Consider the following 57,671-nt stretch of genomic DNA (forward strand, 5'->3'; position numbering starts at 1 on the left):
AACCTTATTTATTGATCCCCATAGCATTTGGAATGTTAATGGTTAACTTACCCGGTTCTGCCTTAATGGATGAAGGAGGATTATTTTATTATCTATACAAGGGTACAAAATTAGGTATCTACCCCCCATTAATCTTTTTATGTGTCGGAGCAGGAACAGATTTTGGTCCACTCATAGCTAATCCTAAAAGTTTATTATTAGGAGCAGCAGCACAATTTGGTATATTCTTTGCCTTTTTAGGAGCAATTTACCTTGGGTTTTTAGGACCAGAAGCAGCATCTATAGGAATTATAGGTGGAGCAGATGGGCCAACAGCAATATATTTAACTTCAAAATTAGCACCTAAATTATTAGGGCCAATTGCCTTAGCAGCATATTCATATATGGCATTGGTTCCTATTATTCAACCACCAATCATTAGAGCTCTTACCACAAAGGAAGAAAGAGAAGTAAAGATGGAACAGGCAAGACACGTAAGTAAAAATGAAAAAATAATATTTCCTATAGTTGTAACTATTTTAGTTGTATTATTACTTCCGAGTTCTGCTCCATTAGTAGGAATGTTAATGTTTGGAAATTTAATTAAAGAATCAGGAGTAGTTCCTAAATTAACAGATGTTGCTTCTAATACTCTAATGTATCTTATTACAATTGTATTAGGTTTAACTGTTGGAGCTACAGCTAATGCTGAGAATTTTTTAAATCCTCAGACATTAAAAATAATAGCTTTAGGACTTATTGCTTTTGCAATAGGAACAGCAAGTGGAGTAATCTTTGGAAAAATCATGTATAAATTATCAGGAGGAAAAATAAATCCTATGATAGGTGCAGCAGGAGTATCAGCAGTACCTATGGCTGCAAGGGTAGTTCAAAAAGTAGGCCAAGAAGAAAACCCTCAAAATTTCTTGTTGATGCATGCAATGGGTCCAAATGTAGCAGGAGTAATCGGTTCAGCAGTAGCAGCTGGAATATTGCTCAATGTATTTAATTAATATTAATAAAGGAGATATAAAATGATAGGAATTTGTGGAAATGAAAAGGCATCTGATGCAGTTGTTACTGTTAATTTAGATTCTAAAGGAAGAAAAATTGAAATAAAATCTAAACTTAAAAAAATGTTTGGTTCTCTTATGGAAAAAGCTGTTATAGAAATTTTGGATGAATTAAAAATCGAAAATATTGATGTTAAAGTCGAAGATTTTGGAGCTTTAGATTTCATAATAAAAGCCAGAACAAAAACTGCAATTAGAAGAACTAAAAATGCTGGAGGTATAAATTAATGAAAAAATTAAGAAGAACTATGTTATTTGCACCAGCAAGTAATCCAAAATTGCTTTTCAATACATCCATTTATAAACCAGATTGTATTCTATTTGATTTAGAGGATGCTGTGAAGTATGATGAAAAAGATGCTGCTAGAGATCTATTAGTAGAAGCTTTAAAAGCAGTTGATTTTGGAAAATGTGAAATATTTGTAAGGATAAACCCACTTAGAACTCCCTTTGGAAGCAAAGCTCCCTTTGGAGAATTAGATGTAAGAGCATTAGTCCCAGCAGGTCTTACGAGAATGAGACTTCCTATGTGTGAAAAGCCAGAACATATAGAGGAATTAGATCAATTATTAAATGAATTAGAAAAGGAAAATGATATCGAAGCAGGAACGATAAAAATTCAAGCGTCTTTAGAAACTCCTTTAGGTGTTATGAATGCTTTAGCTATCGCACAATCTTCTGATAGAGTTGTATCTATTTCATTTGGTGCAGAAGATTTTACAAGAACTCTTGGAACAGATAGAACTAAATCAGCGACAGAATTATTCTATGCAAGATCACAAGTATCTATGGCTGCATCAATAGCTAAAGTTGATGCAATTGACACTGTTTGGTCAGATGTAGCTGATATAGAAGGGTTTAAAAATGAAGTTGAATCCGCTAAAAATTTAGGATTTGCAGGAAAATCTTGTATTCACCCATCTCAACTAAAAATCGTTCATAATATATTTACGCCATCTATGGAAGAGGTTAATAAATCCCTTGAAATAGTTGCAGCAGCTAAATCAGCTAATATCGAATCAGGAGGAGTTATAACTGTAAATGGTAAAATGGTAGATATTCCTGTAATTGCTAAGGCAGAAAGAATTGTAAACCTTGCTAAAGGTGCAGGATTGATTAAATAATTTGGAGGGTAAAATGAAAAAAGAAAATTTTATTAATAAAGCTGGAAGAGAACTTCCTAATTATATAGAAGGTTATGGAGATGTTAAAGGATATGAGGGCCCTTTTGCAATTAGTCCAACAGGAAAAAAATATGCTCCTCAAAAATCTGGATCTAAGCCAGGATCAAAAAAAGTTCTTTCTGACTTAAAAGAAGCTATTCAAAATTCAGATCTTAAAGATGGGATGACAATATCTTTTCACCATCATCTAAGGAATGGAGATTATGTCTTAAATATGGTTATGAATGAAATTGCAGATATGGGAATTAAAGATATAACTATCTGTGCTTCATCTCTTACAAAAGCACACGAACCATTGATAGAGCATATTAAAAATAAAGTAGTAACAGGTCTTGAAACTTCAGGCTTAAGAGGAGATATAGCAAAAGAAATAGCTAAAAATAATATCTTAGGAAAACCGGTTATTTTTAGAACTCACGGAGGAAGAGCAAGAGCAATTGAAGCTGGAGATGTTAAGATCGATATAGCTTTTGTAGCAGCTCCAACATGTGATACTATGGGAAATATGAATGGTAAAGATGGAAAATCTGCTTTTGGTGTAATGGGATACCCTATGGTAGACGTTCAATACGCTGAAAAAGTAGTTGCAATAACCGATAATTTAGTTCCATTTCCTTTAGTAGATATTTCAATTTCTATGTCAAATGTAGACTATGTAGTAGTAGTAGATTCTATTGGAGATCCAGAGAAGATAGCAACAGGAGCAACAAGAGTTACTAAAAATCCAACTGATCTTTTAATCGCTGAAGAAGCTGCAAAAGTTTTAGTTGCTTCAGGTTTAGTTAAAGATGGATTTGCATTCCAAGCCGGATCTGGAGGAGCTTCATTAGCTGTTTGTAAATTTTTAAGAGAATATATGGAGAACAACAAAATAAAAGGATCATTTGCAGCTGGAGGAATCACAGCTTATTTAGTTGAGTTATTAGAAGCAGGATTATTCAACGCTTTATTAGATGTTCAAACTTTTGATGGAGCAGCAGCTTCATCTGTAGATAGAAATAAAAATCATATAGAGATGTCTGCATCAACTTATGCTAATCCTCATAACAAAGGATGTTCAGCCCACCAATTAGATATGATGATTTTATCAGCAACTGAGATTGATACAAACTTTAACATTAATTCAATTACTGGTTCAACAGGAATGATTATGGGAGCTCTTGGTGGAGCACCAGATACAGCAGCAGGTGCTGACTTAACATTAGTTGTAGCTCCTACAATGAGAAAAAGAATTCCTATTATTTTGGATAAAGTAACTAATGTTGCTACTCCAGGCGAGACAATAGACGTTTTAGTAACTGAAAGAGGGATCTGTGTAAATCCTAGAAGAACTGATTTAATAGAAAAAATGAATCTTGCAGGAATAGAACTTAAAACAATTGAAGATCTAAAAAATGAAGTAGAAAAACTTACAGGAAAACCAGAAAGAGCATCTTATGAAGATACAATAGTAGGTATTGTAGAATATAGAGATGGAACTGTATTAGATGTAATAAGACAAGTAAAAATGTAAGTAAAAGGAGGCGTCTTGCCTCCTTTTGTCTAATATACATTTATTAAAAAAATCAATGTTATAATATTATTATTTTTTACTTAGGAGTGATCAAGTGAATCAGTTAATTTTAAGTCTATATTTTTTTATAGTTATTTTTATAGGATATAGTTCTTATAAAAAGATAAGAGGATCCAGAGACTATTTTGTAGCTGGAAAAGAAGCTGGCGTTAGAGAAATAGCCGGAAGCCTTTTAGCTACAGTCCTTGGAAGTTCAGCAATTATTGGAAGTATTAATTTTTCCTATATCAATGGATGGGCTGGATCTTGGTTTATGCTCTGTGCTGCTCTAGGTCTTTTAGGTCTCTTACCTTTGATAGATAAATTAAATAAATACAAAAGCTATAACCTTCCAGAACTAATGGGAGAATTTTATGGAAATGAAGTAAAAACTCTTTCTTCTACTATTATTCCCATTGCATGGATAGGTATAGTTGCAGCCCAGATAATGGGATCAGCTAAGATAGTCTCTATTTTCGTGGATATGAATTATTCTACTGCTGTAATTATAAGTGGATTAGTATTTATTGCCTATACATTTTTGGGGGGACAGTTATCCATTATAAAAACAGATTTTATTCAATTTCTTTTTATAATTGCTGGAGTTATTCTTTGTTTTGCCTATACCTTAAAAGGTGGAGGAAATATGAAGGGAATAGGAATGATCAATGAAAATTTTAATTCTTTAGACCTTTTTATCATGATCCTTACTTATTCATCCACTTTTTTAGTGGGACCGGATATATATTCTAGAATATTTTGTGCCAAAGACGAGAAGACAGCTAAACAAGCTATCAAATTATCCATTATAATCTTAATTCCATTGGGGTTTATCTTAGCAGGGATAGGAGTTTATGTAAGTTCAAATTACGGTGTTGATGTAGTCAAGGGATCGGTGTTGATGTTTTTAGCAGACAAAGTATTGCCCCAGCCAATAGTAATTTTACTTTATTTTGGGCTATTATCGGCAGTTATCTCTTCCGCTGACACAACCTTACTAACTGCCTCTTCTACCTTTGCCCAGATCTTTATAAAAGATCTGAGAGATGAGAATGCTATTAGATTAACCCGGGTATTTATTCTTATTTTCGGTTTATTTTCTATATTGGTGGCACTACAGTTTACCTTTATATTGCCTACACTATTACTTGCTTTAGCGGTCTATTCAGGGGCTTTTATAGTTCCGTGTTTGTCAGGAATTTTAGGATATAGATGTGAAAAAAAATATGCTCTATCAGGTATTTTAGTTGGGGGAGGTCTGGCTCTCTATGGTAAATTAATGGGAGGGAGTACAGGAAATATAATTATCATCTCTTCTTTTCTTATTAATTTGATTATATTAATAATCCCAAAATTAAAAAAAAGCATAGATGCAAATAGTTAATAAGGAAAAAAATCATTTAAATTAACTATAAAATAAAAATAAAGGAGAAACATATGAATAAAATTAATATTAGAAGTTTTATCGATAGAGAAATAACTTTCGAAGAAGCCTTAGCTCTTACTGAAGTCAAAGGTTTTCAGCTTATAGAATTATTTGCAGTTGCTAACGAAATAAGAGAAAAATATTGTGGAAATAAAGTTCATACTTGCACTATTTCAAATGCAAAATCTGGTAAATGTGAAGAAAATTGTAAATTCTGTGCTCAATCAGCTCATTACAATACCAACGTAACTACTTATGATCTAAAAACCAAAGAAAATCTTTTAGAAGAATATATAAAAGCTGAAAAATTAGGCAGTTCAAAATTTGGACTTGTAACTTCTGGCAGGAGCATAAAAAAAGGCACTAAAGATTATTCTGATATTAAGAAATTTTTAGTAGATGCAAAATCTAAGAAAAAAAATGTAGATTTATGTTGTTCTATCGGTCTTCTTAGTAAAGATGAACTTTTAGAACTTAAAGAATCAGGAGTGACGAGATTTCATAGCAACCTTCAAACTTCTATAGAGGGATATGAGAGTATTGTGGCTACAACTCATAAAATAGATGATCGAATTGAGACTATAAAAGCTGCCAAAGGAATTGGTCTAGAGGTTTGTAGTGGAGGGATAATCGGTATGGGTGAATCTTGGAAAGATAGAATTGATATGGCCTATACTCTAAAAAAATTAGGAGTTGATGGTATCCCTATAAATATTCTTAATCCAATCTCTGGAACCCCTCATGGGGAAAGAGAACATCTTTCTATGGATGAAATTTTAAAAACTATTGCTATCTACAGGGTTATATTCAGAGATAAAGTAATAAAAATAGGAGCTGGAAGAGAGAGCATATTAAAAGATTTTACAGGAATGGCTTTTTTAAGTGGCGCTAACGGAATGCTTGTTGGGGGTTACCTGACGACAAAAGGAAGAAACTTCGAAGAAGATTTTAAACTTATAAACAGTATTCAGAAATTATGGGAGTAAAAATGAATAATTTTTTCCCTATTAGAAAACAAATTGAAACGACGAAAATTTTGAAACAATTAAATAAATCAAGCAGGGCTTTAGCAGAATTAAAAGTTTATTTTGAATTGATTCCTAACAAAGATATCTTAATAAACTCTTTAGTTCTCCAAGAAGCAAAAATTAGCTTAGAAATAGAAAATGTAGTAACCACTTATGATAATCTTTATAAATCTATTGTTATTCCTAAAAATATAGGTGGAGATATCAAACAAATTATTAATTATAGAAAAACTCTTTTGAAAGGAGTTAGTTTGATTCAATCAAGTAGCTGCATAGAAGCTAAGACTATATTGCAAATACAGGAGATGCTGGAAGATGGTAAGAGCGGAATTAGAAAGATAAAAGGAAAAATTTTGAGAAGTAAAAGCAATGGAGATATAGTATATGTTCCTTCTAAAGAAATTTTTTTTATCCAAGATCTATTGAAAAATATAGAAAATTACTATAATAAACAAACAGAAATAGACTCGTTAATCAAATTAGCTGTTTCTTATGCCCAATTTGAAGGATTTTGCATATTTCATAAAGGGAATGGAACTAGTGGTCGTATTTTAAATGTATTGTATCTTCTGAAAGAAAATCTTCTAAGTTCTCCTATACTTTGCTTGAGCTCATATATTATTAAAAATAAAGAAAATTATTATGATTTCTTAAATAAAATAACTAAAGAAAATAAGTGGGAAGAATGGATTATCTATATATTAAAAGGTATAGAATTTTCCTCTAAAAAAACTTTAGAAGTTGCTAAAAAAATAAAAAATTTGATGGATAAAACAACAATTGAAGTTAAAAAAAAATTACCAAAAATTTATAGTGAAGAACTTATAGAATTTATATTTGCTGAAGTCTATACAAAGGGATCTAACTTGGTAAAAAAAGGATTTGCAAACAGAAAAACTGTTTCAAAATATTTAAAATCTATGGAAGAAATAAATATTTTAAAAAGGGAAAAAATAGGAAGAGAAATAGTTTATATAAATATAAATCTTTTTAACTTATTAAAAAGTACATAAAAAAGATAGATTTTTCCCTTCCAAGAGTTTGAAAATTTATTATAAGAAAACAGAATATAAACTTATAGAGGAGGAGTATTCCCTCTTTGATAAGTAGAGTAGCTAGGGAGAGGTATTGAATGAATTTTGATAAGAAGTTTGACAGGTATGAAGAGAATGCTCATATTCAAAAAGTAGTAGCAAGGGAATTAATAAATTTAGTCCCTGAAAAAAAATATAATACTATTTTTGAAATCGGTGCGGGAACAGGCATCTTGACCAGAAATATAATAAAAAAAATAGAATGCAAGGGTCTAACAGTAAATGATAAATATTTTGAAAGTGAGAAATATATAAAAGATCTCCCTTCTGTAGAATTTATAGGAGGGGATATTGAAAAATTAAATATTAAAAAAAGTGATTTAATTATCTCCAGTTCGGTATTTCAATGGATAGAGGATAAAGATAAATTATTTGAAAAAATATCTACTACTTCAGATACTCTGGTATTTTCCATCTATATAAAGGAAAATTTAATGGAAATTTCAGATCATTTTGGGATCTCATTGAAATATTTGGATATGAAAGAATTAAAAACACTTCTAACTCTGTATTTTAAAAATGTTGTGGGATATAATAAGGAATTTAAGTTAGCTTTTGATACTCCTATGGAGGGATTGAAACATCTTAAAAATACAGGGGTAACAGGTATAGGACAAACCAATAGCCAAAAGATAAAAAGTTACTTATCAAAAGAATTAACCTATAAGGTTGGATATTTTATCTGTGAAAAATAATATGAGGGACTGTTATAAATTTTGTGTAAATTTTAAAAATCAATGTAAAATTTCTATAAAATGGTGAGATGTAATTTCTTTAATTACCACTTCTCTTTTTTTTTAGTTTTTAAGTTTTAATAGCGCATTTAATTAATTCTTTGAGAACTTTAGAACTTTTAATTTGATCTAAATTTTCATAAATAAATTATGTAAAATAGATTAATTTAATAGGTTATTTAAAAATATAATCTATAAATTTAACATAATAATGATTATAAAGATTTAACTTTTCAACTCATAGGGTATAATAAAGAAAACCTCTATAAGCCTTATTTTAAAAGGTTTATAAAGGTTTTCTTTTATATACTATACTAAAAACGTACTATTTTTATTTTTATGATCTATTGCAAGTTTTGTGTAAATTCTAAAAATCAATGTAAAACAAATCAAAGCAATGCCCTCTAGACCAATAAAATCAATGTATCTAGGATAATTGCTTACCATAGATTATTGAAAAATCTACTCCCACTCAATAGTTGCAGGTGGTTTAGAAGATATATCGTAAGTTAATCTGTTGATTCCCTTAACTTCATTTATGATTCTATTAGATACTCTTCCTAAGAATTCGTATGGAAGGTGTGACCATGTAGCAGTCATAAAGTCTATTGTATCAGCAGATCTTAATACCGCTGTATATTCATAGGTTCTTTCGTCTCCCATTACTCCTACAGATTTTACAGGTAATAATACTACGAAAGCCTGACTTACTTCTTGATATAAGTTAGCTGCTCTTAATTCTGAGATAAAGATATCGTCTGCTTCTCTTAATATATCAGCTTTTTCTTTATCTACAGCTCCTATGATTCTGATTCCTAATCCAGGTCCTGGGAATGGATGTCTGTCGATCATATGATCTGGGATACCTAATTCTCTTCCAACCTTTCTTACTTCATCTTTGAATAATTCTCTAAGTGGCTCTAATAATTTAAAATCCATCTCTTCTGGTAATCCACCTACGTTATGGTGAGATTTGATTGTAGCAGATGGTCCCTTTACAGATTGAGATTCAATAACGTCTGGGTAGATAGTACCTTGAGCTAAGAATTCTGCATCCTTCATCTTTTGTTTTTGCTCATCGAAGATTTCGATAAATTCATGTCCAATTATCTTTCTTTTAGTTTCAGGGTCTGAAACATCCTTTAATTTATTTAAGAATCTGTCCTCTGCTTCTACACACTCTATATTCATATGGTAGTGTTCCCCATAAGTTTTCATTACTTTCTCAGCCTCATTTTTTCTCATAAGACCTGTATCTACGAAGAAGCAACTAAGTTGATCTCCAATAGCTTTATGAATAAGTACTGCAGCTACCGATGAATCTACCCCACCAGATAGAGCTAAGATTACTTTCTTATCTCCTACAGTTTCCTTTATGTTTTTTACTGTTTCTTCAATGTAGTTCCCCATTGACCAGTTTTTTTCACACTTACATACTTCTAATACGAAGTTTCCTAACATCTTAGTTCCTTCAGCTGAATGAGTTACTTCAGGATGAAATTGAACATTATAGATATTTTTTTCTGCATTATATAGTGTAGCTGTAGAAGAATCTGTATGAGCTAATTTTTCAAATCCTGGAGCTATTTTTGTAACATGATCTCCATGTGACATCCATACTTCAGTCTCTTTTGATACCCCTTTAAAGAAAGGATTTTCTGTTCCATCAATCATTACTTTTGCTTTTCCAAACTCTTGCTTATCTGCTCTAGCTACTTCTCCACCTAATAAGTGTTGAGTAAGCTGCATCCCGTAACAGATTCCAAGGATAGGTATATCTAAATCAAACATTGCTTTATCTATTGTAGGAGCTCCCTCTAAATAAACAGATGCAGGTCCTCCAGATAGGATAATTCCCTTTGGGTTTCTAGCTTTTATTTTCTCTAAATCTTCGAAATAAGGAACGACCTCGGCATAAACACCCATTTCCCTTACTCTTCTTGCAATCAATTGGTTATATTGAGAACCAAAATCTAAAATAACTATACTATTCTGTTTCATTTTCATCCTCCTATAATAAAAAAAACTCCATATAAATAAGCTCTCTGTACCTACAGTGAACCTATCCAAATGGAGTCTATACTTTTAGAGCTTAGACTTTGGGTTAGAATTCACTCATAGATACTAATTTAAGGTTAGTCGTAGATACATCGGACCGTATTTCCGATTTATATGAGTTATATTAATAATAAATTTTAAAGAATATTACCACGTATTTTCACAGTTGTCAACATATTAGAATAATTTAATTTTTCTATTATTTAAAGGTGAAACTATCTTTCTATCCCGTCCCTTGCCATAACTCCGCAGTTATAATAATGTTTGATCTCTTTCATCTCTGTAACCAGATCTGCCGCTTCTATAACTTCCTTAGGAGCATACCTCCCGGTTAATACCAATTCAGTCTCCTTTGGCTTGATCTTCATCAGATATAAGACCTCATCTTTGGTTATCAGATTAAAATATGTAGATACACAGATCTCATCTAATACAACCAAATCATATTTTTTACTCAGTAAGATTTCTTCTACTTTTTTATACCCTGCCTTTGCTTTAGCTAGATCCAAATCTGTCACATGTTCAGGTGATATGACACAGTTTTCCGTCCCAAACCTTTCTATTGTTACCCCTAATTTTTCCAGAGTATTCAGTTCACCGTATCTCTGTCCCTTCATAAACTGCCCCATGTAAACTCTTAGATCATTTCCCAAGGCTCTTATCATGAGTCCTATACTTGCGGTTGTTTTTCCCTTTCCGTTACCAGTGTATACCTGTATATACCCCTTCATCTTTACCTTCTCCCTCTAAAGATTCTATTATCTCCTCAACAATTTCATTTGAAGGCAGCCCTGAACTCTGAAGAGCATCCTCTAAACTTACATTTTTAGAAAATGTACAGGAACTGCACTTTAATCCGAATTTTTCAAATATTTTAGTAACAAAGGGGTACTTTGTAAAAAGGTCTTGAATATTCATCTTTAAAAATAAATCTTTTTCCATCATAACTATATCCCTCCAAAACATTTTGAATTTCTAAGTATTTATCTTAAAGAAAAACTGACCTTTAGATCAGCTTTTCTTTAGTACTATTATATTTATTAACCTTCTACTTTTTTTACAATCTCAGATATCACAGTGTTTAATGATTCGTATGCAGCTCCTGCTTTTTTAGAAAAGATATACGGTTTCCCCTGATCTCCTGTTTCCACCATCTCCGGAGTTAATGGTATCTTCCCTAAGAAGTCTATATTCATATCTTTGGATACCTTTTCCCCTCCTCCACTTTTAAAAATATCTATCCTTTCATCGCAATGGGGACATACAAATCCACTCATATTTTCTACTATCCCCAAAACCGGCATATTTACCAGTTTAGAAAATTTTATAGACTTTCTGGAGTCCAAAATAGCAACATCCTGAGGAGTTGTAACTATAACACTTCCATCTACCGTTCCCAAAGTCTGAGCAACAGTGAGAGATTCATCCCCTGTCCCGGGAGGCAGATCCACTACAAGATAATCTATATTTCCCCAATTTACATCTCCTAAAAGTTGTTTTATCGCTCCTGTTTTTGCAGGTCCTCGCCAGATAATCGGATCATTGGAGTTCCCCAAATAAAAACTTAATGATACTACCTTTAAGTTTTCATTGATTTTTAACGGTTCCCTCAATGAAGGTAACCTCTTTCCCTCTACTCCTAACATAATTGGAATATTGGGCCCGTGCAGATCTGCATCCAAAAGACCAACCTTTTTCCCGGACATTGCGAGACCATAGGCTATATTTGTAGAAAGAGTTGATTTTCCTACTCCCCCCTTCCCGCTCATTACAACTATTTTATGCTTTATTCCTTTGATATTTTCTTGTATCCTAGCATCTTCCTCTTTGATTTTTTTCATTGTTTGTGGATCCATTCTTAAAACATCTCCTTTTTTATTCTTAATTCTATCTTTTAAATACCTTTATAGTTTTGTGCATATGCACAATTTGAATATACTCCTATTTAAAAAATTTGTCAATAGATAACGAATAGAAATGAGGGATTGGTTTGTAAAATGATTAATTATATGCTAATATTAATGGTAGTTTAAAGTGGAAAAGTCTGTTATTTTAAAGGCGTCCGCTGCGATAAACGATTTAATTAATAATTTAAATAAATAAACAAATAAAATATATGGAAGGTGGGTAAATGAAGATAATTTCAATTTTAAATCAAAAAGGTGGAGTAGCTAAGACTACATCAACACAAAATATAGCCGCAGGCTTACACGCTCTAGGAAAAAAAGTTTTAGCTATCGACTTTGATCCCCAAGGAAATCTGACCTCTGGTTTTGGTCTAGACAAAAGAAATTTAGATTATACAGTATATGATCTTCTAAAGGCTAAATCCTTTGGAGCAAGTAAATTAAATTTTGATAACATAGTTATAGAAACTTCATTTGCCGATATTCTTCCAACTAATATAAAGATGTCAAAGGTTAATTTAGAATTAGGAGGAGTTCCTGGAAAGGAAAGTTTACTCAAAGAAATTTTAAAAGATGTATACGGATATGACTATGTTCTTATTGACTGTCCCCCTAGTTTAGATACCCTTACATTTAATGCTCTTATGGCATCCCACGAAGTATATATTCCTGTTCAGACAGAATTCTATGCTCTGGAAGGAATTGTAGAACTTATGGACACTATAGATATTGTTACCCAAAGAATGAACGATGACCTTAGAATTGGCGGGATCTTTGCTACTATGGTAGATTCTAGATCAAAACTTCATATAGAAGTTGTTGGACAGCTAAAAGAATTCTTCGGAGATAACATGTTTAAAACTTTAATCAGAAGAAATGTAAAGGTTGCTGAAGCATCTTCCCATGGGCTGAGTATCTTTGATTATGCTCCTAGAAGTAATGGAGCCAAAGATTATAAAGGTCTTTGTGTTGAAATAATTGAAAGGGAGGAGAGCTAATGAGTAGATTAGGAAATAACCCTTTACTTAATAGGGGGCCAAAAAAAGAAACTATCGATCTCCCAAAGGAAAAAATAGTAAAACAATATGGAAGAATGGTTCATATGCGTCACGAACTCTTGGACCAGATTGATTTTGAGGATGTTACTTTTATAAACAGACTTTCTATGGATGATTCTGAATTAAATGAACTTAAGGAAAGTATCAGTGCTATAGGACTCTTAAATATAATATATCTTCAGGAAAAGGAAGAGGGAAAATTTAGAATTATCAGTGGGCTTCGAAGATCCAGTGCTATAAAGGAACTCTATAGAGAAGAAAAAGAAGTTAAAGCAAAGGACAGAGTAGTTATATTTGATAAAAATACTCCATACAGCCTTTTAGACAGTATCTCTATCGATGAAAATTTAAAGAGAAAAAACTTAACTCTATTGGAGCAATCCTATAAATTTAATAAGGAAGCTGCCAGAAAAGATAAATCTATTGAAGATATAATAACTGGCTATAATATCAGTAAAAAAACCTATTATAGGATAAAAAATGCTATTAACTACCCTATGGAGATTAGGGAAATTATAGAGGTCTTAGGAGCAGACAAGGCTGAACTATTAAATAAGGTTGTCACTAAACTAAAAACTGAAAAGGCTACAGCTGATATTGTAAAAGAATATAAGGATTTTAACAGAGATGAATTGAGAGATCTATTAAAAAACTTAAATATCTCGGAAAAGCCAAAAAAGATATCTATAAAATATACTGCCAAGGGATTTAATTTTTCTGTAAAGAAAAAAGTCCCTCAAGAGGTTAAAGATTATTTTGAAAAAATTAAAGAGATGATGGAAAAAGAAGACTATACCTTTATAAAATAAGCAACGTGACGTTGTATCTAATTAAACGTAAAATAATTTTATAAAAGATTAAATAAAAGTAGGTGGTTCGATGAGCAGAATAAAATTTATACCTAGAGATCCTATTAAACCTCTCTTTGCAATAAAAATCTCTCCTACGCTGCACAAGGTTTTAAATACCTTTTTGGATGAAAAAGAAAAGCTGGATCTTTTAAAAAATGTCTTGGGAATAAATCCTAAAAGGGTAGTTGGATTAAAAAATGTATTAGATGAAGATAAAAATAATGGAACTATCATTATCATATATGATTACATCTATGAAAGGATAATGCCTAAATATGATATTCCCTGTGATGAAAATGGATTTTTTAAATTTAAGATCTACGATATGGATTTTAATACAGATATCAATATTGAAAATCTACTAAAAAAAGAGTATTCCTAAAGTGGATACTCTTTTTTTAGTTTATTTTGTTAATTCATTTTTTCACTTTATTTATTTTGTTAATCTTTTTGTTTTATTACTACTATAGTATTATTTATATATAATAAAATTACGGAGGTAAAAAAATAATGAAAAAAATAATATTAGGTTTAGTTGCTTTATCGGCAATTTCTATGGCAGCTCAAAATGATTCTGAATTGAACTCCCAATCTTCTAGAACTATGAAGGGAACTTTTACTAACAGAATTGGTGTTAATTATGCTACAAAAGGTAATGAAAATTGGGATGATTCCAAATCAAATTCTGATCATAAAGTTTTTGATGATAGTTTTGGTCTTAACTATAAACTTCTCTACAATGTTACGAATAGATTTAGATTAGGGGGAGAATTAGCATACGATAATTCTGATTTTTCTGACTATGTCTCTGAAAATACTATTGGTGATGATAACATCGGTGCTCTTATGCTTGGCGTTACTACTGAGTATGATTTTTATCAAACAAATAATTTAGCGCTATATATATCTGGTTCATTAGGAGCCGCTGCTAGTGAAACAGAAGCGAAAGACCTTTTTTCTAATCAAAAAGAAACCCTTAAATCAAATTTATATGCTAAATTAGGTTTAGGAGCTAGATTTAATAATGGAATAGGTTTAGAAGCTGGCTCAAGAGCTATTTCATATAAGTATGACCTAAGTGGTACTACTAATGATTACAGTGATAAAATGTATAGACAACAATTTTATTTGGAAGCAAACTATACATTCTAAAAAATAAAAACATTTAAAAGAGTATCCCTAGACGAATACTCTTTTTTTAGTTCAAAAATACCATCTTTCTATGATTTCACATATAAATATTAAAATAAAGTTTGAAAATAGTGCTTTTTGTTGCATATAACTTAAAAATGTACTAGAATTATATTATAATTACATTTAAAAAGGAGAACATTATGACAACAAAGAAAAAACTTCAATTTCCAACAGCTTATACCATACTTTTCATTGTGGCTGCCTTAGTAGCTATTTTAACTTGGATCATGCCGGCAGGTAAATATGATTCATTAGCTTATGACACCCATGAAAATGTATTTGTCGTTACTACTGCCACCGGTGAAACAACTAATTATCCACCAACTCAAGAAACTCTGGATAATTTTGATATTAAAGCAAAACTTGATAAATTTGTAGGAGGAGATATCTGGAAACCTATAGGAATTCCAGGAACTTACACTAAATTAGAGTCTAATCCACAGGGAATAAAACAATTATTCCAATCTCCTATAAATGGAATGTATGGAGGAGTAGATATCATCTTCTTTATCTTAATAATTGGTGGATTTATAGGTGTAGTTAATCATACGGGAGCATTTGATTCGGGGATTTCCCATCTTGCCAAGACGTTAAACGGGAAGGAAAAATGGCTTATCATAATCATTACTTCACTGATTGCACTAGGCGGGACATCTTTTGGATTAGCAGAAGAAACTATTGCATTTTATCCCATCCTGGTACCTGTATTTTTAGCAGTAGGTTATGACGCTATGGTAGCAGTAGCTGCAATCTATGTAGGATCATCTATTGGTACTATGGCTTCTACTGTAAACCCATTTGCTACTATTATGGCTTCTAATGCTGCCGGTATTAACTGGACATCTGGAATAATAGGAAGAGGAGTTATGCTGGTAGTCGGAACAGCTATCTGTATAGTATATATCATCAAATATGCTGAAAAAGTAAAAAAAGATCCCAGTAAATCTCTTATTTTTTCACAAAAAGCTGAGATCGAAGAGAGATTTTTACACTCAAATACAGACAAAGAAGCTAAAGCTTTTGATGTCAGAACTAAATTAATCTTATCTATATTTGCACTCTCATTTATAGTTATGATCTACGGTGTTTCAAAACTTGACTGGTGGTTCTTAGAGATGACTACATTATTCTTTGTAGCTTCTATAGTTGTAGCTATTATAGAAAAAATAGATGAAAAAATTTATGTGGCTGAATTTTTAAACGGTGCTAGAGATCTTTTAGGAGTTGCTCTAATCGTTGGTATTGCTAGAGGTGTTACAATGATCATGGATAACGGATTGATCAGTGACACTATGCTATATTACACTTCTAATATAGTTGATGGTATGGGTAAGGGTTTATTTATCAATGTTATGATGATCTTATTTGCGGGACTTTCATTCTTTGTTCCATCATCTTCTGGATTGGCTGTTTTATCTATGCCTATCATGGCTCCCCTTGCAGATGTTGTTGGTATCCCTCGTGAATCAATTGTCAGTGCTTACCAATACGGAATGGGAATGATGGCATTTATCACTCCTACAGGTTTGGTTTTAGCCTCTCTAATGATGGTTAATGTTACTTTAGATAAGTGGTTCAAATTTATTATGCCTCTATTAGGAATTTTATTGGCGTTTACTTCAGGATTACTTCTTGTAGGAGTTTATTTCTAAATTCTAAAAAATAAATTGTAGTTCTAAAATAAAAATCTCCTGTATTTTAACAGGGGATTTTTTTAATTCAACTATGAAAACTACCTTTTAAATAGCACTAAAGTATTAAAAAACAACAACAAAACTTGACTTTTTTTAACATATATATTATAATTCAAAAGGTTTTTGGTTAAATTAAAATCGCGATTACCAGTACTAGGGAGGAAAAAATATGAAAAAAATATTATTAGGGTTAGCAGCACTATCGGCAATATCATTTGGTGCTCAAGGAGATACATATTTAAATGCAAGATTCGGGGGAGATTTAGGAGCTGAATATACTAAAATTTCCGTTAAAGATGATACAAGTGATGTTCCTGTCTTAAGTAATGAGACAAAGGGATTTGGTGGAGAGATAGCCATCGAGGGATATAGAGGTTTAACAGATAATTTTGACCTGGGTTTAGGTTTAGCCTACCAATTCCATGCAGATAGAGAAGAAAAATCTAACGGAGTTATAATTGACGGTAACTATGGACAGCTAGATTCTAAAGGTGGAGAGTATAATTCGGTACCTGTATATTTAATTGCTAAATATAATTTTAACTTAAATTCAGAAGTTAAACCATATTTAAAGGCTAACTTAGGTTATTCATTTAACTTTGGATCTGAAGATCTAGAATTATCGTCTACAGATATAAATGAAAGTGGAAAAGCAGAGACAGAAGTTGAAAATGGTCTTTACTGGGCTGTTGGTGGAGGAATGGAATACCATAATTTCACAGTAGAACTAATGTATGCACTTAATAAGGCTGAATCAAAACTTAAAGATTTTGACGAGGAAAAAACAGACAATGACTATGGAAGAGTTGTTCTTTCTGCCGGTTATAGATTCAATTTATAAGTTAAGACTAAAAGATCGAAAATTTTCGGTCTTTTTTTTTATGTTTTCTTCCAAAATTATAAAAGAAATCTCTACTTTTTTATTTTTTCCTCATATTTTTGTTATTGACAACAATATTATATTTATGTTATGATTATTGAAATTTATAACAATAATCAATAACTCATATAAGCTAGAAATATGGTCTAGTGTCTCTACGGTTAACCTTTAATTAACCTCTATGGGTGAAAAGTAAAGGCATAAGTCTATACTCTTCACACATAGTTTTTGTAGAGGGTGGACTACGGTCTTTTTTTTATACCTTTTTTTAGATGTAATTAAAAACACAGTATGATCATAATAATTTAGTTTTTTATCATTTTAATTTCAATATAATTAGGAGGTTTATTTATGTTAAACGGAAAAATAATCAAAGAGGCTATCACCTTTGACGATGTATTATTAGTACCACAAAAATCAGAGGTCTTACCTCACGAGGTATCATTACAGACAAAATTAACTAAAAAAATCACCCTAAATATCCCATTTTTGAGTGCTGCTATGGATACTGTTACAGAATCTAAGATGGCAATCTCCATGGCACGTCAAGGGGGATTAGGGTTTATCCATAAAAATATGTCTATCAAAGACCAGGCTGCTGAAATAGATAAGGTTAAAAGAAATGAATCAGGGATGATTACAAATCCTATCATCTTACACAGAAATTCTATCTTAGCTGATGCAGATAAGATCATGGCAACATACAGAGTTTCCGGGTTACCTATTGTAGAAGACGACGGGACATTGGTAGGAATTATCACAAATAGAGATTTAAAATACAGAAAAGATCTGAGTCAAAAAGTAGAGGAGATCATGACCTCTGAAAATCTTATTACAGCCTCTATTGGAACTACTTTAGATGACGCAAAGGAAATTTTATTAGAAAACAGGATCGAAAAGCTACCAATCGTAGATAAAGATAATAAATTAAAGGGACTTATAACTATAAAAGATATCGATAATTTAGAGGAATATCCAAATGCCTGTAAAGATATTAAAGGAAGACTAAGAGTCGGAGGAGCCGTTGGAATCGGAGCCGACACAATGGAGAGAGTAAGTGCATTGGTAGAAGCCGGAGTTGATATCATCACTGTAGACTCAGCCCATGGTCACTCGCAAGGTGTACTTAACATGATAAAAACTATCAGAACTGAATTTCCTGAATTAGATATCATCGGAGGAAATATTGTAACAGCCCAGGCTGCCATTGACTTGGTTGAAGCTGGAGCTACAGCTGTAAAAGTAGGAGTAGGACCTGGTTCTATCTGTACCACTCGTGTTGTAGCAGGAGTAGGAGTTCCTCAGCTAACTGCTGTTAATGACGTATATGAAGTTTGTAAAAACTTAGAAGTAGGAGTTATTGCCGATGGTGGAATAAAGCTATCTGGAGATATTGTTAAAGCTCTAGCTGCTGGTGCAGACTGTGTAATGGTAGGAGGACTTCTTGCTGGTACTGAGGAAGCTCCAGGAGAAGAAGTTATCTTTAACGGTAGAAAGTTTAAAGTATATGTAGGTATGGGATCTATGGCTGCTATGAAAAGAGGTTCTGGAGACAGATATTTCCAAGGAAAGGCTAAAAAATTAGTTCCTGAAGGAATCGAAGGAAGGGTTGCTTTTAAAGGTGCATTATCTGATGTTATCTTCCAACTTTGTGGTGGAATCAGAGCTGGTATGGGATATTGTGGTACTCCTACAATAGAAGTTTTAAAAAGAGACGGGAAATTTGTAAAAATCACAGGATCGGGATTAAAAGAATCTCATCCCCACGATATAAACATTACAAAGGAAGCTCCTAACTACACAACATAGGATGAAAATATAAGATAAAAGCCAAGCTTAAAGCTTGGCTTTTTTTTACAGTAAACAGTAATTACTTTCTTATGTTAAAATTATATTTTTTCGTAATCACTAACTTTCTATCCCTTATACCATACATAAAATGATCCAAATTCTACAAGATATTCAATAATTCCCTGGTCTTCGATAGATTCCAGCATATCTATCACCTCTTCGGGGTCCGTTTTTAAATTTTCCATGATATTATCCACTAGATCCGGCTGGGTCATATTAAAGAAATACTCTAAAAATTCCAAGGGACCGTCAAAGGTATCCAGGTTATTCGCTATTTCTTTTAATTTAATTTCATCTAGATCAGGTGTCTTCTCAACTATATAGATAATCATTTTTGAAAGACACTCCATTTGATCCTCGTCTATCTTATCTGATATTTCCTCTAAAAAATTAGCAGCTCTTTCCTCATTCCAAAGTTTTTTTAATTCAACCTTTAAGTTTTCGTAATTATTTTTTTCCATCTTTTCCTCCATAATTTATTCTTTTTCTTATTTTATCATAAATTTTTCTAAAAATTATATATATTTAATAAAACTCATCTCCCTTATTAAAATCAAGACTTTTGTAACAAAAAATTAAAAAACAGAAATTAAATTTAATTATTTTTTGACATACCTTTATAAAAATGTTATTGTTGTATCAATAAAAAAAACAAATAAAAAACGGAGGTCAAAATATGAGATCAATAATTAATATTTCTATTGTCATTATAATACTTATAATTATAAACATAGTCAATAATATTAGTTGCGATCTTTATAGTACGAATTCCGCCTAGTTTTTTTAAAATGATAGTTTTTTAATAAGATTAATTACTTAGGGAAGAGTGGTATAGAAGCAACTAATAATATTATTAGTTGCTTCTTTTTTTATAAAAAAATAATCAATTCAGGAGGTTATAGAGATGATAAATACTAAAAAAATATGGATGAATGGTGAGATGATCGATCATGACAATGCTAAGGTTCACGTTTTATCCCATGTAATGCACTATGGAACCAGCTTTTTTGAAGGAATAAGAGCTTATAAAACAGAGGAAGGAACAGCCATCTTCAGACTAGATGAACATATCGATAGATTATATAACTCTTGTAAAATATATAGAACTGAGATCCCATATTCTAAAGAGGAGATAAAAAAAGCTATATTTGATACTATCAAAATCAACGGTATTAAAACTGCCTATATCAGACCCTTAGTATACAGAGGATATGAATCTTTAGGAGTAAATCCATCTAATTGTCCCATTGAAACCATGATAGCTGCCTGGGAATGGGGAGCGTACCTAGGAGAAGAAGCCTTGACTAAGGGAGTAGATGTTTGTGTATCTTCTTGGAGACGGTTAGCACCAAATACAATGCCTACAGCTGCCAAGGCCGGCGGAAACTATCTGAGTTCCCAGCTTATAAAGATGGAAGCATTAGAAAATGGTTACGATGAGGGAATTGCCTTAGATTACTCAGGAAATGTCAGTGAAGGAAGTGGGGAAAATTTATTTGTAGTTTCGGGTGGAAAGATCTTTTCTCCTCAATCAGGATCTTCTGCACTTATTGGTATCACCCGGGATTCTGTAATAACAATAGCCCGTGACCTAGGTTATGAAGTTGTAGAAGAAACGATTTCTAGGGAATCTCTTTATACAGCTGACGAGATGTTTTTTAGCGGAACTGCTGCTGAGATAACACCAATAGCCAGTGTTGACAAGATTAAAGTTGGAATTGGTAAAAGAGGTCCTGTCACAAATGCAATACAAAAAGCCTTCTTTGAGATGACAGAAGGGAAAAAACCTGAGTATAATTCTTGGTTAACTTATGTAAAATAAGCAACGTGACGTTGAGATAAGTATGGTTGAAATAATAAAAAATTGAAATTAGGAGACTAACTATGAGAAGTGATGAATTAAAAAAAGGGAGCCAGAGAGCTCCCCATAGATCTCTACTAAAAGCTCTAGGGCTAGTAGATGAGGAAATTAAAAGACCAATTATAGGAATAGCCGGGTCTTATAATGAAATAGTTCCAGGACACACACATTTAAACCAAATAATTGATGCAGTTAAAACCGGAGTCAGGTTAGCTGGAGGAGTTCCGCTGGAATTTAGTACAATAGCTGTTTGTGATGGCTTGGCTATGAATCATAATGGGATGAGCTTTTCCCTTCCAAGCAGGGAGATTATAGCTGATTCTGCAGAGATTAGTGCTACAGCAATGCCATTTGATGCAATGGTATTTATTCCAAACTGTGATAAAGTAGTTCCCGGAATGCTCATGGCAGCAGCCAGATTAAATATCCCATCTATTTTTATCAGCGGAGGACCTATGTTGGCCGGTGTATTTAAAGGCAAAAAAATTGGCTTAAGCAATGTTTTTGAATATGTCGGTGAATATGAAAATGGAACTATGAGCTGTGAGGACTTAACAGAGGCTGAAAATTCTGCCTGTCCAACATGTGGATCTTGTTCTGGTATGTATACTGCTAACACCATGAATTGCCTTACAGAAGCTCTTGGAATGTCACTATCTGGTAACGGAACTATTCCAGCTGTATTTTCAGAAAGGATCAGACTGGCTAAAACAGCTGGAATGCAGGTTTTAAAATTATTGGAAGCAGATTTAAAACCTAAAGATATCATGACAAAAGATGCTTTTTATAATGCTATAGCTCTTGATATGGCTCTGGGAGGATCTACAAATTCAAGCTTACACCTTCCTGCTATTGCCAACGAATGTGGAATAGAACTAACTTTAAAGGAGTTTGACAATGTTTCCAAGGAAGTTCTACAGATATGTAAATTATCTCCTTCAGGGAAATATTTTATAGAGGATCTTCATATGGCAGGAGGAATTTCTGCTGTTATGAATGTTTTACATCAAAATGATTGTTTGAAAGAAACTCCTACTGTGATGCTAAAATCCCAGCTGGAAATAGCGGTAGGAAGTAAGGTATTAGATAAAGATATTATTAGAAATTTTGAAAATGCCTATTATAAAAGTGGTGGATTAGCCACTCTCTACGGCAATTTAGCAGCTGATGGAGCCATTGTAAAAGCTGGAGCAGTAGATAAAACAATGATTAAACATTGTGGCCCTGCCAGAGTTTTTGAAAATGAAGAAGATTCAGTAAAAGCTATCTTAGGAGGACTGATAAAAAAAGGCGATGTAGTTGTCATCCGATATGAAGGACCAAAGGGTGGACCTGGAATGAGGGAGATGTTAGCTCCTACTGCCACTCTCGCTGGAATGGGACTGGATAAATATTGTGCTCTTATCACAGACGGTAGATTTTCTGGAGCCAGTCGTGGAGCAGCAATTGGCCATGTATCTCCAGAAGCAGCCGATGGAGGAATTATTGGTCTTGTAAAAGAAGGAGATCTTATAGAGATCGACATCACTAATAGATCTATCTCTTTAAAAGTAGATGATAGCGAACTAGAAAATAGAAAAACTAACTTTAAACCTCTAATAAAGCAGGTAGAAAGTAGTTACCTCAGAAGGTATCAACAAATTGTTAGTTCAGCCAGCAAGGGTGCTATCGTTTTAAAAAATTATTAATTTAAAAAACAAATATTGTTTAAGAAGGGAGTATTCTAATGAAAAATATCAATGGAGCTAGAATAATTTTAGAAATTTTATATAGACATGATTTAAATACAGTCTTTGGTTATCCTGGTGGAGCAGTAATTCCTCTCTATGATGCTCTCTATGACTATAAAGAAAAGATCAAACATATTTTTACAAGGCATGAACAGGGGGCTACCCACGCAGCAGACGGATATGCCAGAATCAGTAAAAAAACAGGAGTTTCAATAGCAACTTCGGGACCTGGAGCTACCAATACAGTTACCGGAATAATGACTGCTTATATGGACTCGACTCCCCTGCTGGTTATTACAGGACAGGTTCCCAGTACAAATCTAGGCAGCGACGCTTTTCAGGAATCTGATATTACAGGAATTTCCCTACCAATAACTAAGCATACATATCTTGTGAGAACCATTGAGGATCTTCCCAGAATCTTAAAGGAAGCTATCTACCTCACGAATATAGGAAGACCTGGACCTGTACTGGTGGATATCCCTAAAAATATCCAGCTGGAAGAGATCTCCTATGAAAAGTTTGAACAACTTTATAGAGATGAAAATAACCCGACTTCTACATACCATCACCTATACGATGATTTAAAGAATAAATCTATAGATCTCATGATAGATATGATTAAGGAGAGCAAAAGACCTATTATCCTTTCAGGAAATGGAATTGTTAAATCACAAGCCCAGGAAACCTTAAAAAAAGTTATTAAAAAATTTGATATTCCAATGACATCTACCCTCTTGGGATTAGGAACCCTGCCACACCATGATGTCCATAACCTTCATATGCTGGGAATGCATGGGACACCCTATGCTAACTATGCTGTAGATGAAGCTGATCTTGTGATAGCTTTGGGGATGAGGTTTGACGACAGAGTTACTGGGGATGTTCAAAGGTTTTGTAAAAATGCAAAAATCATACATGTAGATATTGATGAAGCTGAAATAAACAAGATAAAGGAAGTCGATCTGCATATTGTTGGGGATTTAAACTGTGTACTAAAAAAACTTTTAGAATCAGATTATGAAAAACAGAATCATCAGTGGATAGACAGGATATCAAAGTTAAAAAATAAATTTCCCCTCTCAAAAGACTTTCCTGTAGATGAGATCAGCCCTCAACACCTAATCTCTAAAATAAGTGAAGTAACTAAGGGAGAAGCTATTGTCTGTACAGATGTTGGGCAGCACCAGATGTGGACAGCTCAGTATTATGAATTTAATAAAATCAATAGTATTGTGACTTCTGGAGGGGCAGGAACCATGGGATTCGGATTACCTGCTGCCATAGGAGCCAAACTTGCTAATCCAGATAGAGAAGTTGTTGCCATTGTAGGGGACGGCGGATTCCAGATGAACTCCCAGGAGCTTATGACCATTTCACAATACAATTTAGATATCAAGATCATCATCGTAAATAATTCATTCCTTGGGATGGTCAGACAATGGCAGGAAATGTTTCACGATAAAAGATATTCATTTGTTGATCTAGAAGTGAATCCTGATTTTGTAACTTTAGGAAAAGCTTATAGAATTGATTCATATAGGGTAGAAAATATAACCCTTCTCGATGATATTCTAAAAAAAGCTTTTGAAGTAAATAAACCAGTATTGATAGATGCCGTTGTTACAAGGGAAGAAAATATATTTCCTATGATTCCACCTGGGAAATCTGTACATGAGATGATTTTATCAAAGGAGGATAGATGAGAGAATACCAAGTTTTAGTGATTATGAAAGATATTCCGGGGGTATTGTCTAAAATTTCTGGATTGTTTTCTAAAAGAGGTTTTAATATCAATGGAATTACTTCTGGTGTCAGTGAAAGAGATGGTTTTTTCAGGATGACCATCTCTGTTATAGGAAATAAAAAGATTATAGAACAGATAAAAAAACAGGTTGGAAAACTTGTGGATGTAGTAGAAGTACAGATTTTTGACAAAACAAGAACTATCAAAAGGGAATTAATTTTAGTCAAAATAAAAACTGACTTTAAAACCCGCAGTGAACTTATTGAAGTTGCTGATATATTTAAAGGAAAAATTATTGATATTGCCCACGAATCATTGATTATAGAGTTAATTGGAGATCTGGATAAGATCGATGGATTTTTAAAATTAGTCCAAAAATTTGAGGTTTTAGAGATCTCAAGAACTGGAATAACAGCTATGCATAGAGGAGAAAAACAATAAATAAAAATTACATTCGAAGGAGTTTATATATATGAAGGAATTAAAAGTTTTAGAAGGGAAAAAATTAACTGTAATAGGATATGGAAGTCAGGGTCATGCCCATGCACTTAACTTAAAAGATCTAGGAATGGATATGACAGTAGGATTAAGGGAAGGATCTAAATCTTGGGAACAGGCAGAAAAAACAGGAGTCAAAGTAAAAAAAATATCAGAAGCTGTAAAAGATGCCGATGTAGTTATGTTTTTAACTCCAGATGAAGCCCAGCCTGAAGTATATGAAAAGGATATAAAGGATAATATAAAGGAGGGAGCATATCTAGGTTTTGCCCATGGATTTAATATCCATTATAAAAAAATCATTCCTACTGAAAAAGTTAATGTATTTATGGTAGCTCCTAAAGGACCCGGGCATATGGTCAGAGAGATATTTGAAAAAGGACATGGAGTTCCTTGTTTAACAGCGGTATATCAAGATCTAAGCGGCGATACTAAAGAAGTCGCTGATGCATGGGGAAATGGTGTAGGAAGAAAGGTTGGTATAATTGAAACTACCTTTAAAGAGGAAACTGAAACAGATCTATTTGGAGAACAGGCTGTACTATGCGGGGGAGTTACAGAGCTTATGCAGGCTGGGTTTGATACCCTGGTAGAAGCCGGGTACAATCCTGAAGTGGCATATTTTGAATGTGTTCATGAGATGAAATTAATAATCGATATGGTATATGAAAAAGGATTTGCTAAGATGAGAGATTCTATATCAAATACTGCTGAATATGGTGATTATGTTACTGGTAAAAAAATTATCACAGATAAAACTCGTGAAACTATGAAAGAAGTTTTAGGAGATATTCAAAATGGTAAATTTGCAAAGGAGTTTATAGATGAAACAGAAACTGGATATAAATTTATGAACGGGGAAAGATCTAAATATTCTGATTCTAAAATTGAAGAAGTTGGATCAAAGATGAGAAAGATGGTTTTTAAAAAATAAATATATAAAATAAAATACAAACCTTAAACTAATTATTAAGACTTCATAAAACTTCCATATTTAATGGGAGTTTTATTTTTTTATTGAGATTCTAGAAAAATTTAAAATTATGACTTATAGGTGATTATAAAAAAAGTTATCATCACTTATAAAATATAAATTTTAATATCTATTCATTTATCTGTCTCTCAATGTAAATCTAATGTAAACAAATAAGAAAAAGTTTGAAATAGAGTAAAAAAAATTGTATTCTAAGTATAGAATATAATTTTATAAATAATAAGGGATGAGGTGATTATTAATTGAAAGTATTAATTGTAGAAGATGACATAGATATCAGAGAATTAATTAGTTTTTTTATGGAGAAAGAGGGATATGAAGTCCTTGAGGCTGGTGATGGGATGGCAGGATTAAAATTAGCCAAAACTTATCATCCTCATATTATTATACTTGATCTCATGCTTCCTCATTTGGATGGAAAGAGTCTGGCACAAATGATTAAAAAGTCAGAAGAAAAATACGGTAACCCTAAGATAATCATGCTTACAGCCAAAACTGATATAGAGGATGTATTGTCAGGTCTCGAGGTAGGAGCAGATGATTATATGAAAAAACCATTTGATCCCAGAGAGCTTGTTTTACGAGTAAAGAAGCTTTTAAGTCGTGAAACAAAAGTAAATACCAAGAAATATACGTTTAAAAATATAACTATCGATACCGATAAACACTTAATTTTAGAGGACAAAAATGAGATTCCCATGTCTAAAAAAGAATATGACCTTTTACTCCTTCTTATAAAAAATAAAGGATTAGTATTAACTAGAGATAAAATACTAGATAAGGTATGGCAGAGTAACTATTATACAGGTGATCGTACTGTAGATATGTATATCTCAAAAATTAGGGATAAGGTAAAAAGTATCTCAAAAGACATTAAGACGATCAAGGGGGTTGGATACAAATTAGAAGAAAAGATTTTATAATAATAATTTTTATCCTCCTAATAGAGGTCCTCTATGTAAGATGGAATACCGATAAATTATCGGAGATCAGCATAATTAATGTAGAAAACTCCCTTAGAAATGATGCTTATTTAATCAAAAATATTATCCTTCAAAATCCATCTGAAAATTATGGGGATCTCTTTAAAAAAACACAAAAAAGATTTACAATTATAGATTTAGATGGAAAAGTTTTATTTGATAGTATGGAAGATAAATCTATTGACTCCATAGAAAATCACCATAATCGACCTGAAATTTTAAGTGCACTAAAAGATGATGAAGGTCTTTCTACACGGAAAAGTGAAACTACTAAAAAAGAGATGATATATTTTGCTCTGAAATTAAATTCATCTCAAATTATTCGTGTTTCTGTAGTATCTAACAATGCTCTTAAACATATAAAACTAAGTACTTATGTACATATTATCTTATTCTCACTGTTAAACCTCTTCGCACTTATAAGTTATCGGTTTTATTTAAAACGCTACCTTTTTGACAGAATCGACCAAATAAAAAAGATGTTAGAAGACGGTAATGAGATAAAAGAAGTTGTTTCAAAAGATGATAGATGGCTGTTTAAATTTTGGGAAGTTATTAAGGAATGGCAGGACAACAACCTAAAAAATATAGAAAAATTAAAATTAGAAAAAATTAAATTAAATAACATCATCTCATCTGTAGATATGGGAATTATATTAGTGGATACTGAAAAAAAAATCAAATTAAAAAATGATGCCATTAATTTTATTTACGTAAAGGAAAATATTAATAATTATAAAAAAGATATCAAATATCCAGAAGTTATTAAATTTATAGATCGATTAATCTCAAAAAAAGAAAACAATATCTCTGAAATCTATTTAGATGATATTCAAAAATATATCTTACTCAGAGGAAAATATATGAAATCCCGGGAAGAATACCTTTTTACCATAAAGGATATCACCAGAAACAGGGAAACCTTAGAGGTACAAAAGAATTTTATTACCAATGTAGGACATGAATTAAAAACTCCTCTCACCAATATTATGGGATATTTGATTGCCTTGAGGGGGGAGGAAGATTCCAATAAAAGAGATAAATTTATTAGTACCATAGAGAGAAATGCAGGCAAATTAGATAATATTTTGATGGATTTTTTAAACCTTTCCAAGATAGAAAGCAGTAAGGTCGTAAATTTAGCTCCTATTCATGTTAATCTTTTAAAGGATGAGATCAACAGATCTCTTGAAAATCAAATTGAATCAAAAAAAGTTGATCTATCCTATAAATTAGATCTGCAAACTGACTATATCAGGATAGATTTTGAAAAAACTACCATGATTTTAAAAAATCTCATAGAGAATGCCATTATTTATAATATTAATACTCCTAAAATAAAAGTTACTATGGAGGAAAAATTCGATAAATATAAAATTTCTGTCAGGGATAACGGTATTGGGATGAATAAATCCGATACATATAAGATATTCGACAGATTTTACAGGGTCGATAAAGCAAGAACCAGTAATGTAGCCGGTACAGGGTTGGGACTGTCTATAGTTTATGAGTTAGTCCACCTGTGCGGCGGAGATATAGATGTCAAATCAAATAAAAATGGAACTTCGTTTACTTTTACCATGATAAAATAAGTGACTCTGTTAATAAAAAAAATGGAAAGTGTACCCATACACTTTCCATTTTTTAAATTGAACTAATTCTATGATACAAGTATCATATTATCAGAGTTATAAAAAATTAGAAAATAAAAAATGGGGGAAAAAATGAAAAAATTATTTATGTTAATTTTCTTATTATTGAGTTTAGCAGCTTATAGTAAGGATAAAATCAATGTAGGAGTAGTCCTCTCAAGTGGTGGATTAGGTACAGGATTTAATCAAATGGCTTATGACGGTTTAAAGAAAGCGGAAGATGAAGGTCTTATTACTTTTAAATATGTAGAACCTTCTAATATAACAGAAGATTTAGTATTTTTAAGAGATTTTTCAAGGGAAGGCGACTATGATCTTGTAATCGGAATGGGTAGTGTTGTAGCGGAATCTATAAAAAAAGTAGCCACTGAATTTCCAGATCAAAAATATGCCATTGTAGGAGGTACAATTAGCGTACCTAATACCGTTACTATCGATTTTGCTGAACAAGAGATGAGTTTTTTAGCAGGTGCATTAGCTACTATGATGAGTGACAGCAATAAAATCGGTGTTCTATTGGGAATGGATAATAAATCTTTCAATAGATTTAAACATGGATTTACCCAGGGTGCAAAATATGTAGATTCAGATGTGATGGTTATCACATCTTATATGCCTACAACTAGCAGCAACCCTTTTAATGATCCTGTTACAGGAAAAAATATCTCTAATCTTATGATATCCAGGGGAACTGATGTTATTTTACAAGTTGCTGAAGGTACTGGACAAGGAGTTTTTGAAGCAGCAAAAGAAAAGAAGATTTATGCTATCGGGTCTGATATAGATCAAGATGGAGAAGTTCCAGGTACTATTTTAACTTCTGTTAGAGTTAGAATTGACAATGCAGTTTATAATCTAACTAAGGAAGTAAGAGAAGACAGATTTAAAGCTGGTTATAGACAAGCTGGATTAGCTGATAATGGTGTTTCTTTAACTGACTTTAACCATACTAAAAAACTTATTGGTTCTAATAAATTAGCTAAATTAGATCAGATGAAACAAGATATTATCTCTGGAAAGATTATAGTTTCAGAATAAATTTTTTTAAATAATAATTAAAATTTTATCTAAGGGAGGCAACTTAATTATATATTGAGTTGTCTTTTTATTTTTAAAAATTATATTTATTAAGGGATGATAAAAAGCAACGTGACGTTGCATCCGAATAAAACAATTCAAATTTTTATAATTTATTAGATCTTTTAAAAAGATATCATCACTTATAAAATATAAGTTTTATTTTGAGAGTTAGTCACAAACTTATAATCCCTTATTAATTATATTTTAAATAAAAAAGTTCTTTTCCCCCTCTTTACTAAGCAAACTCTTTAAATTTTTTTGAAAATATTTTTTACACAAGTCTAGTTATAAATAAATTTTCTAAATTCTTAGATAATAAAAAATATATTTTTGCATGAACCTTATTATAATGTTAAAATGTAAAGTATTATAATTTATAAGTGATGAATTAGGAGGAATATATTATGACGTATACATTGATAGCTACGGCCACTATGGGAGTAGAAAGTATATTAGCACAAGAAATAAAAGATTTAGGGTTTAAAAATGTTGTTACTCACAACGGAAGAGTTGAATTTGATGGTGGCATAGAAGATATAATCAAAGCTAACATTTGGCTTAGAACGGCTGATAGAGTTTACTTAAAGATGGGAGAATTTAAAGCTTTCACTTGGGATGAATATTTTGAAAAAGTTAAAAAATTGGACTGGATTAGTGTCTTACCAATCAATGCAGAATTTCCAATTTCATGGGTTAGTTCTGTAAAATGTAAACTTTTTTCAAAATCTGATATGCAGAGGATGGCTAAAAAAGCTATTGTTGAAAAATTAAAACTTCAGTATAAACATGATTATTTTAGTGAAGATGGAGCTCTTTATAGAGTAAAAATTATTGGAAATAAAGATAATTTTGTAGTAATGATTGATACTTCTGGTACTCCTTTGCATAAAAGAGGATATAGAGCTCATTTAAACGAAGCTCCCATGAAGGAAACTTTAGCAGCAGCACTTGTTAAATTATCTAAATGGAATGGCGGAGAACGTCCTCTTGTTGATCCTATGTGTGGTACAGGAACTATCTTGATAGAAGCTGCTATGATAGCTAGAAATATCGCTCCTGGGGTAAATAGAAGGTTTGCTTCTGAAGATTGGCATATTATCGATGAACAACTTTGGTTAGATGCTAGAGATGAAGCTTTTACCCATGAAGATTATGAAAAAGAAGTTAGAATATATGGATCGGACTTAAATGGTGAAACTATTGAGACTGCTATAGAAAATGCTAAATTAGCTGGTGTAGAAAATGACATATTATTCGAACAAAAACATCTATTAGAATTTGAATCTATGGCTGAGTATGGATCACTTATTACTAATCCACCTTATGGAGAACGTTTATCTGATTTAGATCAAGTTGAAAAGTTATATAGAACATTAGGAGATATTTGTAGAATGAGATGTAAAAAATGGTCTTATTATGTAATTACTTCTCATGATGGGTTTGAAAAATTATTTGATAAAAGAGCAGATAAAAATAGAAAATTATATAATGGTAATTTAAAATGTAGATATTATCAATATTATGGTCAAAGACCACCAAGATTAAAAAAAGATTAATTATTTTAAAGGATAAGATGTATGCTATCTTATCCTTTTTTATTCCCTAAGTAATTCTAATAGAGGTTTATATTAAAATAATATTGAGTTTAAAAGATCTATTTTTAATTTTAAGAGATCAATATAAATTGTATTTCTTTAGATTTGTGAAACTTATAAAAGTTTATACTATATTTATTTTAATGATTATATTAAGTATAGATTTGTTTTATAAGATTTTGATTTTTTAGAAAAAAATAAGTTTAAACAGACAAAACGATCTTTAATTATTTATAGTTGTTTTATGTATTATTGTTTTATGTATTATGTAGAGCTTTTTATAACAAGGATTAGATTCTCTAGAGATCAATAAATATAGGTTATTAAATAGAAATGAATTTATTTACTTATAATAAATAAAGGATTGTATAATTAAACGTATAAATAAAGGAACTTTTTATTATGTGTAATAAAGGATTATAAAAAAGCCTTGATTTTATTGATTTAAAAGAAAGCGATAAAAAAAATAGATTATAATAAATGAAGGATTATAATTCTAGACTATATTTTACTAACTTCAAATATTTTAGATTGATTAGAACCCTTTAAAAATAATGTGTGGATAAAAATTATAATTATAATAAATAGATGATTATAATTGTTTTATGGTTATATTTTATCAGTGATTATAAAATAGAGTAGTAAAATTAAGATAGAAAGAAAAGAGTTGAGGATTTTAAGAGAAAGAAAAAAAATATAATAAATAGATGATTATAAAAATACTCCTAATTTTACTAAAGATAATCAATAAAAAAAATATAATAAATAAAGGATTATATTATTAACCCCATATTTATTGTATTTTAATGAAGTTAATAATATAGTGATGATAAAGAAACCTTGAATTATCAAGGTAAGTGAGGAGTAGAAAGATAGAAACTAATTATAAATAATAAGGGATGAATAAAAAAATCCCAAAATTATTGAGGTTAATAACTTATACTAAATAAAGGATTATAATAGGAGCTAATAAAACAAAAGTTGGATGGTTTTATTAGAAAAAGTTCAATTATAAATAATGAGTGATGATAAAATAAAACTTGAAAAAACCTTGAAAAAATGTTATAACCTGTAAAGGATGATAAAATTATAAATTGAAAATGATGATAAGGTGGGATAGAAATGTCTGAAAAAAAACAAGGATCTTTATTAGAAATATTAGAGATAGGGAACAAAAATGACCTTAGTGTGAACATTAAAAGTTATAAACCTAAAACAATCCCAACTAAAACTGTGTCTTTATATTTAGAGGATATGGATATAAGAGATACGATTAATCAACCTTTTTTATTCATAATTTTACCATTTTTTACATCTAAAAGGCAGAGAAATGTAAATTTGGTATACGAAATAGCTAATGCAGGAATTAAATTTGGTTCCTCTCTAAGTACAGATAATTTTGAAGGGATAAGAAATCAACAACCTTCAGATTTTGAAAAAAATGTATTTTATTTTATTTTGTATAAATTTCAAGAAATTTTGGTTGATGATCCTACAAAGGAATATATAACTTTTAATATTGAGGAAGTTATAGATTATTTAGGTTTAAAATTTTCTATGAAATATTATAGAAAGATGGAAGAAACACTATATAACCTACAGGCAACGACATATAAAATAATGATTAGAAATAAAAAAGCGGCAGGGAATATAATCAGAGAGGTCTATAAAGAACCCCTTAATTTAGTCAAATATGAAAAATTTAAGGAAAAAAATATAAAAACAAATAAGATGAAAGTTTATTATAAGGTGAGGTTAGATCATAGAATTATAGAGGAATTAAGGATAAAGCATTACTCTATTTTTGATAGACATCAGCTAAATATTTTAAGAAAATCTGATAGAGCAGCAGAAAAAATCTATCAATTTTTAAGTATGAAAAGATTTGCAACTACTGAAGGTGAATTTAAAATAGAAACTCTGGCAACTATAATTCCACTAACTCTAAAAAGTAGGATAAGAAAGGTCCTAAAGACTGGAGAAACTAAGGAATATGAGGTTAGTAAGATGAAGCAGGTAATGAAAAGGATAAACAAATCTTTTGATACTTTAGTGGAAAAAGGTTATCTTTTGAGTTATGAAGTTCATCCTTTGAAGGCAGAGAAAAGTTATGTTTACAAGTTTAAGTACAATGTAGACAAAGATGGAGAATGTCATATTTCAGATTATATTTTGAAGGGTAAAAAGAAAAAAGCCCTTAAAAATGGAACACAGCAACAAATTAAACTAGAGATGCCTAATGAAATAGAACAGGTAGTAGTTAAAGATATTAATCAGATATCAGAAGCTACTACAAAAGCTGTATCTAAGGCAAAAAGGAATATATTTGTTTCTAAAAATTGGAATAAAAGAGCAGAAAATAAGATTATAAAGCTATATAATGAAGAGGGTGAAAATGTCACTACACATATTTTAGATATCTTATATTCAAACTTAAAAACTGATATCTCTAAAACTTTGGTGGCTTATATCAATGGGATATTGAAAAATGTAAAAGGTGATAAAGATCTATTAGAAGAGATAAAAATGACGAAAAAGAAAGAAAAAATTAAAGTACCTAAGGTGACAAAGGAAAAACGATCTAATCTAGAAATAATAGATGCTGAGATAGTTGAACCAAAGAAATCAAAGGTAGATGAAGAGGTTGATTTAAATAATCCAATCTATAAAGTTTTATTAGAACTATATGAAAAGATGGAAAAAAAGGAGAAGGAAGAATTATTGGTAAAAGCCAAAAAAATGTTTGAGATAGATTCAAATATAGAAAAATTCATGCCAATTCACCAACAAATATTTAAATCCATAGAAAAAATTTATATATTGAAGATACTAAAGAAAGAAAAAGGATTATAATTTATAAGTGATTAAAAATAACCATCATTGATATTTTATAAGAGATAGGGTATAATAATCAAAGCTATATTTAAAGGAGGGTACCATGAATAACTGTATATTTGTAGGAGTAGCAGGGGGAAGTGGATCTGGAAAAACAACAGTTGCTCATAACCTGATAAAAGCATTTAAGTCAGAAGACGCAGTACTAGTTGAACAAGATGCATATTATAAAGAATTAAAGGACTTATCTATAGAGGAAAGAGCAAAAGTCAATTTTGATCATCCTAAGTCTATAGAATTTGAACTTATAAAGAAACATTTGATGGATTTAAAAAATGGAAAGTCTATAGACAGACCTATATATGATTTTAAAACTCATTCAAGAAAAGAAAAGATGGTAAGGATAAATCCATCTAAAATAATTGTTATAGAAGGGATTTTAATCCTATCTATTCCAGAGATAAGGGATATGTTAGATGTGAAGATCTTTGTCGATACTGACGCAGATGAGATGCTTTTAAGAAGGATCGAAAGAGACATCAATGAAAGAGGAAGAACTTTTGATTCAGTAAAAAAACAATATTTACAAACTGTAAAGCCAATGTATTTAGAGTTTTGTGAACCATCTAAAAGGTATGCTGATGTTATAATACCTAGGGGTGGAGAGAATAAAATAGCTATAAACATGATTATAGCTAAATTAAAGAGATATCTTGACAAAGGGAGTTTAAGTTAATGAATATCTATTCTTGGAATGTCAATGGGATAAGAGCAATTCAAAAAAAAGGTTTTGTGGAATGGATTTCAAAAGAAAGTCCGGATATTCTATGTATTCAAGAAACAAAGGCACAAATAGAACAATTAGAGGAAAAATTAACTCAGATAGATGGATATAAATCTTATTTTTTTTCAGCTGAAAAAAAAGGATATTCAGGAGTTGCGGTATATACAAAAGTAGAGCCTTTGAATGTCAGAAATATGGATATTGAAGAATTTGATTTTGAAGGTAGATACATAGAATTAGAATATAAAAATTTTAATTTAATTAACTGTTATTTTCCTAACAGTCAGAGTGAGGGGAAACGATTAGATTATAAATTAAGGTTTAACAAAGCCATAATGAAAAGGTGTAATGAACTAGTTGATCTAGGGAAAAATATAATTTTATGTGGTGATTTAAATGTAGCACATAGGGAAATTGACTTAACTAACCCTAAAAGAAATGAAAAAAATCCAGGATACCTGCCTGAAGAAAGAGATTGGATGACTGAGTTTTTAGAATCTGGTTATATAGATACTTTTAGATATATTCAACCTGAAGAAACTAAATATTCGTGGTGGTCTTATAGGTTTAAAAGTAGGGAAAAAAACACTGGCTGGAGAATAGATTATCATATTGTTAATGAATCATTTGTAAATAATATAGAGGATGCCATTATATTAAATGATGTAATGGGATCTGATCATTGCCCTGTTGTATTAAGGGTATCAGTAAAATAGGAGTGATGTGAGATGGTAATAGTCGTTAAAAATTTTATGGACCAAGATGCAGAAGTACTTTACTTAAATATTATGAACAACTTAAAAAGAGATGTAAAAATAACATTAGATTTTAAAGGAATTGAAAAAACTACTTATGATTTTTTAGAAAAAACGGTAGGAAGAGTAGTTGAACAAAAAGGATTTGAATCAATTCAAAATAACATTAGATTTAGAAATGTAGATACAGGTATAAAAGAGATGTTATCAAAATTAATTAAAGATATGAATAAAAAATAAAGTCTAGGATCTCCTAGACTTGTTTTTTTGGAAAATAAATTATAATAAACAGGTGATGATAAAGTATGACAGCAAAAGATGGGGAAAAAAATAAAGAAATAAGTAAAAGCCATGAAAATGAAGTTATTATAGATTTTTTAAATTATAGTGATATGAAAATAATTCAAAGAAATGACTACCTTAACTTCTCTATAGATTCAGTATTAATATCTAATTTTTTGACTATAAATAAAGGAAGAAAGAATATAATGGATTTAGGGACAGGAAATGGTGTAATTCCAATGCTTCTGTCAAAGAGAACTAATGCTAAGGTTGTAGGGATAGAAATCCAGGATACCTCAGTAGATCTGGCCTGTAGGAATATCATCCTTAATAAATTAGAATCACAGGTAAAGATCGTAAAAGGTGATATAAAAAATATACAATCACAATTTATAGATCAGAGTTTTGATGCAGTGATAACTAATCCACCTTTTTTTAAATTTACTGGAGATAAAAATCAATTGAATGATTTAGATCAATTGACTTATGCAAGGCATGAAATTTTAATTAATTTAGAAGATATAATAAAAGCTGGGAGTTATCTATTAAAATTCAGGGGAAACTTTACGATGGTCCATAGAGCAGACAGATTGATAGATATCTTAGAACTTATGAAGAAATATAAGATAGAGCCTAAGAGAATAAGATTTTGTCATACAACAAGAAATAAGGCTGCCAAAATAATATTAATTGAAGGAATGAAAGGTGCTGAAGCAGGTTTAGTAATCCAGCCACCTCTTTATATTAATAATGATGACGGTTCTTACACAGAAGAGATTTTGAAGATGTTTGGAAAAATATAACAAATAAGGGATGATAAGTTTTAACTTATCATCCCTTATTTGTTATATTTTTATTTTTAAAAAAATTAAATGATTTTGAGTTTTATATTTTTACAGAGTATACTATAAAAAAGGAGGGAGATACTAATGATTGAATTTGATAAATTAGATGAGTTTTTTAAAAGTAAAATTATATTAGATGGACAGTATGATGGCGTTTACTATGACCTGCACTTACATACGAAAGCTTCAGATGGGTTTTTAGATATAAAATTTTTAAAAAGTTTTTTAAAAGAAAAAAATCATTTGATATCTATAACAGACCACAATGAGATTAGAAAAAGTATTAAATCTTTTGAAGTGGAAAATATAAATTCAATTCCTGGAATAGAGATAGGCTGTGAAGATGGTATGGAAATATTAGCTTATTTTGAAAACCCTAAGGAATTGGAGGAATTTTATAAAGTTTATTTAGAACCTTATAAAAATAGGTATAGGATGGCCAAATCCTATAAATCTTGGGAATACTATATAGAAGTTTTAAAAAAATATAAAACGCATACTTCCCTTCCTCATTTAAATGGATATGCACAGAAAAACTATATAAGAAATAAAAAATATCTAGAAGAAATAATAAAAAGTGTGGATTCTATAGAAACATACAATCATACTTTAGATAAGGTTAGAAACTTAAGAGCCAGAGATCTAAGGGAAAAATATGATTTAAAAGCTACCTTTGGAAGTGATGCACACACTAGGTTTGATATGAAATCCTATGCAAAACTTGAAAAAAATGAAATGTATGAAGAATTAAAAATTATAGAGGGGGCAAAAAAACTTTATTCAATTATTGGATTAGGAGGAAAGCATCTTAAATATATATTTAAAAAATAAGCATAGCGATAAAAAACACTAATAATGGATCAATGAAATGTTTAAATTAGAAAAAGCTCCCTAGAAGAATTCTAAGGAGCTTTTTTATAATTGTATTTTGTTTGATAGTTTAGGAAATAAAAAATAAATAAAGTATTGTAGATCTATTTAAAAAAATAAAGAAGGGACACTACAACACTGTAAAGCAAGATAAGTATCTTTAATATTGTTGATTTACTTCTTTTTAATTTATTTATGTGTTTAGCCAAAAAAAGGATAAATTTGATTTTTTTCATCTCAAAGGGAACCTTATTTAGGGATTTAATAATTTGTTTTTCATATTGTTCTTGAGTTTTCATATATAACACCTACTTTTATTTTTAAATTTTTAGAATACAAAAAGAAGAAAATTCCTTGAAAGTATTGGTAATATAGTAACATAATTAATGATTGTTGGAAAGAAAATTTCTGACGTGAAATAAATTGCTTTGAGATTAAGAAACTTTATGAGTATAATGTTAGGAAGATAAAAAATATGGCAATTTTTTTTAATAAATAAGGATTAATATAGGTGTTTTTTATAAAAAACGAACTGATTTTATAAAAAACGTTTGGAATTCAATGCGAAATGTGCTATTATCAAAATGTGAAATATTTTTTAATAATCGCGATTAGAATTTAAGGAATTGTGAAAATATTAGAGAGCCCAGCAAAACAAGCTTAAAAACGACTTAGAATCAAATTAAATTAGATGAAAAAATTAAATAAAGGTATTTTTTAATAATAAATTTGGAGGTAAATCATGTTTGAAATAATGAAAAAAGAGTATTTGTCAGAAAATATTGTACTTATGGATATTAAAGCTCCTAAGTTAGCTAAAAAAGCTATGCCAGGAGAATTTTTAATAGTAAAGGTAGATGAATTCGGTGAAAGAATTCCTTTAACTGTATGTGATTATGATAGAAAATATGAAACTATAACTATAATCTATCAAATAGTTGGAAAGAGTACTGAAGATATGGCAGCTCTTGAAGTGGGAGATCATTTTCAAGATGTAGTTGGACCTTTGGGACAAATGAGTGAATTTGTTCATGAAGATATAGAAGAATTAAAAAAACAAAAGATCGTTTTTATAGCTGGAGGAGTTGGAACAGCACCAGTATACCCACAGGTTAAATGGTTTGCAGAACAAGGAATAGAAGTAGATGTTATAATTGGAGCTAGAAACAAAGATTATGTTATCTTAGAAAATGAATTTAGAGCTTTAACACCAAATGTATATGTTTGTACAGATGATGGTTCTCAAGGACTTCATGGTAGAGTAACAGATATGCTTTCTAAATTAGTAGCTGAAGATAAAAAATATGATCATGTAGTAGCTATCGGACCTATGATCATGATGAAATTTGTAGCACTATTAACTAAAGAATTAAATATACCAACTACAGTAAGTTTAAACCCATTAATGGTAGATGGAACAGGAATGTGTGGAGCTTGTAGAGTTGTTATCGATGGTGAAGTAAAGTTCGCCTGTGTAGACGGTCCTGAATTTGACGGTCATAAAGTAGACTACGATGAAGCACAAAATAGACTTAGAATGAAAAAAGAAAATAAATTAGAGCATGGTGAAAATAAAAATTGTCCTATTGACCATGAAGAAGTAATTGATCCAAAGAAAAGAGCTAATCCAAGAATGTTAGAGGCAGCAGCTAGAAGTAAGTGTTTTGAGGAAGTTAATTTAGGTCTTACTTTAGATGAAGCAGTAAGAGAATCTAAAAGATGTTTAGAGTGTAAAAACCCTAGATGTGTATCTGCATGTCCTGTAGGAATTGATATTCCAGGATTTATTGGAGAATTAAAGAATGTAGAAGTTGGAAAATCAGCTGAAGTTTTAGCTAAATATACAAAATTAGCATCTGTATGTGGAAGAGTATGTCCTCAAGAGAAGCAATGTGAAGGATCTTGTATAGTTGGTATAAAGAGTGAACCAGTAGCAATCGGACTTTTAGAAAGATTTGTTGGAGACTGGAGCTTAAAGCATCTTGAAGTAACTTCTACACCTAAAAATGGTAAAAAAGTAGGAGTAATCGGAAGTGGACCTGCAGGATTAGCAGCAGCAGCAGAATTAGCTACTTTAGGATATGACATAGATGTATTTGAATCATTACATAAATTAGGTGGAGTATTAACATATGGTATTCCAGGATTTAGATTACCAAAAGACATCGTAAATGGTGAAATTGGAAGAATCGAAAAATTAGGAGTAGATTTCCATACAAATGTAGTAGTAGGAAAGACAACTACTGTAGATGAATTATTAGATGAAGGATACGATGCAGTATTTATCGGAAGTGGAGCAGGATTACCTAGATTCATGGGAATTCCAGGAGAAAACTCAGTAGGAGTTTTATCAGCTAACGAATTTTTAACTAGAGTAAACTTAATGGGTGGAAATAAAGAAGGTTACCATACTCCAACAACTATCGGTAAAAAAGTAGCTGTAGTAGGAGCAGGAAACGTATCTATGGACGCGGCTAGAGTTGCTAAGAGATTAGGAGCAGATTCTCGTATCGTTTATAGAAGAAGTGAGGAAGAAATTCCTGCTAGACATGAAGAAGTAGAACATGCAATGGAAGAGGGAATTGAATTCAACTTATTAACTAACCCTATTGCAGTAATCGCAGATGAAACTGGACAAGTAACTGGATTAAAATGTGTTAAGATGGAATTAGGAGAAGCTGATGAAAGTGGAAGAAGAAGACCACAAACAATAGAGGGATCTGAATTCGTTATCGAAGCTGACACAGTTATCATGTCAATTGGAACTATGCCAAACGACCTAGTAACAGGAACAACTAAGGATCTTGAGTTAACTAGATGGAACACAATCCAAACTATGGAAAATAAGGAAACAGCAACTTCTAGAGAAGGAGTTTTCGCTGGAGGAGACATCGTAACAGGTGCTGCTACAGTAATCTTGGCTATGGGAGCAGGAAAAGATGCTGCCCATGAAATACATGAATATATTAAAGGAAAAAATTAATTCTTTAGAATAAATTATAGTACAAAAAAGAAGTCAGTTTCTATAAACTGGCTTCTTTTGTATAAACTGTTAAAAAATTGGGAGGCAGAATATGGACCTAAGAAAATTTTTATATAAAGGTGATGATTTAGGAGTTACTTTTAAAGAAGATGGAACCACAAAAATAAAGGTTTGGGCTCCTAATGTAAAAAACATTATTTTAAATTTATACTCTAAATATGATTCACAGAGACTTATTTTTTCTAAAAATATGACTAAACTAGAGGAAGATGTCTGGAGTATTATTTTAAAGGAGAGGGAAACAGGTTATTTAAATCTGGATAAATTTTTTTATGATTTTAAAGTGAAACATTTTGACGGCACTGAAAAATATGCTTTGGACCCCTATGCTAAGTCCATGGCAAGTTTTTCACCAGACGAAGACATAGATAATATAGGGAGAGGGGCCATAATATCTATGGACTCAGAAGAAGCAGGAAAGAAGCCAACTAGTATTGGAATATCTAACCTGGGGTCCCCTACAGATATGGTAGCCTATGAGATCCATATAAGAGATTTTACCATAGGTATAAACATGAAAGATGCAGGTACCTTTAAGGCTTTTTATGAATATGACAAAGGGATAGAACACTTAAAGGAGTTAGGAGTTACCCATGTTCAGTTTTTACCTATACAAAATTATTTTACCGTAGATGAAGGAAATAAAAAATATAATGAGTTGGGATCATCATATAATTGGGGATATGATCCCCATAATTACTTTACACCTGAAGGCTGGTTAGCTGCAGATGCTGAAAATCCATATGGCCGAATCAAAGAGCTGCGAAATTTAGTGAATAAACTCCATGAAAATGGAATTGGAGTTATCATGGATGTAGTTTATAATCATACCTATAATTGGGATATATTTGAAAACTTAACACCGGGATCTTATTATCGTATGTTTGGTGAAAGTATCTCTGGAGGAACAGGAGCAGGACCTACTTTAGAAAGTCGAAACCCCATGGTAAGAAAATTAATTATTGATTCAATAAGATTTTTTATAGATGAATATGGGATAGACGGATTTAGATTTGACCTTATGGGATTTATAGATATAGAGACTATGATAGAGATAAGGAAAGCTGTAGGAGATAATATAATATTACAAGGAGAAGCTTGGAATTTCACCGATCTTCCTATCAATGAAGCTCCTGTAAAGGGGCATATAGCCAATTACCCCCACAGGATAAATTTAGCTGTCTTCAATGATAGTACCAGAGATTCCTACTTAGGGAAAATTCATGAAAAAGGGTTTGTTCAGGGTAATTATGATTTTCCAATTACAGATATATGCAGAGCTGGAATTATAGGAAATATAATAGATTATTACAATAAATCAGTAAGTATAGATCTTTACCATAGATTTGCCTATTCTCCCAATGAAACTTTGCAGTATCTTTCAATTCACGATGGTTTCACCCTTTGGGATAAGATTAATCTATCCTATGATGGAACTATGATAGAAAGAGCTCGTCTTGTAAAATTTAGTTTAGGTATGCTCTTTACCTCTCAAGGAAAGGTAATCATCCAGGGTGGAACAGAGATCGGTCTTACAAAGCCCCTAGGAGACAGACAGCAGCCAAAAGATCCAGAATCAGATAGAGCTCATACATCGGAATTTATCAATTTTGATGATGATATTGGAAATATAACCCACTACCATGAAAATAGTTACTCCTCCTCTGATTTTGTCAATAAAATAAGGTGGAGAAGGAAGGAAAATGCTTTATTTAAAGGAATAAATGATTATTGCAGTGGTTTAATAAAATTAAGAAGGTGTGCTAATGCCTTTAGGTATTCAACTTCAGAAAATATTAAAAAAGGATTGAAATTTATATTGGTTGATGATTTTAATGCTTACAGGGTAATAGCTTATACTTTGGATAATACTATAGAATATAATTATGGAGCTGGGATAGAGAGAATTCCATACAGTAAATTTTTGGTTGTACACAACGCTTCCTTTGAAACTTTAAATTTAAAAGATGAAGAGTTTTTGGAAGGTATGGATATTTTAGTAGACTCAGGAAATGCAGGTATAACTCCAATAAAAGATACAGAGATAGTGGTAAAGGATGGCTCGTTAGCAATTACAGGAAATACAACGGTAGTTTTAGGAGTTAGGGAATAGAAATCAAAAAGGAGCTGTAATTACAGCTCCTTTTTGATTTAATATGTAATTTTGTATAAATTTAGAAGTTCATATAGAACTTTGTTTTTTTCTGATAATTGTTTAAATCCCCATTGATATAAACAATGCTTCCACCTTTAATACTATTGATCAAATCTTTACTGAGATCTAGAGGAACAGCTGGACATCCCCAGCTTCTACCCAATCTTCCATTTTTATTTATAAATGATTCTGTAGCATATTTTGCCCCATGAATAACTATATTTCTTTCCCTGGCCTTGTCATTGATGCCTTTTTCTAACCCATCTAATCTCATAGAATATCCATTAGACCCCATATAGGTATTAGAAGTTTTAAAAAATCCAACTGAACTTTGAAGAGAATCTATATTGTTTGAAAAATTTTTAGCAAATTCCCCTCCAGTATTTTTACCGTGGGAAACATAGGTATCAAAAATAATTTTTTCTTTTTTTAGGTCGATAACAAACAACCTTTTTTCATTGGCTGATTTTGTATAGTCAATGATGGTTAGAACTTCTTTATTTTTTGTATCAATCTCAGATAGCCCTTCAAGAGCCCTGTTTAAAACTTTTTTATCCAACCTTGGTGTATCTAATTTTTTATATAGGTTCTTATCGATAAGAGTACTGAAACTCAGACTATAAACGAGAAAAATAGATATAAATAATATTAATTTTTTCATCTTGCCTCCCAGTGTTAAATTAAATTATATGGTTATTAATTATACCACAAAAATAACATAAATGATAGAAATCGATTTTTGTTAAACTTACATTTTCATGTTATACTGAAAAAAATAGATTTAATAGGAGGAAAATATGACATTTAAAGAACTTTTTGAGGTAGGACAAACATTTGAAAACTATATAGAAATGGCTACTCAGAGTGAAAGGAATAGAATTCCTAAAAATTATTCCAGAATAGAACTGCCGGTAGATCTAATTGATGAAATCAACGAGATTCAAGAAGAGGTCTATATCTTGGCTAGTGGTGAGATGTGGTGCCCGGATTGCCAATTAAATATAACTGTGGCTAAAAAATTAACTGAAATCAATGACAATATCAAACTTTCTATAATATCTATGGGAAGAGGTAGAAAATATTTAATGCCTCTGCTTAATTTAGAGGAATTTAAAATACCTACAATGGTTATTTTAGATAAAAATTTTAATCAGTTAGGATTATTTTTAGAACAGCCTAAAAATGCAAAAAAATTAGAAGAAAATGCCGAAAATAAATTATTTTATCTTAAGGGAAACTTCCTAACTGACACTGCTAGAGAATTGATCTTATCGATGAAGGGATAAACTATGAAAAATTTAATATTTATGGTTTTAATAAGTTTATCTATTCTCTCCTGTAACCTTATAGAAAACAAGAAAGAAACAACCTATCAAGAAAAAAGCAATATCTATGAGATTAATTGGGTAGTTCCGAAAACATCATACCCAGAAATAAATAAAGAGATAAGAAGATCACTGAAAGAATCCCAGGCAGACATCATAAAAACCGCTAAAGAGTTTCATGAAGAATTACTAAAAAATAACGAGACTTCATCCCTTCTTCCCTATGAATTGAAAGGGAGTTATGAAGTTATAGAAAATGATTTGGATATCTACTCACTTATCTATAAAACCTATTTTTATACAGGGGGAGCCCATGGAATAGAAGGATACACTGTATATAATATATCTAAAGATACCAATAAACCTGTTAAATTAGAGGAGCTGATAGGTAAAGATTATAAGAAAAAGATAATAGGAAAAATAAATAAAGTAATAGATGAAAATAATCTTTTAAAAGATGAAAATCCAAAAAAAATTAGTTATTTTGTAGATAAAATAACTAATTTAGAGGGAACAAGCTTTTATTTCCAAGGGAAAAATCTGGTTATTTTATTTCCAGAATATGTAATCACTCCATATTCAAGTGGAAAAATCACCTTTAAATTTCCCTTATATAAAATTTTAGATTAAAACATTAATTTTTTCTTAGATATATGGTAAAATAGAACCTCATAATTTAATTATTTCTTGAAAACCTTAGTATAATATGTTATATTTAATTGTAGATAACATCTAACTTTTTTGAAAGATAGTTATGGAGGGGTACACATGATCTCATGGATTAAAAGAATTTTAAAAATAAAAATAAAAATAAAAAAAATATAAATAGCTTGTAAAAAAAATTAAGAGAGAGGGTTTTCCCCTCTCATTTTTTAGTTAAATTAATATATTTTTGGCTTTTTAGAGTTCCCTCTGATATCTACCTCTATTAAACGTTCTATCTTTTTGTCTCGATAACCAATCATATAGCTGGTCATATTTGCAGCAGAACAGCTATGATTAGGGATTATCTCTATTTTTGAGCCTATCTTTAGATTTGTTTGCCCGTTAATTTTAACTTTAGCAACTTCCTCTGAAAGACCGGTAATTAGAAGCTCTGGATGACCCTTTACAGTCCCAAATCCCTCGATAAGTGAACTACCGTGTGCTCCTTTATCTAAACCTAAACATTTACTTCCACAATCTAAAATAAACAAATTTTCAGTTGGATGGGAAACAATAGTAGCCATAACCGTAAGGGAGCACTCCTCCACTGTAGCTGCTCCTAATGCTACTTGTATAGCATCACAGAATACATAATTTCCAGGTCTAGAGGCTGTTATATATGGTGACTTTATAGCTTCAGAGAATGTAGGTGTGGTTCCTGTGGCTACAATATCACATTGGTAGTTTGATTTTTTTAGATTTTCAACTGCCATCTCAGTGGAACTAACCTCCATCTCGATTATAGAACCTACTTCTTCCTTTCCTAAAACTCCATAAACCTGGCCTGTATGTGTACAAATACCTGAAAATTTTAAATTTTTATAACTATCTATTATTTTTACTGCTGAAACTACGTTATCAGCTTCTACTCCAAACCTTCCTAACCCTGAATCTAAGATGAGAAGGTACTTTATTTCATCACTACCTAAAGCTTGTGAGATCTCTCTAGCTCCCTCTTTTCCATCAAGGGCAATGTAGACCTCAGCTTTCTTTTTTAATTGAATTATCCTCTCTATATTGGCCTTCCCTAAAACCGGATAAGCTAACATTACTTTTTTTACACCGGATTTTTCAACTACAGCTTCTGCTTCATCGATGGTTCCTGTGAGTACACCGGTAGCTCCTGCTTCTACCTGCATTCTGGTTATCTCTGTACTTTTATGAGTTTTGAGCATAGGCCATAACTGTGTTTCAGCTTCATCGGCTAATCTTTGAAAATTTTTAATATTTCCTTCTAAAATATCTAAATTCAGTAAAAAACAAGGTGTCGTTAAACTGTTTATGTTCATAATTTTCATCTCCCAAATTAAATGTGATTAAATATAATGTAATTAGTTTAATTATATTTAATGAATTATAGTCTAAAAGATGTTTTTTTACAACTATCTTTTAAATTTAATTTTCATTGTTGAGTATATTTTTATGATATAATATTTTATAGATGGTTATATTTGGAGGGGAAAGTGAGCGGTATAAATATTGGGAATAAGATAAAAGAATTTAGAAATTTAAGGGGAATGAGCTTAAAATCACTGGCAGAGGTAACGGAAGTTTCGTCATCTCTTCTGAGTCAGATAGAAAAAGGGAGTGCTAATCCATCGATCAATACAATAAAAAATATATCGGAAAAATTAGATATTCCTCTATTTTTATTTTTTAAGGAGGATGCTCCGAAAGATGATTTTATAGTAAGAAAGGATAGCAGAAAAAGGATGACATTTTCAAAAGAAGAGGGAATATCCTATGAACTTCTCACTTCTGACCTTTCAGGAAGTATTGAGTTTATGATCCTTACCCTGACTTCGGGGATGGAGTCCTCTGAAAAAAGAAGGGAACACAAGGGGGAAGAGGTAGCGTATATATTGGAAGGAGAAGTCTCCTTAGATTTAGAAGGGGATAATTTTACACTGTTCCAAGGAGATAGCGCCAAGATAAATTCATATATGAAACATAGATGGAAAAATAACGGGGAAAAAACCGTTAAGATAATTTTTGCTATCAACCCTCCGTGTTTTTAAAGTTAGATAAAAAAGCAATGTGATGTTGCATCTATGAACACAATTCAAATTTTATAATTTTTTAGATTATAAGAATAAAAGCCCCCTATAACTTAATTAAGTTATAGGAGGCTTTTGTTTTATTCACAAACTAAGATATATCTTTTGAAGCTTCCCTTGGTAACAGCACATCTGTCAACTATCTTAAAACCTGATTTTTCGACCATATAATCTAGGTCTTCAAAGGTGATAAGGATCATTTTTTTAGAGATTCGTCTAGCAGTATCTATTATATCCTGCTGTTGGTCTTTTGTAATATGACTGAATAATCCATAGGGGATGTCTACTATAGAACTATCATAATTTTCTTTTATTGTATGCATATCCTGGTGGGTAACTCTGGGATCGAGATTAAAAAATCCTAAGTTTCTTTTGGCATTATTGGTATTTTTTTCACTGATTTCAGTACCCCAAATTTCATAGCCCATAGATAATCCCTCTACAATTGTAGTTCCCACACCACAGCAAGGATCAATAATCTTTGTATTTTTATTCCCATTAGCTGCTATATTTACGACACTCTTGGCAACTCTTACACTGAGAGAATTAGAGTAACTGCAAGGTTTTTTTTCATGGGTAATCCATACGTTATCATTTTTTTCATGGATACCAAAGAACCACTTTTCATTATATTTACCTAAGGCTAAAACTAGTTTAGGAGATTTAATATCTGGGATTCCCATAATCCTGTCTCCAATTTCACTTAGATATCGAAATCGTTCATTATAAGGTACATCTGCTTTTAAGGCTTTTATGAATTCCAATCTAAAATCATCTAATGTTATTGTATCTTTTTCTAATTTGTTTAAAATATCTTCAAAATCTTCCTCTTCATGAAGAATTTCCAATCGACTTTTAATAAAGGTACTATAAGAGGGGTTAAAATCTATATCAGATATTAAAACTTTATCCCTTGGCTCGGTATTAAAAATAGATCTCATCTCTAACATACAAAGTTCTTCTTCAAATGTAGGATAGTTAATTATATATATAAATTTTTTTGGTTCTTTCATTCTGTTCAACTCCATTTGGGTTAATGTCCCATCGCTTTTTATTTGTATAGTATTATATCATAGAAATAAAAAAAGAGCTTTTAATAAAAAAGCTCTAATCTATAAAATATATCTTATTTAAATTTTAGGTCAAGTTCCCTTCTACCGCTGTTTCCCACTTCAGATTTTAATTTTTTTATAAACATTCCCATCTCATCAGCACTTCCGGCAATTCTGTTAAAAATAGCAAGGTATTCAGTGAGGATAGGATTATCTGTATCATAGGGATATCTGATGATATGATCTATCTCACTCCAAGCCTCTTCAAATACTGTTCTGGCTTGGATTTCTATAAAGGTTTCTTTAGATTTTGAGATATGGGCTCCAATGAGGTAGTGCACAGATCTATAACCGTACTCTCTTATGATAACTTCACAGTCGATATCTTTTAATTGATCCTCTAAATTTTCCATGTTGTAATCACCACGTCTCACATTTAGCTGTGGGATCTCTTTGGTTTCCCAAATATCCGTGATATTTTTATGTAAATTTATCCAGTCGTCTTTGAATAGGTGTAAAACTCTTATACCGATTAAATCGGTAACTATTTTTATATAGTTAGTTACGTTGATATTTAGGTCATTATACTTTTTACCTTTTCTAATAATTTTTTCAACTAGATGGCTGGGTTCTTTGACCCTTCTTCTCACAGAATGAACTAAAGGTACATCTATTAATTTAGAAACTATATGTTCGGCTTCTTTTTCTAATAGCGGCACAATTTTGCAATAATCAGCATAGATTTCATTTAAATTATCCCACTCCAATCCTGTAGAGGTAAAATATTCATCTGAAATCTCAAAAGTTTTAAAAAACTCTTCTTTATTTAATTTATGTATTTTTACTTTTTTCATTGTTTTTCACCCCATAATAACTTTTTTTAAATTTATTTGAAGCTAGCCACCCCTTGTTTTATCTAGCTTTCAGCTTGATGAAACGTCAACTTACAACTAAAGTATAGCATAAATCAAAAAAAAGGGTGCATTTATTTAGATTATGTAGTATAATCTTTTTGGAAGTAGATAGGTAACTGGTGTGCCTACCGGTCTTCAAAACCGAGTTTTGGCGTTTAGTCGTCATGGGTGGGTTCGATTCCCACATACTTCCGCCAAATAAAATTCCAAACATCCTAAGGGATGTTTTTTTTTTCAAAAAAGTCCCTAAATATTTTTTAGGGACTTTTTCTATAAAATTTATTTTAAATAGATTTTATTTGAAAAAAATGAGGTAAAACATTAGATCTATTATTATTATATACACTTGATTTTTTTACCTTTTTAAAGTACTATTTTAAGGAATTATTAAGAATCTTTAAGTTTTTTAATTTTTAAAAATGATTTATTACATAAGGAGGGTATATGATTTTTTTAGTAAAAAATGGAGGAACAAAAGAAATTCCAACAGGCTTTTCATGGACAACATTCTTTTTTGCTTTTTTACCTGCACTTATAAGAGGTGATATTAAATGGGGACTTGTAATGCTGGTAGGGTCTGTATTTACCAGTGGAATAAGTTCCCTTGTATTTCCCTTTATCTATAATAAGCTCTATATTAAAAACTTGATAGAAAATGGTTACATACCAAAAACTGAAGAAGATATTGACTTATTAAACCAAATGGATATAAGATATCCAAAAGAGGGGAAACAAAAATCAGAAGCTTCTATTATAAATTCGGGAAAAGAAAATAATACAATCCATAGTGCTGATGAACTAAAAAAATGGATGGAACTTCTTAAAGATGGCAGTATAACTAAAGATGAGTATGAGTCAATAAAAGCAAAAATTCTTCAAAATAATTAGACATTATGACTAGGAAAGATTCTACAAAATAAAATTCTAAACATCCTATATGGATGTGAAAAAAAGTCCCTAAATATTTTTTAGGGGCTTTTTTTATAAGGTTTATTTTACTATTTCTATCTGAAGTTCAGTGATATATTCTTCTTCAGGAATATCTAACCAAGAACCTTTATGATAAATTTCCCTTAAAGCTCCTTTAGGTTTGTATTCGTTTTCATTTATCCATTTTTCTAAAATATTATATGTTTCAAAGATACTTCCGTATCCACCTTTATGAACTATACATGCCATATTTTCAACTTCTGGTAGCTCCTCACATATAAATTTTTCTGTACTTTGAATAAGAGCAGAAACTCCTTCTACTATGGCTAAATCGTACTTATCTTCTACTTTTCCAAAGTAATTATTATATAAAATAGTCATACAAGGTGCAGAAGGTTCTCCACCCTTCTCTGAGATGTAATTAAGTAGTGGCTGCCAATAATCATTTAACCCTGTTACGTCATCGGTTTTATCCCGATAATATGCTACTAGAATAGGTTTAACATTTTTTACAGTTACAAGTTTTTCCATAGGGATACCTCCATTTTTTATTAAAAACATGTTTGTTTCAAGCTGTCTTAATGTTTCTTGTAGACTGGATATTTTATTTTTAATTTTTTTAGTATTTTCTATTAAAATTTCCAACATCTCTTTGTCTTCTAAAGTTATAAGAGTTGCTATTTCTTTGAGTGAGAGACCCACACTCTGCAAAGTTAAAATATTATAGACCTTAATTATTTGTGAAGGGTCATAATATCTATAACCATTTTCATGATTCTTTTTAAAAGGTATAAGAATCCCCACCTTTTCCCAATGATGTAATAGTGCGATGCTAACACCACATATTCTAGAAAAATCTCCTATTCTATACATTTTATCTCCTCCTCTTGTTATTAATAGTATAGACTCTCATGTAAGATAAGAGTCAAATTATATTTTATTTTTTTATTATTAAATCATAAAAAAGTCCCTAAATAATATTTAGGGACTTTTTCTATAAGTTTATTTCACTATTTTTTTTGTAAAATTATATATATTGAATCTTTATCTTCTTCTTCAGAATAGTAATCTATTTCAATTATATTAAATAAATTTTGAAATAAATTTATTAGTTCATCTTTTTCATAATAAACAAATCTCAGTCCATTATATATTTCTTCTAAGTCACCTCTCCAAAAAGTATGAAATAGGAGTCCGTCATCATAAAGGACTTCCCACTGTCTTGCTGCGGATTGATTAAGCTGATTCTTTGTTAAATGCTGCAATACCTTATTAGAGTATATACAGTCAAACTTTTTTTCGGTATTTATTGTTACTGCATCCAAAAGGAGTAATTGAGTATCTTTGTTATTTTCTGCATATACATTTAAAAATTCTTGTGAGTTATCAGAACCAATGGCATTATAGTATTTTTTAAGTATATTTAAATCTTTCCCCGGCCCCATCCCAAGTTCTAAAATTGTAGATTTTTCTTTCAAGTGTTTTTTTAAAACATCTATTAATTTTTTACCATCCATATCTTCACACATCTCTATATATTCCTGAACTTTCTGTCTATCATTAAAATAAGTCATAAAACATTCTCCTCCAATGTATAATAGATTTTATTTTTTACTTTTCAAAGTTATAATTACCCCTGATATGATCATAAACCCTGCTAAAACCTTAGGCAGGGTAATAATCTCTCCTAAGATAAAGTATGCCATTATCATGGAAAACAGAGGGACTAAGTTAACATACAGAGAGGTCTTGGCAGGACCTATCCTTTTTACTGATACCTGCTGAATCAGATATGCTATAACTGAAGCAAAGATCGACATATATATTAGACTGCTCCACCCCGTCCAAGTAGTACTAGGTAAGAAACTCATTGGATTTTCATATATTACCATTGGGATCAAAAGGATTACACAAAATAAAAATACATAAGAAGTAAGTTTTATAGGTGCTACACGTCCTACGATCCCTTTTAAAACTATAAAGTACAGGGAAAAAGAAAGGACAGCTAGGAGCATATAGATATCCCCTATATTAAAATTCATATTTTTAATTACATCGATAGAACCATTGGTAACTATCATAGCTACTCCTAAAAATGAGATAAGTATTCCCCCGACTGCTTTTTTAGGAAACTTTTCCTTTAAAAATAAAGACGCCATAATGGTAGTCATAATTGGATTCGTAGCTGCTATAAGAGATGTGTTCACACTGCTGGTATACTTTAACGCTGTAAAAAAGAATACATGGTAGCCTACCATACCAAGGAGGGATAGGAGTAGTATTCTGGGGATATCTGCTTTTTCCAGAGTTAAATCTTCTCCTTTTTTCCACATGATTAAAAATAAAACTACAGCTGCTATTAAAAATCTGAAAAATGTCAGAGAATATACCGGAAATTCCGCTATGGAAAATTTACCTGCTATAAAAGCTCCTGAAAAAAATAGAGTAGCAATGACCATTAAATTCTTATCTATCAACTCTTTCATCTTGTTTTTGTTTAAACTTATAACCTCGTTTTTCATCTCACTCCCCCTTGGATTTATTATAATTAGATATATTCTAGCAATAATAATTTTTTTTTACAATAGTCTTTAAAATTAATATAGTTGACTTACCAACTATATCGTGATATTATACTCGAATGAATAAAGTTGGTTAGCCAACTATTTTAGGAGGAGAGAGATGAAAAAACTACTAGGAAAAGAGATAAATGAATTGGCAAGAGATGTAAAAAAGTTTCTTCACTACCATTTAGACGGACATTCTTTAGGAGATGGACAGTTTGGAATATTATATGATGTTTTCCATAGTCCGGGAATCTCCCAGGAAAAACTGAGTAAAACAAGAAATGTAGATAAAACAACCATAGCCAAGGCTGTAAAAAAATTAATAAACAATGGATATATTCAGCGGGAAAAAGATAAGGTGGATAAAAGAGTTTACTGCCTTCTATGTACTGAAAAAGCCATTGAATTAATGCCGGAGATAGAAAGGGTTATAAAGTTAGAAAATGAAGTATTAACCGAAGATCTTTCTGAAGATGAAGTGAAAATTTTCAGAAAAATGATGGGAAAGATGACAAAGAGTATAGATAGGTATTTAAAGAGAATGGAGGAATAATTATGGATGCTTTAAGAAGATTGGAAACAGAGAAAATCTCAAAACTTTTAATGGAATTTTCTATTCCTGCCATAGTGGGAAGTCTTGTATTCGCTCTATATAATATTGTAGACAGGATCTTTATTGGAAAGGGAATAGGAGCATATGCTATGACAGGGCTCAGTATTACCTTTCCGATATTTACACTTTATATTGCTATAGGTATGCTTATCGGCCAGGGGGGAGGAAGTATTGTATCCTTGAGACTGGGGGAAGGAAAAAAAGATAAGGCTGACAAAGCCTTGGGTAATACAGTTACATTATTTACTGTGTCTAGTATCCTCCTTATGATCTTAGGCAGGATATTTTTAGATGACTTGCTTCTTTTGTTTGGAGCTACAGAAAATACCTTGGGTTATGCCAGAGATTATATGAGTATAATAAATTTACTTGTATTTTTTAATTTTATGGCAATGGGAATGAATAACCTTATGAGGTCAGAAGGCTGTTCTAAACTGGCTATGAAATATATGGTTGCAGGAGCGGTTATGAATATTGTTCTAGACCCTATTTTGATATTCTGGTTTGACATGGGGATAAAAGGGGCTGCCATAGCTACAGCATTTTCAAATGTTGCTGTGACAATAGCTGTGTTTTATCACTTTATATATAGTAAAAACAGTCATATAAAATTAAAAAAAGAAAACCTTATCTTAGATAGTGAAACTGTTAAAGAGATATTTAAAATAGGGGTATCTCCATTTACCCTGCAGGTTACTACAAGTTTAGTGGCAGTGGCGTGTAATAAAACTCTCCTTGCATATGGAGGAGATCTGGCAGTAGGAGCAATGGGGATCGTTAACAGTATATATATGTTTATGTCTATGATTATTTCTGGGATCAGGGCAGGCAGTCAGCCTATTATTGGTTATAATTATGGTGCCGGTAAATTTGATAGGGTAGTTGAAACACTAAAAATCTCTTTGGTGGGATCTATGCTTATAGCTGCATTTATTACCCTGCTTGCATTTTTTAGAGGAGATGTTTTAATCAATTTATTTAATGATGGAAATGAAGAGATCCTTCGTATAGGAGAAAGAGGATTAAAGATATGCCTGTCTATGGGAGTTCTTAATGCCTTCTATATAATAGGAGCAAATTATTTTCAGTCCATAGACCAGGCTGTAAAATCTGTTGTTTTAAACCTCATAAGACAGGTCGTGCTTTTTGTCCCACTATTTATAATTTTACCAAAATATTATGGGATTGATGGAATCTGGTTGATCTGGCCGATCAGTGATATTGTTGTATTTTTCTTTACAGGGTATTTTATAAGAAAAAATATTACAGAGCTGAAAGCGAGGCAGGTAGGGATAGTTTATTAATTTTCTAGAATTCTATTGATATAGTTGAATTGTATTGTATTTTACTAACGGATATGTTAATATTCTAGGACGGTATGAAGGGCCGTAATTTCCTAATCGATTTTGGAAGATGTTTGGGAATAAAAACATCTTCCTTTTTTATATTAGGAATATAATTAAGGAGTGTGGTAGTGTGGAAATGTTGAAGAGAGTAATTGATAGTCTCAATGGTTTTTTATGGGGGACTAATTTACTAGTTGTAATGTTGTTAGGTGTAGGGATCTACTTTACAGTAAAGACTAGGTTTGTGCAATTTAGGTTGTTTAAACACATGGTTAAACTGTTGGTAGACAAAAGTGAAAAAACTACAGGAGGAATTTCATCCTTTCAGGCTTTTTGTATAAGTACAGCCTCTAGGGTAGGAACGGGAAATTTAGCAGGAGTAGTGGCGGCGATCTCCGTAGGAGGGCCGGGAGCTATATTCTGGATGTGGATAGTTGGGATGCTAGGAGCTTCTACAGGTTTTGCAGAGGCAACTTTAGCTCAGCTATATAGAACAAGGAAAAAAAATGGAGATTTAACAGGGGGATCAGCATACTATGTTGAAAAAGCCTTAGGAAACAGAAAATTTGGGATATTGTTTGTGTTAGCTGCAATTTTTTGTTTTTCAGGAGTGAGTGCAATTACAGCTAATTCTGTGACCGTATCTTTTAACAATGCTTTTGGAATAGATAAAACTGTCATGAGTTTTTTACTGATAGTATTTACTGGGATACTTACCTTTGGTAAAGCCAGTAAAATTCCTAAGATTTTGGAAAAATTGGTACCTATAATGGCTGCAATCTATCTATTATTGGTATTTGTGATAATGTTTAAAAATATAGAGATTATACCTAGAGTTTTAGGAGAGATTGTAAAAGGAGCTTTTGGCTTTAAACAAGCTGTCGGTGGAGGAATAGGTGCAATAGTTATGGCTGGTGTAAAGAGGGGATTATTCTCCAATGAGGCAGGGCTTGGAACAGCTACAGCAGTAGCGGCTACAGCAGAGGTAAGTCACCCGGTAAAGCAGGGATTGACCCAGGGCTTAGGGGTTTTTGTGGATACCTTGGTAATCTGTACTTCTACAGCTATGATCATGCTATTAGCTGACAAGGGAGCTGTAGAGGGTTTAACTGGAATGGAGCTTTTACAGGGAGCTATGAATTATCACTTTGGAGCTTTTGGGGTAAATTTTATAGCCTTAATCTTATTTTTATTCTCATTTAGTACGATTTTGGGGATTGGATATTATGCTCAGACAAATTTGAACTATATCAGTGATAAAAACTATCTGAAGACAGGGTATAAAGTTTTAGTTTTAATAATGATCTTATTTGGAGGAGTAAGCCAAAGTGCTATAGTATGGTCTTTAGCTGATTTAGGATTAGGGTTTATGGGTGTTATTAACTTAACCGCTTTATTTATCTTGAGAAAACAATGTTTGGAATCTTTAGAAGATTATGATCTAAATGTATTATCTAAGAAAAAATGGGTAGTGAACTAAAAGGTCGCGGCGACACTTTTAAAGGCAGAGAAATTTTCTCTGCCTTTTTTATATCTGGAAAATCAAAAAAATTATTGAAAAAAATAAAAGTTGTATGAAAATTTTGATAATGATTAATTGAATGTAACGTCACTTTGTATCATTATAAATATAACAAATAAAGGATGATATAATTTAATTATATCATCCCTTATTTATTATAAATTTTGAAGAAGGTTAATAAGTGTTTCTCTAAATTCTGCATCATTGTTGGCTTTTCTTTTTTTAGGACCCTTGGTTCTTCCCCCAGAAGCTCTGACCTTTGCACTCATATGCCTAGAGAACATCAATGAATCTATATTGAATTTATTGTAGATAAACCCATTGGGATGGATAACACTATGAGTTTTTTCTAAGATAATAGTGGCTAACCCATAATCCTGAGTAACAACTATATCTTCTTTTGTGGAAATTCTCATAATTTCGAGGTCTACAGAATCATCTCCTTTTTCAACTTGGATAACTTTAAAGTCACCTTTTAATTCATGAGCTGTATCTACGACCATGATTAATTCTAAATTATATTTTTTAGATAACTCTATACATATGGATTTTACGCCTTTTGGACAGGCATCAGCATCTATTACTATTCTCAATTTTTTTCCTCCTACATCAATATTATCTATCTAAATAATATCATATTATAGAAAATAGTCAAAAGGCTGGTAAAATGTCACTTACTTTATCATCACTTATTAACTATAAGATTGAAATTATATAGATATCAATCTTATTTTTATTTTTGAATTATAGATATATAGAAAAAGTTATTTTGAGATAAGGGAAGTTTAGTTTTAAATTTTGTCGGAAGTTTTTGATTGTAGATCTCGTATGAAAACAGATAAATTTTAACAGGGAAAAAAAGTATGACTATTTTTTCTGTTAAAAATTAACCACATAAAAGTTAAAAATTTCTCATACTTTGATCGTTGTAGTTTATCTGAAATATAGTTCAAAAAATGAATGAAAAATAAAAAAAATTTTTTAAAAATGTTTTTGTGTTTCGATTATGTCCAATAATTTTAGTTGTTGTATCTAATGTTCGGATTTGATATAAAATTCACATAGCTATTAAGTGGGTTACGGAGAATTGTTAGAAGAGTCATTTGACATAAAAAAAAGGAGTTGCTATACTCAACCCATGAGAAAAAAATAACTAACTCGGAGGATTTTTATGAAGATAACAAACGTAAAAGAATTACAAGATTATTTAAAAATTATGAAGAAAGCTCAAGAGGAATTTGCTACATTTTCACAAGAAAAAGTAGATTTTATATTTAGAGAAGCTGCACTAGCTGCAAATAGAGCAAGAATAGAGTTATCTAAGTTAGCAGTAGAAGAAACTAGAATGGGAATAGTTGAAGATAAAGT

Annotated in this window: 53 protein-coding genes, 1 tRNA gene and 2 riboswitches (2 of these 56 cut by a window edge); of the genes, 41 read left to right on the forward strand and 13 right to left on the reverse strand. The window is 31.1% G+C overall.

Annotated features, from left to right (window positions below; all coding sequences use genetic code 11):
• The 8 genes from K337_RS0111940 to K337_RS0111975 all read left to right on the forward strand — a co-directional run.
• Positions 1–992, forward strand: partial view of a sodium ion-translocating decarboxylase subunit beta gene (locus tag K337_RS0111940; RefSeq protein WP_028856815.1) — the 3' portion only. 121 nt of this gene lie to the left of the window's left edge; the window shows 992 of its 1,113 coding nt (coding positions 122–1,113); its start codon lies beyond the left edge, outside the window; the stop codon is at positions 990–992.
• A 21-nt stretch (positions 993–1,013) separates the two neighbouring features.
• Positions 1,014–1,280 carry a citrate lyase acyl carrier protein gene (gene citD, locus K337_RS0111945; protein ID WP_028856816.1) on the forward strand — a complete coding sequence of 89 codons (267 nt, stop codon included), beginning with the start codon at positions 1,014–1,016 and terminating at the stop codon, positions 1,278–1,280.
• Positions 1,280–2,176: an HpcH/HpaI aldolase/citrate lyase family protein gene (locus K337_RS0111950; protein WP_028856817.1), complete on the forward strand. Its 897-nt coding sequence runs from the start codon at positions 1,280–1,282 to the stop codon at positions 2,174–2,176. Before citD ends, K337_RS0111950 begins: the two co-directional genes overlap by 1 nt.
• A 13-nt stretch (positions 2,177–2,189) precedes the next feature.
• The gene (gene citF, locus K337_RS0111955; RefSeq protein WP_028856818.1) at positions 2,190–3,749 is read left to right on the forward strand and encodes a citrate lyase subunit alpha; all 1,560 of its coding nucleotides are present in this window, start codon (positions 2,190–2,192) and stop codon (positions 3,747–3,749) included.
• 94 nt (positions 3,750–3,843) lie between these two features.
• On the forward strand, positions 3,844–5,172 hold the full coding sequence (locus K337_RS0111960) for a sodium:solute symporter family protein (protein ID WP_028856819.1): 1,329 nt from the start codon (positions 3,844–3,846) through the stop codon (positions 5,170–5,172).
• A gap of 53 nt (positions 5,173–5,225) precedes the next feature.
• Entirely contained in the window at positions 5,226–6,200 is a 975-nt protein-coding gene (bioB, locus tag K337_RS0111965; RefSeq protein ID WP_037029870.1) for a biotin synthase BioB, read from the forward strand.
• A 2-nt stretch (positions 6,201–6,202) separates the two neighbouring features.
• Positions 6,203–7,255: a Fic family protein gene (locus K337_RS0111970; RefSeq protein WP_245584896.1), complete on the forward strand. Its 1,053-nt coding sequence runs from the start codon at positions 6,203–6,205 to the stop codon at positions 7,253–7,255.
• Positions 7,256–7,374: 119 nt separating this feature from the next.
• Positions 7,375–8,031, forward strand: coding sequence for a methyltransferase domain-containing protein (locus K337_RS0111975; protein ID WP_028856822.1), 657 nt, complete (start codon positions 7,375–7,377; stop codon positions 8,029–8,031).
• Between the two features lie 501 nt (positions 8,032–8,532).
• Here K337_RS0111975 and guaA read toward each other — a convergent pair.
• From guaA to K337_RS0111995, 4 genes are all read right to left on the reverse strand, one after another.
• Complete coding sequence (guaA, locus tag K337_RS0111980; RefSeq protein ID WP_028856823.1) at positions 8,533–10,071, reverse strand: glutamine-hydrolyzing GMP synthase; 1,539 nt, start codon at positions 10,069–10,071, stop codon at positions 8,533–8,535.
• Between the two features lie 97 nt (positions 10,072–10,168).
• Positions 10,169–10,266, reverse strand: a riboswitch (purine riboswitch).
• A gap of 77 nt (positions 10,267–10,343) precedes the next feature.
• The gene (locus K337_RS0111985; RefSeq protein ID WP_028856824.1) at positions 10,344–10,859 is read right to left on the reverse strand and encodes a cob(I)yrinic acid a,c-diamide adenosyltransferase; all 516 of its coding nucleotides are present in this window, start codon (positions 10,857–10,859) and stop codon (positions 10,344–10,346) included.
• The gene (locus K337_RS0111990) at positions 10,828–11,073 is read right to left on the reverse strand and encodes a DUF1858 domain-containing protein (protein ID WP_028856825.1); all 246 of its coding nucleotides are present in this window, start codon (positions 11,071–11,073) and stop codon (positions 10,828–10,830) included. The genes K337_RS0111985 and K337_RS0111990 overlap by 32 nt, the downstream gene beginning before the upstream one ends.
• Before the next feature lie 95 nt (positions 11,074–11,168).
• The gene (locus K337_RS0111995) at positions 11,169–11,984 is read right to left on the reverse strand and encodes an Mrp/NBP35 family ATP-binding protein (RefSeq protein ID WP_245584897.1); all 816 of its coding nucleotides are present in this window, start codon (positions 11,982–11,984) and stop codon (positions 11,169–11,171) included.
• A gap of 275 nt (positions 11,985–12,259) precedes the next feature.
• On the opposite strand from K337_RS0111995, the gene K337_RS0112000 reads away from it, so the two are divergent.
• The 7 genes from K337_RS0112000 to guaB all read left to right on the forward strand — a co-directional run bounded on the left by K337_RS0112000 (position 12,260) and on the right by guaB (position 19,521).
• Positions 12,260–13,033, forward strand: coding sequence for a ParA family protein (locus K337_RS0112000; protein ID WP_028856827.1), 774 nt, complete (start codon positions 12,260–12,262; stop codon positions 13,031–13,033).
• Positions 13,033–13,902: a ParB/RepB/Spo0J family partition protein gene (locus K337_RS0112005; protein WP_028856828.1), complete on the forward strand. Its 870-nt coding sequence runs from the start codon at positions 13,033–13,035 to the stop codon at positions 13,900–13,902. Before K337_RS0112000 ends, K337_RS0112005 begins: the two co-directional genes overlap by 1 nt.
• A gap of 70 nt (positions 13,903–13,972) precedes the next feature.
• Positions 13,973–14,326, forward strand: coding sequence for a hypothetical protein (locus K337_RS0112010; RefSeq protein ID WP_028856829.1), 354 nt, complete (start codon positions 13,973–13,975; stop codon positions 14,324–14,326).
• A gap of 128 nt (positions 14,327–14,454) precedes the next feature.
• The gene (locus K337_RS0112015) at positions 14,455–15,096 is read left to right on the forward strand and encodes an outer membrane beta-barrel protein (protein ID WP_028856830.1); all 642 of its coding nucleotides are present in this window, start codon (positions 14,455–14,457) and stop codon (positions 15,094–15,096) included.
• Between the two features lie 182 nt (positions 15,097–15,278).
• The gene (locus K337_RS0112020) at positions 15,279–16,790 is read left to right on the forward strand and encodes a YfcC family protein (protein ID WP_037029872.1); all 1,512 of its coding nucleotides are present in this window, start codon (positions 15,279–15,281) and stop codon (positions 16,788–16,790) included.
• Between the two features lie 211 nt (positions 16,791–17,001).
• Positions 17,002–17,673 carry an outer membrane beta-barrel protein gene (locus K337_RS0112025; protein ID WP_028856832.1) on the forward strand — a complete coding sequence of 224 codons (672 nt, stop codon included), beginning with the start codon at positions 17,002–17,004 and terminating at the stop codon, positions 17,671–17,673.
• Positions 17,674–17,816: 143 nt separating this feature from the next.
• Positions 17,817–17,914: riboswitch (purine riboswitch) on the forward strand.
• Between the two features lie 149 nt (positions 17,915–18,063).
• Entirely contained in the window at positions 18,064–19,521 is a 1,458-nt protein-coding gene (gene guaB, locus K337_RS0112030; RefSeq protein ID WP_028856833.1) for an IMP dehydrogenase, read from the forward strand.
• A 107-nt stretch (positions 19,522–19,628) separates the two neighbouring features.
• Here the strand turns inward: guaB and K337_RS0112035 are convergent, their stop codons facing one another.
• On the reverse strand, positions 19,629–20,024 hold the full coding sequence (locus K337_RS0112035) for a hypothetical protein (protein ID WP_028856834.1): 396 nt from the start codon (positions 20,022–20,024) through the stop codon (positions 19,629–19,631).
• Between the two features lie 443 nt (positions 20,025–20,467).
• Here K337_RS0112035 and K337_RS0112040 point away from each other — a divergent pair, with 443 nt between their 5' ends.
• The 17 genes from K337_RS0112040 (at position 20,468) to K337_RS0112125 (ending at position 43,230) form a co-directional block, all read left to right on the forward strand.
• Positions 20,468–21,385 (forward strand): branched-chain amino acid transaminase, encoded by a 918-nt coding sequence (locus tag K337_RS0112040; protein WP_028856835.1) that lies wholly within the window; start codon positions 20,468–20,470, stop codon positions 21,383–21,385.
• 62 nt (positions 21,386–21,447) lie between these two features.
• Positions 21,448–23,112 carry a dihydroxy-acid dehydratase gene (ilvD, locus tag K337_RS0112045; RefSeq protein ID WP_028856836.1) on the forward strand — a complete coding sequence of 555 codons (1,665 nt, stop codon included), beginning with the start codon at positions 21,448–21,450 and terminating at the stop codon, positions 23,110–23,112.
• Positions 23,113–23,150: 38 nt separating this feature from the next.
• Positions 23,151–24,860, forward strand: coding sequence for a biosynthetic-type acetolactate synthase large subunit (gene ilvB / locus K337_RS0112050; RefSeq protein ID WP_028856837.1), 1,710 nt, complete (start codon positions 23,151–23,153; stop codon positions 24,858–24,860).
• Positions 24,857–25,342, forward strand: coding sequence for an acetolactate synthase small subunit (gene ilvN / locus K337_RS0112055; RefSeq protein WP_028856838.1), 486 nt, complete (start codon positions 24,857–24,859; stop codon positions 25,340–25,342). The genes ilvB and ilvN overlap by 4 nt, the downstream gene beginning before the upstream one ends.
• A gap of 31 nt (positions 25,343–25,373) precedes the next feature.
• Positions 25,374–26,333, forward strand: coding sequence for a ketol-acid reductoisomerase (ilvC, locus tag K337_RS0112060; RefSeq protein WP_037029876.1), 960 nt, complete (start codon positions 25,374–25,376; stop codon positions 26,331–26,333).
• Positions 26,334–26,635: 302 nt separating this feature from the next.
• Complete coding sequence (locus tag K337_RS0112065; protein ID WP_028856840.1) at positions 26,636–27,316, forward strand: response regulator transcription factor; 681 nt, start codon at positions 26,636–26,638, stop codon at positions 27,314–27,316.
• A gap of 224 nt (positions 27,317–27,540) precedes the next feature.
• Positions 27,541–28,968, forward strand: coding sequence for a sensor histidine kinase (locus tag K337_RS0112070; RefSeq protein WP_051251762.1), 1,428 nt, complete (start codon positions 27,541–27,543; stop codon positions 28,966–28,968).
• A 132-nt stretch (positions 28,969–29,100) separates the two neighbouring features.
• Positions 29,101–30,066 (forward strand): BMP family lipoprotein, encoded by a 966-nt coding sequence (locus K337_RS0112075; RefSeq protein ID WP_028856842.1) that lies wholly within the window; start codon positions 29,101–29,103, stop codon positions 30,064–30,066.
• Positions 30,067–30,512: 446 nt separating this feature from the next.
• Positions 30,513–31,664, forward strand: coding sequence for a THUMP domain-containing class I SAM-dependent RNA methyltransferase (locus K337_RS0112080; protein ID WP_028856843.1), 1,152 nt, complete (start codon positions 30,513–30,515; stop codon positions 31,662–31,664).
• 1,161 nt (positions 31,665–32,825) lie between these two features.
• Entirely contained in the window at positions 32,826–34,556 is a 1,731-nt protein-coding gene (locus tag K337_RS0112085; RefSeq protein WP_028856844.1) for a hypothetical protein, read from the forward strand.
• Positions 34,557–34,641: 85 nt separating this feature from the next.
• A complete protein-coding gene (gene udk, locus K337_RS0112090; protein WP_028856845.1) occupies positions 34,642–35,274 on the forward strand; it encodes a uridine kinase in 633 nt (210 codons plus the stop codon).
• On the forward strand, positions 35,274–36,038 hold the full coding sequence (locus K337_RS0112095) for an exodeoxyribonuclease III (protein WP_028856846.1): 765 nt from the start codon (positions 35,274–35,276) through the stop codon (positions 36,036–36,038). Before udk ends, K337_RS0112095 begins: the two co-directional genes overlap by 1 nt.
• 12 nt (positions 36,039–36,050) lie before the next feature.
• Positions 36,051–36,317 (forward strand): STAS-like domain-containing protein, encoded by a 267-nt coding sequence (locus K337_RS0112100; protein ID WP_028856847.1) that lies wholly within the window; start codon positions 36,051–36,053, stop codon positions 36,315–36,317.
• 65 nt (positions 36,318–36,382) lie between these two features.
• Positions 36,383–37,162 carry a tRNA1(Val) (adenine(37)-N6)-methyltransferase gene (locus K337_RS0112105; protein WP_084140883.1) on the forward strand — a complete coding sequence of 260 codons (780 nt, stop codon included), beginning with the start codon at positions 36,383–36,385 and terminating at the stop codon, positions 37,160–37,162.
• Positions 37,163–37,288: 126 nt separating this feature from the next.
• On the forward strand, positions 37,289–38,035 hold the full coding sequence (locus tag K337_RS0112110; protein WP_028856849.1) for a PHP domain-containing protein: 747 nt from the start codon (positions 37,289–37,291) through the stop codon (positions 38,033–38,035).
• Between the two features lie 781 nt (positions 38,036–38,816).
• Positions 38,817–41,057: an NADPH-dependent glutamate synthase gene (gene gltA, locus K337_RS0112120; RefSeq protein ID WP_028856850.1), complete on the forward strand. Its 2,241-nt coding sequence runs from the start codon at positions 38,817–38,819 to the stop codon at positions 41,055–41,057.
• 91 nt (positions 41,058–41,148) lie between these two features.
• Positions 41,149–43,230 (forward strand): alpha-amylase family glycosyl hydrolase, encoded by a 2,082-nt coding sequence (locus K337_RS0112125; RefSeq protein ID WP_028856851.1) that lies wholly within the window; start codon positions 41,149–41,151, stop codon positions 43,228–43,230.
• 61 nt (positions 43,231–43,291) lie between these two features.
• Here the strand turns inward: K337_RS0112125 and K337_RS0112130 are convergent, their stop codons facing one another.
• Entirely contained in the window at positions 43,292–43,933 is a 642-nt protein-coding gene (locus K337_RS0112130) for a murein L,D-transpeptidase catalytic domain family protein (RefSeq protein ID WP_028856852.1), read from the reverse strand.
• Between the two features lie 136 nt (positions 43,934–44,069).
• Between K337_RS0112130 and K337_RS0112135 the strand changes: the two genes are divergently transcribed.
• On the forward strand, positions 44,070–44,558 hold the full coding sequence (locus tag K337_RS0112135; protein ID WP_028856853.1) for a thioredoxin family protein: 489 nt from the start codon (positions 44,070–44,072) through the stop codon (positions 44,556–44,558).
• Between the two features lie 3 nt (positions 44,559–44,561).
• Positions 44,562–45,227, forward strand: coding sequence for a DUF3298 and DUF4163 domain-containing protein (locus K337_RS0112140; RefSeq protein ID WP_028856854.1), 666 nt, complete (start codon positions 44,562–44,564; stop codon positions 45,225–45,227).
• A 251-nt stretch (positions 45,228–45,478) separates the two neighbouring features.
• Here K337_RS0112140 and K337_RS0112145 read toward each other — a convergent pair whose 3' ends face one another.
• Complete coding sequence (locus tag K337_RS0112145; protein WP_028856855.1) at positions 45,479–46,591, reverse strand: alanine racemase; 1,113 nt, start codon at positions 46,589–46,591, stop codon at positions 45,479–45,481.
• Between the two features lie 174 nt (positions 46,592–46,765).
• Between K337_RS0112145 and K337_RS0112150 the strand changes: the two genes are divergently transcribed.
• A complete protein-coding gene (locus K337_RS0112150) occupies positions 46,766–47,320 on the forward strand; it encodes a helix-turn-helix domain-containing protein (RefSeq protein ID WP_028856856.1) in 555 nt (184 codons plus the stop codon).
• 119 nt (positions 47,321–47,439) lie between these two features.
• On the opposite strand, the gene K337_RS0112155 is transcribed toward K337_RS0112150, so the two are convergent.
• The gene (locus K337_RS0112155) at positions 47,440–48,372 is read right to left on the reverse strand and encodes a TRM11 family SAM-dependent methyltransferase (RefSeq protein ID WP_051251763.1); all 933 of its coding nucleotides are present in this window, start codon (positions 48,370–48,372) and stop codon (positions 47,440–47,442) included.
• Positions 48,373–48,485: 113 nt separating this feature from the next.
• Entirely contained in the window at positions 48,486–49,250 is a 765-nt protein-coding gene (locus tag K337_RS0112160; protein WP_028856858.1) for a RelA/SpoT domain-containing protein, read from the reverse strand.
• 175 nt (positions 49,251–49,425) lie between these two features.
• On the opposite strand from K337_RS0112160, the gene K337_RS0112165 reads away from it, so the two are divergent.
• Together K337_RS0112165 and K337_RS20170 are read left to right on the forward strand one after the other, a co-directional pair.
• Positions 49,426–49,522, forward strand: a tRNA-Sec gene (locus K337_RS0112165).
• 247 nt (positions 49,523–49,769) lie between these two features.
• Positions 49,770–50,213, forward strand: coding sequence for an SHOCT domain-containing protein (locus tag K337_RS20170; protein WP_211226104.1), 444 nt, complete (start codon positions 49,770–49,772; stop codon positions 50,211–50,213).
• Positions 50,214–50,315: 102 nt separating this feature from the next.
• Here the strand turns inward: K337_RS20170 and K337_RS0112175 are convergent, their stop codons facing one another.
• The 3 genes from K337_RS0112175 to K337_RS0112185 form a co-directional block, all read right to left on the reverse strand.
• A complete protein-coding gene (locus K337_RS0112175; RefSeq protein ID WP_028856859.1) occupies positions 50,316–51,128 on the reverse strand; it encodes a MerR family transcriptional regulator in 813 nt (270 codons plus the stop codon).
• A 137-nt stretch (positions 51,129–51,265) separates the two neighbouring features.
• A complete protein-coding gene (locus K337_RS18430; protein ID WP_051251764.1) occupies positions 51,266–51,829 on the reverse strand; it encodes a class I SAM-dependent methyltransferase in 564 nt (187 codons plus the stop codon).
• 30 nt (positions 51,830–51,859) lie between these two features.
• On the reverse strand, positions 51,860–52,777 hold the full coding sequence (locus K337_RS0112185) for a DMT family transporter (protein ID WP_211226105.1): 918 nt from the start codon (positions 52,775–52,777) through the stop codon (positions 51,860–51,862).
• 160 nt (positions 52,778–52,937) lie between these two features.
• Here K337_RS0112185 and K337_RS0112190 point away from each other — a divergent pair, with 160 nt between their 5' ends.
• The 3 genes from K337_RS0112190 (at position 52,938) to K337_RS0112200 (ending at position 56,261) form a co-directional block, all read left to right on the forward strand.
• The gene (locus K337_RS0112190; RefSeq protein WP_028856861.1) at positions 52,938–53,375 is read left to right on the forward strand and encodes a MarR family winged helix-turn-helix transcriptional regulator; all 438 of its coding nucleotides are present in this window, start codon (positions 52,938–52,940) and stop codon (positions 53,373–53,375) included.
• Between the two features lie 2 nt (positions 53,376–53,377).
• On the forward strand, positions 53,378–54,739 hold the full coding sequence (locus K337_RS0112195; RefSeq protein WP_028856862.1) for an MATE family efflux transporter: 1,362 nt from the start codon (positions 53,378–53,380) through the stop codon (positions 54,737–54,739).
• Between the two features lie 178 nt (positions 54,740–54,917).
• Positions 54,918–56,261 carry an amino acid carrier protein gene (locus K337_RS0112200; protein WP_051251922.1) on the forward strand — a complete coding sequence of 448 codons (1,344 nt, stop codon included), beginning with the start codon at positions 54,918–54,920 and terminating at the stop codon, positions 56,259–56,261.
• Between the two features lie 197 nt (positions 56,262–56,458).
• On the opposite strand, the gene K337_RS0112205 is transcribed toward K337_RS0112200, so the two are convergent.
• Positions 56,459–56,896, reverse strand: a complete 438-nt coding sequence (locus tag K337_RS0112205) for a YaiI/YqxD family protein (RefSeq protein WP_028856864.1) — start codon at positions 56,894–56,896, stop codon at positions 56,459–56,461.
• A 578-nt stretch (positions 56,897–57,474) separates the two neighbouring features.
• Between K337_RS0112205 and adhE the strand changes: the two genes are divergently transcribed.
• Positions 57,475–57,671: the start of a bifunctional acetaldehyde-CoA/alcohol dehydrogenase gene (adhE, locus tag K337_RS0112210; protein ID WP_028856865.1), read on the forward strand. 2,461 nt of this gene lie beyond the right edge of the window; only the first 197 of its 2,658 coding nucleotides appear in the window; the start codon lies at positions 57,475–57,477; the stop codon falls past the right edge of the window.

This window comes from Psychrilyobacter atlanticus DSM 19335, from assembly GCF_000426625.1.
Lineage (GTDB): Bacteria > Fusobacteriota > Fusobacteriia > Fusobacteriales > Fusobacteriaceae > Psychrilyobacter > Psychrilyobacter atlanticus.

Coding starts and splice junctions, on each gene's coding strand:
- citD (WP_028856816.1), top strand. CDS start 1,014: ATGATAGGAATTTGTGGAAATGAAAAGGCATCTGATGCAGTTGTTACT.
- K337_RS0111950 (WP_028856817.1), top strand. CDS start 1,280: ATGAAAAAATTAAGAAGAACTATGTTATTTGCACCAGCAAGTAATCCA.
- citF (WP_028856818.1), top strand. CDS start 2,190: ATGAAAAAAGAAAATTTTATTAATAAAGCTGGAAGAGAACTTCCTAAT.
- bioB (WP_037029870.1), top strand. CDS start 5,226: ATGAATAAAATTAATATTAGAAGTTTTATCGATAGAGAAATAACTTTC.
- K337_RS0111970 (WP_245584896.1), top strand. CDS start 6,203: ATGAATAATTTTTTCCCTATTAGAAAACAAATTGAAACGACGAAAATT.
- K337_RS0111975 (WP_028856822.1), top strand. CDS start 7,375: ATGAATTTTGATAAGAAGTTTGACAGGTATGAAGAGAATGCTCATATT.
- guaA (WP_028856823.1), bottom strand. CDS start 10,071: ATGAAACAGAATAGTATAGTTATTTTAGATTTTGGTTCTCAATATAAC.
- K337_RS0111985 (WP_028856824.1), bottom strand. CDS start 10,859: ATGAAGGGGTATATACAGGTATACACTGGTAACGGAAAGGGAAAAACA.
- K337_RS0111990 (WP_028856825.1), bottom strand. CDS start 11,073: ATGATGGAAAAAGATTTATTTTTAAAGATGAATATTCAAGACCTTTTT.
- K337_RS0111995 (WP_245584897.1), bottom strand. CDS start 11,984: ATGGATCCACAAACAATGAAAAAAATCAAAGAGGAAGATGCTAGGATA.
- K337_RS0112000 (WP_028856827.1), top strand. CDS start 12,260: ATGAAGATAATTTCAATTTTAAATCAAAAAGGTGGAGTAGCTAAGACT.
- K337_RS0112005 (WP_028856828.1), top strand. CDS start 13,033: ATGAGTAGATTAGGAAATAACCCTTTACTTAATAGGGGGCCAAAAAAA.
- K337_RS0112010 (WP_028856829.1), top strand. CDS start 13,973: ATGAGCAGAATAAAATTTATACCTAGAGATCCTATTAAACCTCTCTTT.
- K337_RS0112015 (WP_028856830.1), top strand. CDS start 14,455: ATGAAAAAAATAATATTAGGTTTAGTTGCTTTATCGGCAATTTCTATG.
- K337_RS0112020 (WP_037029872.1), top strand. CDS start 15,279: ATGACAACAAAGAAAAAACTTCAATTTCCAACAGCTTATACCATACTT.
- K337_RS0112025 (WP_028856832.1), top strand. CDS start 17,002: ATGAAAAAAATATTATTAGGGTTAGCAGCACTATCGGCAATATCATTT.
- guaB (WP_028856833.1), top strand. CDS start 18,064: ATGTTAAACGGAAAAATAATCAAAGAGGCTATCACCTTTGACGATGTA.
- K337_RS0112035 (WP_028856834.1), bottom strand. CDS start 20,024: ATGGAAAAAAATAATTACGAAAACTTAAAGGTTGAATTAAAAAAACTT.
- K337_RS0112040 (WP_028856835.1), top strand. CDS start 20,468: ATGATAAATACTAAAAAAATATGGATGAATGGTGAGATGATCGATCAT.
- ilvD (WP_028856836.1), top strand. CDS start 21,448: ATGAGAAGTGATGAATTAAAAAAAGGGAGCCAGAGAGCTCCCCATAGA.
- ilvB (WP_028856837.1), top strand. CDS start 23,151: ATGAAAAATATCAATGGAGCTAGAATAATTTTAGAAATTTTATATAGA.
- ilvN (WP_028856838.1), top strand. CDS start 24,857: ATGAGAGAATACCAAGTTTTAGTGATTATGAAAGATATTCCGGGGGTA.
- ilvC (WP_037029876.1), top strand. CDS start 25,374: ATGAAGGAATTAAAAGTTTTAGAAGGGAAAAAATTAACTGTAATAGGA.
- K337_RS0112070 (WP_051251762.1), top strand. CDS start 27,541: ATGGAAGATAAATCTATTGACTCCATAGAAAATCACCATAATCGACCT.
- K337_RS0112075 (WP_028856842.1), top strand. CDS start 29,101: ATGAAAAAATTATTTATGTTAATTTTCTTATTATTGAGTTTAGCAGCT.
- K337_RS0112080 (WP_028856843.1), top strand. CDS start 30,513: ATGACGTATACATTGATAGCTACGGCCACTATGGGAGTAGAAAGTATA.
- K337_RS0112085 (WP_028856844.1), top strand. CDS start 32,826: ATGTCTGAAAAAAAACAAGGATCTTTATTAGAAATATTAGAGATAGGG.
- udk (WP_028856845.1), top strand. CDS start 34,642: ATGAATAACTGTATATTTGTAGGAGTAGCAGGGGGAAGTGGATCTGGA.
- K337_RS0112095 (WP_028856846.1), top strand. CDS start 35,274: ATGAATATCTATTCTTGGAATGTCAATGGGATAAGAGCAATTCAAAAA.
- K337_RS0112100 (WP_028856847.1), top strand. CDS start 36,051: ATGGTAATAGTCGTTAAAAATTTTATGGACCAAGATGCAGAAGTACTT.
- K337_RS0112105 (WP_084140883.1), top strand. CDS start 36,383: ATGACAGCAAAAGATGGGGAAAAAAATAAAGAAATAAGTAAAAGCCAT.
- K337_RS0112110 (WP_028856849.1), top strand. CDS start 37,289: ATGATTGAATTTGATAAATTAGATGAGTTTTTTAAAAGTAAAATTATA.
- gltA (WP_028856850.1), top strand. CDS start 38,817: ATGTTTGAAATAATGAAAAAAGAGTATTTGTCAGAAAATATTGTACTT.
- K337_RS0112125 (WP_028856851.1), top strand. CDS start 41,149: ATGGACCTAAGAAAATTTTTATATAAAGGTGATGATTTAGGAGTTACT.
- K337_RS0112130 (WP_028856852.1), bottom strand. CDS start 43,933: ATGAAAAAATTAATATTATTTATATCTATTTTTCTCGTTTATAGTCTG.
- K337_RS0112135 (WP_028856853.1), top strand. CDS start 44,070: ATGACATTTAAAGAACTTTTTGAGGTAGGACAAACATTTGAAAACTAT.
- K337_RS0112140 (WP_028856854.1), top strand. CDS start 44,562: ATGAAAAATTTAATATTTATGGTTTTAATAAGTTTATCTATTCTCTCC.
- K337_RS0112145 (WP_028856855.1), bottom strand. CDS start 46,591: ATGAACATAAACAGTTTAACGACACCTTGTTTTTTACTGAATTTAGAT.
- K337_RS0112155 (WP_051251763.1), bottom strand. CDS start 48,372: ATGAAAGAACCAAAAAAATTTATATATATAATTAACTATCCTACATTT.
- K337_RS20170 (WP_211226104.1), top strand. CDS start 49,770: ATGATTTTTTTAGTAAAAAATGGAGGAACAAAAGAAATTCCAACAGGC.
- K337_RS0112175 (WP_028856859.1), bottom strand. CDS start 51,128: ATGTATAGAATAGGAGATTTTTCTAGAATATGTGGTGTTAGCATCGCA.
- K337_RS18430 (WP_051251764.1), bottom strand. CDS start 51,829: ATGACTTATTTTAATGATAGACAGAAAGTTCAGGAATATATAGAGATG.
- K337_RS0112185 (WP_211226105.1), bottom strand. CDS start 52,777: ATGAAAAACGAGGTTATAAGTTTAAACAAAAACAAGATGAAAGAGTTG.
- K337_RS0112190 (WP_028856861.1), top strand. CDS start 52,938: ATGAAAAAACTACTAGGAAAAGAGATAAATGAATTGGCAAGAGATGTA.
- K337_RS0112195 (WP_028856862.1), top strand. CDS start 53,378: ATGGATGCTTTAAGAAGATTGGAAACAGAGAAAATCTCAAAACTTTTA.
- K337_RS0112200 (WP_051251922.1), top strand. CDS start 54,918: ATGTTGAAGAGAGTAATTGATAGTCTCAATGGTTTTTTATGGGGGACT.